Genomic DNA, 57,671 nt, shown 5'->3' with positions numbered 1-57,671 from the left:
GGCGTAAATGCCCCGCGGCGGGTTTCCCGCCATAAGACGAATGGAGCACTATGGAACGCAAGTATTTGCTCGCTGGTCTACTGACTAGCGTCTTGGTTGGTCAGGGCGCACTGGCACAAGGCAATGATCGCGTCGATTTCCCTGCAAACTACCGGCAAGGCGTTCACTACGCCACCGTCGAGCGCGGCGGCATTCGCGAGGAAATCTTCACCAGCCGGAATGCCATCAGCGCCGCCAAGAGCGGCAAGCCCCTGCCCAGCGGCACGGTCATCACCATGGAGGACTACCGCGAAGGCAAGCTGTTTCGCTACATCGTCATGGAAAAGCGCATTGGTTGGGGTGAGCGTTACCCCGAGGCCACGCGCAATGGCGATTGGGAGTTCCAAGCGTTTCATCCCGACCGTACGGTGAATCGTTCCGAAAACGTGTCACGCTGCATGGGCTGCCACAAGGGGCAGGCCAGCCGGGACTATGTGTTCACGCTCGACCGCATCAAGAGCGCGGCGGTCCGCCAATTGGAGAACGCGCTGCACCAGGCGCTGGCCCCCAGTCCGACCCGTGGGCACGGGCCGATGCTGGATCATGAGGTGATCGGCATGCTGGCCGCATCCGGCAACGATACACCTGCGGCGGCGACGGAGTAAGCGCCCCGTCCCCGCGAGAAACGCCTGGACAGGGAATGTCCGGTTAGGGCTGGTATCGCAGCGCTTCGGTCACCAGTTTCATCGCCTGCGATGGCTGCCGTCGGCTCGGGTAGTACAGATGGTAGCCCGACCACAAGGGACACCACTCCTCCAGAATGCGCACCAGGCGCCCCTTGGCGATGTGCGGCTGAGCCAGGATCTCCGGCACATAAGCCAGCCCCAGCCCGGCCAGCGCCCCGTCAAGCACTTCATAGATGCCGTTGAAGACCAGTTGCCCCTCGACACGGACGTTGAACTCCCGGCCGCCTTTTTTCTGGAATTCCCAGGCATAGAGGCCACCGTGCGTGGGCAGACGCAGGTTCACGCACCGATGATTGACCAGATCGTGCGGCGTCGCAGGCGGCGGATTCCTGGCGAAATACCCCTTTGTGCCGACCAGCGCAAAACGCTCGTCGGGACCGATCCGTACCGCGATCATGTCCTGCGCAAGTTGTTCGCCGAAGCGCACGCCCGCGTCGTAGCGATCGGCCGCGATGTCGGTGAGGCCGTAGTCGCAGATCAGTTCGATCTTGATATCCGGGTAGTCCACAAGAAATTTGGACAGCTTGGGCCAGAGGATGGTCCTGATCGCATAGTCGGTCGCGGTGATGCGCACGGTCCCGGTCGGTTGGTCTCGGAATTCGCTCAATGCCTGGACCTGTGCGTCGATCTCGGCCATCTGGGGCGAGATGTTCTGGTACAGGCGTTCACCTGCCTCGGTCGGTGACACGTTGCGGGTCGTGCGCGTCAGAAGCCGAATCCCCAAGCTGCTTTCCAGTGTTCGGATGGTGTGGCTCAGCGCTGACTGCGAAACGCCCAACTGCGCTGCCGCCCGCGTGAAACTGCCCTCGCGGGCAACGGTCACGAATGCGAGAAGTCCGCTGTAGTTGTCACGGGACATTCATGAAACTCCTTCATGGGTGCATGCCAATTTTACCAGCTTATCGGGTTTCCGCCTTTTTGCAACAATGTCAACAGCCAGCTTGCGTGCAGGATTTTCTGCTGTCAGACCTAGCCCCAACCCCACCATCGTCATCGCACCTTCGAACTGGGAAACCGCGCTCACGTCACGGAAGGGGATTGAAGATAACCGGCACTTCTTACCAAGGAAGATTTATGCGTCCGAAAGTCATTTGCCACATGATCGGCTCCATTGATGGCCGGCTTTTGTCAGGCCGATGGACTCCGCTGCCTGAAGGCGCGCAGCCGAATACGATTCTCAAAATCTATGAAGACGCCGCCAACCGATTGGGAGGGCAAGGCTGGATCGTTGGCCGCAAGACGATGTCCGAGATGGTCGGTGCGCCCTCGCCCCAACTCCATGAAGCGCCCGCCACCACACTGACGCGCAGCCCCCATGTCGGAAACCGGCAGGAGCGCACTCTTGCTGTCGCGGTCGATCCCAGCGGCAAGCTCCACTATGGAGTGGACCATATCGGGACGGATCATCTGGTGGCGATCTTAGGCGAACACGTGACCGACGAGTACCTGGGCCAACTGCGCGCAGATGGCGTGTCTTATCTGTTCGCAGGTGCCCAGGGGCAAGATCTGGCTGCCGCGATGGAAACGCTGGGCACCACGTTCGGCATCGACACGATCCTGCTGGAAGGCGGTGGCACCATCAACGGCGCTTTCCTCAAGGCCGACCTGATCGACGAGATCAGTCTGCTGGTGTATCCGGGCATCGACGGTCTTGCGGGCATCCCCAGTGTCTTCGAGTACCAAGGAAGCAGACACGACGCGCATCCCGCCGCAGGCCGGTCGCTGCGCTTGCTGTCCGTCGAAACGCTTGCCGCTGGGATCGTGTGGCTACGCTATGCGATCGATCGGAAGGCAAATGGTTGACTGCAATGACGCCGATGGATGCCTGAGGCTGTCTGCTATCTCACGGCCAGCGCCTGCCGGTGGCGGCCAGCCTTTGCGAACCGCGCCTGCATTTACGACACGACTCCCCTCTAGACACATCCCAATTTCGAGTGAACCAGCAGCCATGAGCAGACCCATTACCGACACCGCGAGCGTAGGGCATTCCACCGCTCGCCGAGAGTTCATCCACGCCGCAGTTCTTGCCGGAGCTGCAGCCTTGCTTGCCGGCACTCCCCGCTTTGCAACTGCATCTTCCACCACTGCCAAAAAGGTAAATCGCATGCAACTGACCCAAGAATGGGACAAGACCTTTCCCAAGAGCGACAAGATCGGTCACAAGAAGGTGACTTTCCAGAACCGCTACGGCATCACTTTGGCAGGAGACCTGTATCTGCCGAAGAATGCCATCGGCAAGCTGCCGGCCATTGCCATAAGCGGCCCGTTCGGCGCCGTGAAGGAACAGTCGTCCGGCCTGTACGCCCAGACGATGGCCGAGCGCGGCTTCGCTACGCTGGCCTTCGATCCGTCATACACAGGCGAGAGCGGCGGAGAGCCGCGGAACGTTGCCTCGCCGGACATCAACATCGAGGACTTCAGCGCGGCCGTCGATTATCTGGGGCTGCAATCGAACATTGATCGCCAGCGCATCGGCATTATTGGCATCTGCGGCTGGGGCGGCATGGCGCTGGGCGCTGCCGCTGTGGACAAGCGCATCAAGGCCGTCGCCACCAGCACCATGTATGACATGACCCGCGTCATGTCCAAGGGCTACAACGACAGCACGACGCCCGAGCAGCGCCTGCAAACCTTGGAGCAACTGAGCCAGCAGCGCTGGGCCGATGCGGAAAAGGGCACGCCCGCCTACGGCCCGGTGTCGCTCGAACTCAAGGGCGGTGAGCCGCAGTTCGTGGTCGAGTACGCGGCGTATTACAAGGACAAGAAGCGCGGCTTCCACCCCCGCGCCATCAACTCGAATGCAGCGTGGACCCTCACCACGCCGCTGTCGTTCATGAACCTGCCGATCTTGACCTACATCGCGGAAATCTCGCCGCGCCCGGCACTGCTCATCCACGGTGAAAAAGCGCACTCGCGCTACTTCAGCGAGACCGCTTACGCAGCGGCTGCGGAGCCCAAGGAACTCGTGATCATCCCCGGCGCCAACCACACCGATCTGTACGACCGCCTGGACGTCATCCCGTTCGACAAGCTGACGATGTTCTTCCAGAAACACCTGGCCTGAACGGGTGTCACATCCGACGGTCTGAACCCTTCAGCGTCTGAGCCATGGCCGCACCCATCCACTCAGATAGGTGCGGCATTCTTGCTGAACACGGAGCTGTGACGAAAGCGCGACTGATGGAGATGACTTTGCCGCAAATCAGTGGAGGACAATCTCGATGAAGAAAGTGGTCTTGTTGGGTGCCAATGGCCAATCCGCCAGAGCAATCGCGGTGCGGCTTTTGGAGCAGAGCGACATAGAGTTGACGCTCTTTGCGCGTAGTGCCAAGCACCTACGTGATTTCGAAAGTCAGCGCGTCCACATCGTGGAGGGCGATGCCCGGAACCTCGATTCCCTCAGAGCGGCGATCAAAGGACAGGACGTCGTGATCAGCGCGATGGGGGGCATGGATCTGGGCGACCTCACGGAAGGCGTCGTTCGGGTGATGGAGGAAGTAGGCGTTCGCCGCATCATCGCCATCAGCGCAGGGGGCATCTACGACGAGTTGCCCGAGCCGTTCAACACCTGGGACAAGGGCATGGTGGGCTACACCCGGCCGACCCATCTGAAGACAGCGCAGGTGATTGAGCAGTCCTCGCTGGACTACACCGTTCTGCGCCCTGTCTGGCTCACGGACAAGTCCATCGAGCAGGTCGAACTGACCCGGAAAGGTGAGATATTCAAGGGAACGGAGACCTCGCGCGCCAGCATCGGTCGCTTCGTGGCTGATCTCGTCAAGCAACCAGGGCGCCACATCAAGGCAGACCTAGGCATCAGCCAACCTCATACCGATGGCGACAGGCCCGCCGCCTACCGCTGAGCCGCATGGATCCGCAGCCGCAACGGACTCCCGTGATTAAGGACGAAATCCTCATCCCTCCGGCGCATCGCCTGGCGCGGGCGATGTGCGCCTGCCTAGCCGATGACTATCAGACACGCAGCCCGGTATCGATCCCGCTATCCGCGCAGGCCTTGCAGACCGCCGTTACCGAGTCTTGGTTTAAGCGCTACTCAAATACTACGGCCTCAATGGAAATCTAGTCCAACACTGACGCTCCAGCCCTCTCTCGCAAAGCGTTGAACGTCCGCATTCCGAGATTTTGACTGTCTGCATAGGCATAGGGGCGGAACCCGCCCGTGGCAACTGTCACTCCCTCCCAGAAACAGCCATTCGACGATACGAACCTGCTAGACTTCAAAGGGCCAATTCCTTGTCTGCTGCACGCAGTTCGATGACGTCACCAGCTATAGCTCAATGTCCCCACCACAGCGCGCCGGTTGCCGTAAAACACGGACTGATCGTAGAAACCCGGGGTGAAATAGCGCTTATCAAAGAGGTTGGTCGCACTAATCGAAGCGCGCAAGCCCTTGAGATCTTGACTCAACTGACCCAGGTCATATCGGACCACCGCATCAACCAGGGTGTACCCGCCGATCTTGATCGTATTGGCCGCGTTGTAGGACGACCCAACATACCGGATGCCGCTGCCCAGGCCCAGCCCGGCGAGCGGCCCGGTGCGTACGGTGTAGTCGACGAACAGGCCCGCCATGTGACGCGGCACCGACGCTGGGCGTAGGCCCTTCTTGCTAACGCCGGTGACGAGATTGGCATTGTCCTTGGTGATCTCGGCATCCAGATAGGTGTACGACGCCGCCACGTTCAGGCCCGCGGCCTGCGAGGTCTTCGCTTCCAACTCCAGCCCGCGCGAGCGCACCTCGCCGTCCTGCACCGAATAGCCGGAGTACACAGGGTCCGCGGTCGTGACGTTTTGCTGCGTCAACTGGAACAGAGACGCGGTGATCATGCTGTCGGAACCCGGGGGCTGGTACTTGATGCCGACTTCGTACTGCTTGCCCTTGGTCGGATCAAAATTGCCGCCTCCCCGTGCCGGTGCCATGGTGCCCGAGGCGGGCTGGAACGACGTGGAGTAGCTGACGTACGGTGCGATGCCGTTGTCGAAAAGATAGGTCAGTCCGCTACGGCCGGTGAAGGCTTCCGAGTTGACTGTGCTGGACGCATCGGACAGATAGTCGGATTCCTTGTTGGTGGCCCAGTCATAGCGGCCGCCCAGCGTCAGGATCCAGCGCTCATAGCGCAGTTGGTCCTGCGCATACAACCCGGTCTGATAGACCTGGCTCTTGCCGTCCACCGATTTGAAGCTGTTCCACGTGGTGGTATTGGTGTAGACGGGATTGAAGATGTCCACCGTGCCATTGGTGCCCCCGGTGCGGGATTCGCGGCCGGAATAGTACCCATAGTCCAGGCCCGCCAGAACGGTGTGCTGCACGGCGCCCGTCGAAATGCGGCCTTCGACATTGGTGTCGACCAGGAAGGTGTCGGTGCTTTTCGGGCGGTCCTGCATGCCGAACGTGTAGTAGCGTCCGGCGGTCAGTTGCGCGCTGTTGCGTGCGCCGCTGGACACGTAATCCACGTCGGCGTGCGTGTAGCGCGCCTTCTGACGCACGGTCCAGTTTTCCGTGGCGGCATGTTCGATTTCATAGCCGACCGAGGTGTTTTCGACCGTGTAGTGCGTCAGGTCGGGTTGCCCCAGGAAGACGTCCGACGGGAAGCGGCCAGCCGGGTTGTCATAGACGGTGCCGGTCAGCGGGAGGCTTTGTTCCGAACCGCCGCGCTTGGATTTCTGGTAGCTGGCGTAGACGGTGACGTTGGTCCGGTCGGTGGGACGCCATGTCAGCGACGGCGCCAGATAGAGCCGGTCGTCGGGCGAATGGTCGACCTGGGTGCCACTGTTGCGCGCCACGCCGGTGATGCGGTAAAGCCACTTGCCCTCCTGATCCATCGGACCTGCAAAGTCGAACGCGGCCTGGCGGCGGTCGAAATTCCCGCCCTGCAATTCGATTTCATGCAGCGGCGTTTCGGTCGGGCGCTTCGTCGTCATGTCGACCAGCCCGCCCGGGGCGATTTGCCCGTACAGCACGGACGACGGCCCCTTGATGACGTCGATCCGTTCCAGCCCGTAGGTCTCGATATCGATGTCGTACTGGTTAAACCCCGCGCGCAGGCCGTCCCGGAACGTCGAGAACAGGTTGAAGGCGCGGAAACCTCGAAGGTAGATGTCGGGCGCGCCCTGCCCGCCCGGATAGTCGATGGCGCGAATGCCGGGTGTGTACGCCACTGCGGAATTGAAGTTCTGCACGCCCCGCTGATCCATTTCTTCGCGACTGACGACGCTGATAGCTTGGGGAATCTCGATCAGGGGCGTATTGGTCTTGGTGCCGCCCGACGAACGCACCGCCACAAAGCCGTCGTCGGCCAGCCGTTCGGTGGAGCCGGTCACGGCGATGCTGGGGAGGGTGACCACGGATCCCGCTACGGGCAGAGCCTGCAGCGTGTAAGCGCCCTGCGCGCCGCGGACGGCCTCCAGTCCACTACCCGCCAGTGCGACCGCGAAGCCCGCATCCACCCCATACGCGCCATGCACGCCGGCAGAGGTCAAGCCGCGCGTTTGCGCGGCATCGAACGAGATGGCCACGCCGGCTGCGCTTGCATACTGGCTGATCACTTGGGCCAGCGGCCCGCCAGGGATGTCGAAGCGGCGGGCGGTGGACTCGGAGGCCATGACGGCGCCTTGCGCATGCAGCATCGGCGAGGCAAGCAGGGCCGACGCCATGAACAATAGCGCCAAATGGGACGGCAAGGCGCGCAGGCGCATGCCGCGGACGGAAATAGAGTGAACAGAGGGGTTGTACGACATGAAGTCTCTCAGGAAGACGTGAAATAAAGGTTCTGCCTGAGAGGACGAACGAAACGGCCCAAAGACGCAAATTCTTCAAAAATAAATTCGGACGGTTCCTGAGCTCGGCGTCCGCACGCTTCAACGCGCGACAAGCCGGGTCCAATAGCCCAGCACCCGCGCGGTCTTGACCGGAAAGCCCTGCGTCAACGCGGCCAGGGCCTGATCGGTGTTGTCCAGCGGAAAAGAGCCCGACACCAGCAGGTGGGCAACATCGGCGTCGCACGCCAGACCGCCGCGCCGATATCTGCCCAGCTCGGCCGCCAGTTGGCCCAGCGGCATGTCCAACGCGACGAGGTTGCCACTAGTCCATGCCGCGGTAGTGATGTCGTTTGGCTTGGGGGGGGCGACGGTGTCTCGGCTGAACCGCGCCTGCTGGCCAGCATGCAGGACGACGGCCCCCTGCCCTTGTACGGGCTCAATGCGGACCGACTTTTCCAGGACGGCCACGCGCGTCCAGCCATCTTCGGTCTTGACCGTGTAACGCGTGCCTAGCGCGGTGGCCGTGCCCTGGCGCGTTCGTACGAGGAAGGGGCGCGGCGTGGCGGCGGGGTCGGGATGCGTGGATACCAGAATGGCGCCCGATCGCAGGTCCAGGATGCGCGCCTGGGCGTCGAACGTGACGTCGACGGCGGTATCGGTGTCCATCAGCATGGACGAGCCGTCCGCAAGCTTGATGTTGCGCCGTTCGCCGACGGCGCTGTGGTAGTCGGCAGCCCAGCCTTCCCACGGCAGGGTGCGCCATCCCAGCCAGGAGGCGGCGCCGGCGCCTGCCACGAGGCCGATGGTACGCAACACTGCGCGGCGCGACGCCTTGGCCGGCGCCAGCGTGGGGCGGGCGATGCTGCCTGGCAGGCGGCCCATCTGGCGGCAGACCTGCTCGACCTTGCCCCACGCGGCGCGGTGGGCGGCGTCGCTGGCGAGCCAGAGGCTCCAGGCGTGGCGATCGTTGGCGGTAGTGGCTTCCGAACTAAGGCGCGCGTACCAGGTGGCGGCCTCCTTGATGGCGCGCAGATCCCGCGCGCTGAGCGGTGTCTCCGTAGACATCGGCGTGCCGCTCACGGCAAGAGCAGGCAGCAATGCGCCATGGCGCGCGCCAGATAATTGTCCACGCTGCGACGCGATATCCCCAGACGGCGGGCAATCTCAGCATAGGGAAGGTCTTCGCACTGCGCCATCAAGAAGGCCTGCTTGACCTTTAAGCCGAGTCCGTCGAGCATGGCGTCAATCTCGATCAAGGCGCTACGCAACACGGCCTGCGTTTCGAGCGAAGGCACCTCCTGCGGTGGGAGTGCGGCCAAAACCTCGAGATAGGTCCGCTCCAGCGTTTGGCGCCGGAAGAAATCGATCATCAGGCTTTTGGCAATGGTCGCCAGATAGGCGCGCGGTTCCCGAATCTCAGCGGCCGGGTCGGCGTTGGCCGCGCCGCATCGCCCTGTATGCGTCTTCAACACCCTGACGAAGGTGTCCTGCATTAAATCAGCCGCGTCGAAAGGATCGCCCACACGACGGCGCAACCACCCCAGCAGCCACCCATGGTTGTCGCTGTAAAGCGTATGCATCGCTGATACGGCAGCGGGAGGAATGGTGGACACCAGGCGCTCCGGATTGAAAATTTAGTAATGAGAATTACTATCAATTTTCCATCAAACCTGCCGATCTTGGCAAGCCGCGCTTGAGTGGCCGTAATGGGTCGAAATCGGCCTGTCACCAACCCAGTCCAAGCCCGCGGAGGCCATGCAGCCCAGCGTATTGGGCGTGGCCGCATGGCCGATACCAGACCACGCCCGCAGTGTGCCGGACAAGCTCAGGTCGCCACGAGCAAGGGCTCCATGCCGAACAACTAGCGGCCCCGTTTGAAGTTGAGACACAAAATCAATCCTCCACAGGCAGAACGCCTGCGATAGGCCACGCGGGGAATGACGCAAGTCACCAGACAGCGGATCGAGGCCGGTTTTACGTGCGCTCACCCGCCTGAGGTTCCGAAATTCTCCCAGAAAATCACCTACATACGCGGACTGTTGCCATCGCAAGCTGTGATCCCTCCGTACCGTACCTACATGAAGGAATGTACGGTACGCAACTTTCCCAGGTACGACCGTACCTCGCTCGGAGCCGAGGCCACCGACATCAGGTGAAAGTTCGGGCTGGTGAATTCCGCCTGGCAAGAGATAAGGTAGTCCCTGCCAAAGCCGAGATTGCTCCTCCCCTCTACTGCGCGCTAACCTCGTCGCGCCCCTATATCTCATGCGAGCGCCCCCGTGAAAAGTCCTGCCGACCATAAAGCCGAAAGTGTCTGCTGGAGCATGGTGCGCCTCGTCAAAGATAATCAAATCGAATAGATCTGCGGGACTTACGGGCTCCAGGACCGGCGAGGTGCTCGCTGGCGTGGACACGACCACATCGAAAGTTTTAAAGGCAAGCCATTCATCGGCGCTCAATGGCCTGCCCTTCTGTGGATGTACATGAGGATTTCCTGCCTCCGCCGGTAAGACCTTGAGCTTGCGTAGCGTCGACAGTTCACCGAAGTGGGCCGAGGTCTGTCGTCTCAGCACATCCGTGGGTTCCACCACCAGCACACGGTTTGAGCACAACAAAAAAGGAAGCGCCATGATCACGGCAGTCTTCCCATATCCAGTCGGCAAAGACACTATGGCCGGCTCGTCGTAGACCGAAAAGTGGGCCGCCACAGAATGAAGAGCGCCCAACTGGCCTGGCCTAAAACCCGAGTTCGGACTGCTAATGGGTTTCAAAGCCAGCATGTGGCTATGTTCAATGAAGAAATCGGCCACGTCCCCCTCCCGGAATGAACTGGATGACCAATTGTTACTTCAAAGAACATAACAAGCCAGCCTAATTTTTGAGACCTACTCCGAATTATTGCCGCTTCAGGTCTGATGGTCTTCTTTGTTGCGTCCTTCGGAACGAGCGATGTTATTCGCGACCCAAAGGCCGAATGCGATAACAGCTACAAGTACTCCGAGCATCACTGTAGTACCCAGGTCCATACGCTTTTCTCCACAAACACAGCTCTGTCGGTACGCCTGATGATAGCAATCACCGCCGGATATGAACTGAGAATCCGCAGCGCAACGCAACATCGTTCGTAACAGGAAACCCGCTGGGATCCTGCTGGGTTCCTACTTGGTTAACCGCCGGTTCCCACATCAAAACCTAGAGCGGCACTCGACCAATTTGGTTCTGAAACACGGCGTAAAGGAGCGCGCTGTGCCCCAGCACAGTTGCTCAGATCTTGGGGTCCATGAGCGCCGCTGACACAGGATCCATGGCCATCCTCATAGGAGAAATACCCACGGAGCGAGGGAACCTGGCGGCCTGTAGCGGAAACCCAGCAGGTTATGGCCAGGTTTTACTTTCGAACCCAGTGCAAACCGGATGCAAAGCTACCAATCCCAATCCCATTCCCAATCCCAAATCTTTTACTGGCTACGCCAGTGTCAACAGCGTCCGCGCCGCTGTCTGACCTGATAAGCCACAACAGGCCGGATCAATTCCAGATGGGACGCCCTCGTAGATGCAGTGATGGTCCTTAGACGCGTCCACAGCCCGCATGAGCGGTCGAAACACCTAGGGTTACGGGGTAGCAGCCACTTTAGAGTCATTGCAGCCCAGAGCGCGTTCTGCGCGATCTCGCGCTCTGTTTCTGAAACGCGAGTCGAATCTCCGAGTTTTTGCCTTGCAGGGTCTAGAAGACGGTTGGCGCCGTGCAAAAGAAAGTGGGCAAGTCGGAGGGTGTGGCCAGAGTCCTGTATTGCACAATCCAACGACTTCGCTCGCTAGAACGTGAGACCGCCGAGCCAGCCTTCCCTTTTGTCCATGGCAAGAATCGACGCCCACCGGGGCGCCAAGCTTCCCCGCACATTCGGAATATTTGATAGGGGATTTTGATAGGGTGTTTGAAAAGGGCTTTGACTGATGGCGTCAACACTTGATCTCTACGCCAGCCAAGCACTCCGGATCTGTTCGATGGTCCACAACCGGACAGCCGCCCCGCCCCTCGCCCACCGTCAGTGAAGCTGGAACGATCAACGGTCGATGATGTTCCAGACGTGCGTGACTAGGGTGGCAACTGTCCGGCGCCGGCGTCTCAAGGTGGGAGTTATTTTTGCAACGCCACGAGCCGGACTTTTTTGACTGGGAACTGTTTGCCAGGCCGAGATACTCAAATACCCTGTCGGCAATTCAAGCCACTAACTTCTCCGCGACATGAACCGCGCTTGGTCCAGCCATTGCCGACCTTTTTGCTGCGACCCACGTTCCGTGTTTCTGAGCATTAATCGCGCCCCACGCTCCTTCGGTGCAGCATGATCCACCAAGGCCGCCCCTCCCCCCACGATTCACAAGTGCGGACGGTTGCGGCGGGGTGAAATCTACGGACCTGCGGACAAGTTTCAGCGCCTCATACGCGGGATCGCGACCAGCCCGGGGTCGACTCAGCGAAATAATCTGTTAGCCGCCTGAAAGACTCCGTGTCCCTGTCGCAGCCATTCAGACATTGCGCTGGCAACTCCTACTTCCATTGTCGAAAGGACACCCCTCGTATCAGTACTAGGTTAAAGGATGCCCTATCCCCTCATTCCCGTACTAGGCCAAGTCTCCGCAGTTCGGGTCGGATAGACCGTCGACTTTGATTTCCCTCAGCGCAACTCAGAGCGCATTTGACACTGAGGTGTGCAGTATGGTCTCAGTGCAATGCACACAGCACATGCAGAGTACAGGCCGCGACGCTTTAAAAGTGCAACCGCGGAAGACCGGTCCACAGCACAGCTCGGCATTTGCTCCGCTAACGAATAACGCCGCGAGGATGGAAGGGCCGAAGGGTCGTAACGATTCAACTGTCGCGTGATGCCGCCGATGCTCTGCGACCAGGGCTCGGAACTCTCGCTTTGCTGCCCCAGCACACACAGCCTCAGATGAAGGGGTTTGGCCTGCACCAAGCGCAACAGTCCCCAGAGCCCACCCAATTGGCCTGATGAGCCCAAAGTGCAGCGAGCTGCCCGCCCCCCACAATCAAGCAGAGACCCGGCAAGTGCCGAAATGCGCTATTGCCACCGAATGCACATCCTTGCCTTGATGCCGCGTGAACTTGCTCACCGCCAACTGCAAGTTCGTTGTCCCATATGTTGTCCCATATGCCCAGCAAAGAAAAAGGGTTAGCTCACCGACATTGAGCTAACCCTTTGATTTTATTGGTCGGGGCGGCGGGATTCGAACTCGCGACCCTCTGCTCCCAAAGCAGATGCGCTACCAGGCTGCGCTACGCCCCGAGGGTCGCAACTATACCAGATACCGGCGCGCCCCCGGCAAATCCCGGCAGGCCACGCCCGCGCAACGCGCAGCCCGGCGATCCCCTGATTGACACCTATATAGTTGAAGCATAAATTAATTCGACATACCTAATAACGACATTCATCGGGAACCACATGGCCAACGCCTCCTCTCCATCCGCCTGGGCCACGCCCACGCGGACCACCTACACCGTATTGTTCGTCTGCTGGCTGGCGATCCTGTTCGAGGGCTACGACGTCGGCGTCATGGGCGCGGTGCTGCCCGCCCTGGCCGACGACAAGAGCTGGAACCTGACGCCGATCGAACTCGGCATGCTCGGCAGCTACGCACTGGCGGGCATGTTCGTCGGCTCGTTCGCCGTCGGCACGCTGTCCGACCTGCTGGGCCGCCGGCGCATGCTGCTGGCCTGCGTGACGCTGTTCTCGCTGACCATGATCGGCGCGGCCTGGGCGCCGACGCCGACGTGGTTCGCCACCTTCCGCTTCATCGGCGGCCTGGGGCTGGGCGGCGTGATCCCGGTGGCGGCGGCGCTGACGATCGAGTATTCCCCGCCCGCCAAACGGGGCTTCAACTACGGCGTGATGTATTCCGGCTATTCGCTCGGCATCCTGTGCTCCGCCGCGGTGGCCATGGCCGTGCTGCAGCACTGGGGCTGGCGCGCGGTGATCCTGGTGGGGGCGGCGCCGCTGCTGCTGGTGCCGGTGCTGGCGCGCCTGCTGCCCGAATCGCTGGAATACCTGCTGGCCAAGGGCGACGAGGCCGGCGCCCGCGCCGTGGCGCAGCGCCTGGGCATCGCCTCGCTGGAACCGTTCCGTCCGCGCGAAGTGACGGGTGAAAAGACCACCTGGCGCGATGTGATGGCCGCGGTGTTCGCGCCGCGCCACCTGCGGGCCACGCTGTGCTTCTGGGGCGCGCTGTTCCTGGGGATGATGCTGGTGTATGGCCTGAACACCTGGCTGCCGCAGATCATGCGCAAGAACGGCTACGACCTGGGCTCTAGCATCTCGTTCCTGCTGGTCTTCAGCCTGGCGTCGGCCATCGGCGGCCTGGTGCTGGGCCAGTTCGCCGACAAGAGCGAGCCGCGCAAGATCGTGGCGCTGTTCTACCTGGTGGGCGCGATCGGCATCTACTGCCTGACCTACAACAATCCGCTGGCGGTCAATTACCTGTGGGTGGCGCTGGCCGGCATCGGCAGCATTTCGTCGTCGCTGATCCTGACCGGCTACCTGGCCGGCTACTACCCGGCGCACGCGCGCGGCGCGGCCACCGGCTGGGCGCTGTCGTTCGCCCGCATCGGCGCCATGAGCGGCCCCATCGTCGGCGGCTATCTGGCGGGATTGAAATTGCCGCTGGCCTGGAACTTCATCGCCTTCTCGTGCGCGGCGGTGCTGGCGGCGGTGTTCGTGATCCTGATCCCGAGCCGCTACGCGGGCGGCGCGCCGGCGCGACCGACGGCCGGCACGCGGCCCGTGGAGCAACAACAGTCCTGACACGCCGATTGTCCGGCGCCGCGACGCTCGCCACGGAATCGGACTGACGGAAACGACAACGGCGCACCAAAAGGTGCGCCGTTGTTTCGCATGGGATCCATGCCGGACCGCGCCGCCTGCCGGTTGCCCGCCAGGCTTGCGCTGCGGCGGACGATCAGCCGAAACGGCCGGTGATGTAGTCTTCGGTTTCCTTACGCGACGGCTTCACGAAGATCTGGTCGGTCTGGCCGAATTCCATCAGCTCGCCCAGGTACATGTAGGCCGTGAAGTCCGAGCAACGGGCGGCCTGCTGCATGTTGTGGGTCACGATGACGACGGTGTAATCGTTCTTCAATTCGGCGATCAGTTCCTCGATCTTGGCGGTCGAGATCGGATCCAGCGCCGAACACGGCTCGTCCAGCAGCAGCACTTCCGGCTTGATGGCCACGCCGCGCGCGATGCACAGACGCTGTTGCTGGCCGCCCGACAGGCTGTTGCCGCTCTGGTGCAGCTTGTCCTTCACTTCATTCCACAGCGCGGCCTTGCTCAGCGCCCATTCCACGCGCTCGTCCATCTCGCCCTTGGACAGGCGCTCGAACAGACGCACGCCGAAGGCGATGTTGTCGTAGATGCTCATGGGGAACGGCGTGGGCTTCTGGAAGACCATGCCGACCTTGGCGCGGATCAGCGAGATATCGGTCTTGGCCGTCAGCAGGTTTTCGCCGTCCAGGATGATTTCGCCCTCGGCGCGCTGGCCCGGGTACAGCTCGAACATGCGGTTGAAGGTGCGCAGCAGCGTCGACTTGCCGCAGCCCGACGGGCCGATGAAGGCGGTGACCTTCTTCTCCTGGATCGACATGTTCACATTGCGGATCGCATGGAACTTGCCGTAGTAGAAGTTCAGGTTCTTGACCTCGATCTTGTTCTTGACGGCGGTAGCGGTGTTTTCCATTTGGTTTCCCTAGGTCCGGCGCGGCGGGCGCGCCGGCAAAGCGATCTTTACTTGCGGAACATGTTGCGGGCAATGATGTTGATGCCCAGCACCAGCAGCGTAATCAGGGTGGCGCCGGCCCACGCCAGGTCGTTCCAGTCCTTGAAGGGGCTGGCGGCGTATTGGTAGATCACGACCGGCAGGTTGGCCATCGGGCCGTTCATGTTGGTCGACATGAACTGGTTCGACAACGCCGTGAACAGCAGCGGCGCGGTTTCGCCCGAGATGCGGGCGATGGCCAGCAGCACGCCGGTGATGATGCCGGTCTTGGCGGCGCGATAGCACACCAGGGTGATCATGCGCCACTTGGGGCAGCCCAGCGCGGCCGCGGCTTCGCGCAGGCTGTTGGGCACCAGCAGCAGCATGTTGTCGGTGGTGCGCACCACCACCGGGATCACCAGGATCGACAGCGCGATGGCGCCGGCCCAGCCCGAGTAGTGCCCGACCTGCGCCACGTACACGGCGTAGATGAACAGACCGATGATGATGGACGGCGCCGACAGCAGCACGTCGTTCAGGAAGCGCGTGGCCGGCGCCAGCCAGCCACGCTGGCCGTATTCGGCCAGGTAGGTGCCAGCCAGGATGCCGACCGGCGTGCCGATCAGCGTGCCCACGCCCGCCATCATCACGCTGCCGAAAATGGCGTTGACCAGGCCGCCGGACTGCCCCGGCGGCGGCGTGATTTCGGTGAAGAGCGTGTACGACAGCGCCGGCGCGCCCTTGAACAGCAGGGTCTGGATGATCCAGAACAGCCAGAACAGCCCGAACACCAGCGTGGCCAGCGAGATGGTCAGCATGATGCGGTTGACCACCCGGCGCCGGCGATACACGCCGTTCTGCATATTGAGTACGGATACAGCCATGATCTTTTCCTTGTGCGGCGGGATCAGGATTTCTTGCCTTCACCGGCCGACAGGCGGACCAGCAGCATCTTCGCCAGGGCCAGCACGATCGTGGTGATCAGGAACAGGATCAGGCCCAGTTCCAGCAGCGCCGACTTCTGGATGCCACCCGCTTCGTTGAATTCGTTGGCCAGCGCCGAGGCGATCGAGTTGCCCGGCGAGAACAGCGAACCGGACCACTTGAAGGCGTTGCCGATCACGAAGGTCACCGCCATGGTCTCGCCCAGCGCGCGTCCCAGGCCCAGCATGATGCCGCCGATGACGCCCGACTTGGTGAAGGGCAGCACCACGCGCCACATCACTTCCCAGGTCGTGCTGCCCAGGCCGTAGGCCGATTCCTTCAGCATCGCCGGCACCAGTTCGAACACGTCGCGCATCACCGCGGCGATGAACGGGATGATCATGATCGACAGGATCAGGCCGGCGGTGAAGATACCGATGCCGAACGGCGGCCCGGCGAACATGCCGCCAATGATGGGCACGCTGCCCAGCGTGGCGATCAGGAACGGCTGCACGTACTGCTGGAACACCGGCACGAAGACGAACAGGCCCCACATGCCGTAGATGATCGACGGAATCGCCGCCAGCATCTCGACCGCGGTGCCCAGCGGGCGGCGCAGCCAGGTCGGCGACAGTTCGGTCAGGAAGATGGCGATGCCGAACGACACCGGCACCGCGATGATCAGGGCGATGGCCGAGGTCAGCAGCGTGCCGATGATGGGCACCACCGCGCCGTAATTCTGTTTGACCGGATCCCAGTCGTTCAACCACAGGAACGACAGGCCGTACTTGGCCAGCGATTCGCGGCTGCCGTAGATCAGGGATACCAGGATCGCCGCCAGCAGAATGAACACCAGGAAGGCGAACAGGCGGGTCAGGTTCTTGAACAGCGCATCCATCAGCGCGTTTTTATTTTGCTTCATAGGCGAAGGCGTGCCGGTAGTCACGGAATCCGCCACGCTGGGCGGGAGCGGCACACTATTATCCATTACCGCGCTCATGGATGGACTTTCCTTAGGAAACCTTGGGGGAAACTACAGGTGGGTCCTGGAGACCCGCCCTGGTAGCCGGCGGACCGGATACCAGGGCAGTTGGCCGATGCCGGCGCGGGGCGGAGCCGCCGCGCCAGGCACCTGCCTTACTTCCAGACGGCCTTGCCGTCGGCAGCCTTGACCTCGCCCCAGGCGGCGCGGATTTCCTTGGTCACGGCGTCGGGCAGCGGCACGTAGTCCATGGCTTCAGCCGACTTGGCGCCGTTCTTGAAGGCCCAGTCGAAGAATTCCAGGACAGCCTTGCCCTGAACCGGCTTGTCTTGCGACTTGTGGATCAGGATGAAGGTGGCGGCGGTGACGGGCCACGAATCGGCGCCCGGCTCGTCGGTCAGGACCACGCCCATGCCAGGCGCGCTCTTCCAGTCGGCGTTCGCGGCAGCGGCGGCGAAGGCCTTCTGTTCCGGCTGGACGAACTTGCCGGCCTTGTTCTGCAGTTGCGTCCAGGCCAGCTTGTTCTGCTTGGCGTAGGCGTATTCGACGTAGCCGATCGAGTTCTTCAGCTGGCCGACGTAGGCGGCGACGCCTTCGTTGCCCTTGCCACCCTGACCCACGGGCCACTTGACGGCCTTGCCTTCGCCGACTTGTTCCTTCCACTCCGGCGACACCTTGGACAGGTAGTTGGTCCAGCCGAAGGTGGTGCCCGAGCCGTCCGAACGGTGCACGACGATGATGTCGGCCGAGGGCAGCTTCACGTCGGGGTTCAGCGCCTTGATGGCGGCGTCGTCCCACTTCTTGATCTTGCCCAGGAAGATGTCGCCCAGGACCTTGCCCGACAGCTTCAGCTTGCCCGGCTCGACGCCGTCGATGTTCACCACGGCAACCGTGCCGCCGATGACGGCCGGGAATTGCAGCAGGCCGTTCTTTTCCAGGTCGGCCGCCTTCATGGGATCGTCCGACGCGCCGAAATCGACGGTCTTGGCGATGATCTGTTGCTGGCCGCCGCCCGAACCGATCGACTGGTAGTTCACGGCGTTGTTGGTCGCGGCCTTGTAGTCCGACGCCCACTTGGCGTAGATCGGGTACGGGAACGAAGCGCCGGCGCCGGTCACATCGGCGGCCTGGACGGCAAAAACGGCGGCGCTCAGCGCGACACCCAGGGAAACTTGTTTGAAGACACGTTTGAACATCTTGGTTCCTTCTGTGCTCGTTAGAGGAGTCTTTGGCAGGCTTTCTACTGCCTGTCTTTCAGCGACCCTCGCATCTTAGAAGCCCAACGTGACAAGATAGTGACAGTCATAAACCCCCCCCCGGAGCGCTGCGCGCTTCCCCCCCAGGGGGGCGCCGGTGGCGGACCGGCGGAGCCGGATCCGCGCGGCCTGGCTTGGAAGGGGGGTGGCCTGGGGGGTGGTTTTCTGACGGTGATGAGGGTTGGGGACGGATGGTTTGGCTCGGGGGGGAGCCTGCGTCGAGCGGCTTGGCTTTGTCCGGCGGATCTGGGGGACGGATAAAAAAGGCCCCGCTGGGCGGGGCCTGGTTCCGTTTCCGCATGGCCTGCGCGGAAGGGGTAAGGACGGGCGGGGCTATACGCCCAGCTTCTGCATCAGGTACTGGTGCAGGTTGAAGGGTTCGCGGCGGCTGCGCACGCGGACGTAGTCGCCGTCGGCCTGTTGCTGCCAGGCCAGCTGGTTGTCGCGCAGCGCGAAGGTGAAGGCTTCGTCGATGACGCGCTTCTTGAGCGTCTTGTCGTAGATCGGGAAGGCGATTTCCACGCGGCGGAAGAAATTGCGGTCCATCCAGTCGGCCGACGACAGATACACCGTCTCGGCGCCCTCGGCGTAGAAATAGAACACGCGCGAGTGCTCCAGGAAGCGCCCGACGATGGAACGCACCCGGATGTTCTCGGACAGCCCCGGCACGCCGGCGCGCAGCGCGCAGACGCCGCGCACGATCAGGTCGATCTTCACGCCGGCCTGGCTGGCCTTGTAGAGCTCCTCGATGATCTGCTCTTCCAGCAGCGAGTTCATTTTGGCCATGATGCGCGAACGCTTGCCCGCCTTGGCGGCGCGGGCCTCGGCGCGAATCAGCGCCACCATGCCGTCGTGCATGGTGAACGGCGACTGCATCAGCGACTTGAGCGAGCGGCGCGCCCCCAGGCCGGTCAGCTGCGCGAACACCTTGTCCATGTCCTCGCACAGCTTGGGATCGGCGGTCAGCAGGCCGAAATCGGTGTACAGCCGCGCGGTGCGCGGGTGGTAGTTGCCGGTGCCCAGGTGGGCGTAGCGGCGCAGGCGGCCCTTTTCGCGCCGCAGCACCACCGCCATCTTGGCGTGGGTCTTGTGCGCCACCACGCCGTAGACCACGTGCGCCCCCACCTCTTCCAGCTTGGAGGCCCAGTTGATGTTGGTCTGCTCGTCAAAGCGCGCCATCAGCTCCACCACCACCGTCACTTCCTTGCCGGCGCGCGCCGCGGCCAGCAGGATCTTCATCAGCTCGGAATCCTCGCCGGTGCGGTAGATGGTCTGCTTGATGGCCATCACGTCCGGATCCAGCGCGGCGGCGGTCAGGAAGTCGATGACGGGCTGGAACGACTGATAGGGATGATGCAGCAGGCGGTCCTGCTCGGCCACGGCCTCGAACAGCTCGGCCGGCTTGTCGCCGACGCGGTCAAACGGCGCCGGCACCGGCGCGCGGTAGTCGGGGAACAGCAGGTCGGGCCGGTTGGGCGAGTTGCACAGCTGCATCAGGCGCGACAGGTTCACCGGACCCGGCACGCGGTAGGTGTCCTCGGCCTTGAGCGAGAACTCGCGCTGCAGGAAGGTCTCCAGCTCGACCGGCGTCAGCTTGTCGATCTCCAGGCGCACGGCGGCGCCGAAGTTGCGCTGCGACAGCTCGCCCTGCAGGGCGTGGCGCAGGTTGGTGACTTCTTCCTCGTCCACGAACAGGTCGCTGTTGCGCGTCACCCGCCACTGGTAGCAGCCCAGCATCTCCAGCCCCGGGAACAGCTCGCCAACGAAGGCGCGCAGCAGCGAGGTCAGCAGGATGTAGCCTTCCGGATGGCCGGACAGCTCCGGCGGCATCTTGATCAGGCGCGGCAGCGCGCGCGGCGCCTGCACCACGGCGATCGAGGCCTGGCGGCCGAAGGCGTCGGCGCCGGACAGCGAGACGATGAAGTTCAGGCTCTTGTTGTAGACCCGCGGGAACGGGTGCGCCGGGTCCAGCCCGATCGGGGTCAGCAGCGGCATCACGTCGCGGTTGAAGACCTCGCGCGCCCATTCCTGCTGCTCTGCGTTCCATTCCGACGCATGGTGCAGCGCGATACCCTCGGCCTGCAGCGCCGGCAGGATGGCGTCGTTGAGCAGCGCGTACTGCCGTCCCACCAGTTCGTGCACCGCCTGCTGCACGTTCTCGAACGCCTGGTCCGGCGTCATGCCGTCCGGGCCGACCGAGTTGGGCGACTGGCGTTGCTGCTCTTTCAGGCTCGAGATCCGGATCTCGAAGAATTCGTCCAGGTTGGAACTGACGATACAGACATAGCGCAGCCGTTCGAGCAGGGGCGTACTGGGATTCTCAGCCATCGCCAGCACGCGTTCGTTGAATTTGAGCAGCGACAACTCGCGATTCAGGAGCAAGGGCTCGGCGGGCGGGCGTGTGGTCATACCGGATTCCATACGTAGGGAGAGCGTGGAGTTTTACTGCAAAATAGTGACGGTTCTATGACACAACGCCAAATGCGTAGCGTACGACAAAACCGGGACGCATGGAGCATGGTCTCCCGCCGCCAACTGCCTGTTCCATAAGCGAAAACCCGCAGCGGAAGGCGCTGTCATATGGGGTCTCTATAATCAGGCCACCTCACAGCCAATATTACGAGCCGCATGGATCAACTTCTGGCCGCCGTGGACCTCGGGTCCAACAGCTTCCGCCTCTCCATCGGACGCATCGTTCAGCAGGACGGTACGCCCCAGATCTACCAGATCGATCGCCTCAAGGAAACCGTCCGGCTCGCCGCCGGGCTGGACGCCGAAAAACGCCTCGGCGACGACGCCATCGAGCGCGCCATCGCCGTCCTGGAACGTTTCGGCGAACGCCTGCGCAGTTTCCATCCCAACCGCGTGCGCGCGGTCGCCACCAACACCTTCCGGGTGGCGCGCAATACCCGCGATTTCCTGCCCCGGGCCGAAGCCGCCCTGGGCTTCCCGATCGAAGTCATCGCCGGCCGCGAAGAGGCCCGCCTGATCTTCTCGGGCGTGGTCCACACCCTGCCGCCCTCGCCCAACAAGCGCCTGGTGATCGACATCGGCGGCGGTTCCACCGAAGTCATCATCGGCAAGGGCCACGAACCCGGCCTGATGTCGTCGCTCTACATGGGCTGCGTCAGCTACAGCCGCCAGTTCTTCTCGGACGGCATCGTCGACGCCCACCAGATGAAACAGGCCGAACTGGCCGCGCGGCGCGAGATCGAAGTCATCGCCAAGCAGTACCGCAAGACCGGCTGGAAGGAAGCCTACGGCTCCTCCGGCACCGCCAAGGCGCTGTACGCCATCCTCACCGAAGGCGGCATGTCCGAGCGCGGCATCACCCGCGCCGGCCTGAGCAAGCTGAAAGACCGCATCGTGCGCGCCGGCCGCGTCATCCCGTCCGAGCTGCCCGGCATCAAGGTCGAGCGCGCCGACGTGCTGCCCGGCGGGCTGGCCATCATGAGCGCGCTGTTCGACGAACTGGGCATCGACGTCATGCACACCGGCGACGGCGCGCTGCGCCTGGGCGTGCTGTATGACCTGCTGGGCCGCGACGACGAGCACGACAAGCGCGACGAGTCGGTGCGACAGTTCATGAAGCGCTATCACGTCGACGTCAATCAGGCGCGCCGTGTGCACCGCGCCGCGCTCAGCCTGTTCGACACGATGATGCCCGAAGGCGCCGAACGCGCCGAACTGCGCGCCGCCCTGGGCTGGGCCGCCGACCTGCACGAAGTGGGCCTGTCGATCGCCCACAACGCGTACCACAAGCACACCGCCTACGTGCTCGAGAACGCCGACATGCCGGGCTTTTCGCGCGCCGACCAGCAACTGCTGGCGCTGCTGGCGCTGGGCCACCAGGGCAAGCTGAGCAAGCTCGAGCCGCTGGTGCGCAACCGCGCCCAGTGGATCGCCATTCTCAGCCTGCGGCTGGCCGTGCTGCTGTTCCGCCGCCGCGGCGAGATCGACCCCCTGCCCCTGACCGCGTCCATGCGCAACGACTCCATCGTGGTGCGCGTGAACCGCGACTGGCTCGCGCAACACCCGCTCAGCGACTTCACGCTGCGCGCGGAAGAAGCCGAATGGTCGAAGGTGGGATTCTCGTTCGAACTGCTCGAGTTCTGAATCGCGTCCTGAAAACAGCACGGCCCCGGACAAGTCCGGGGCCGTGCGGCGAAGCAGGCTTCAGGCGCTAGAACGGCGAGAGATCGGTCTCGCGTTCGAGCTGCTTGAGTTCCAGGCGGAATGGCCGCGTTGCCCGCCGAATCAGTCTGATCTTCATACGGCGGAACAAGCGGCGCATGATCAGCGCTGACCGTTGGCCGTGGGTTGATCCAGGCCGAAATGGCGGCGGTAACGCTCGTCCATGCCGTCCATCTTCAGCAGCACCGGGAAGTCGGCGGCATTGAAATCCGGGTCCCAGGCAGGTTCGCCGCAGACCGTTGCGCCCAGCTTCAGGTAACCCTTGATCAGCGGCGGCACACGGGCCGGCAGCGTGCTGTTGAGCTTTTCCACCGGGTAGCGGTGCAGCGGCGTCACGTGCGGCTGGCCTTCTTTCGGCAGCTGCTTGGAAATGGTGCGCCACACTTCGGCGGCGGTGACGCCGTCGTCGCGCAGGCTGACGCTGGCGCAGCCCAGCACGTACTGGTAGCCGCCGCGGCGCAGGTATTCCGCCAGGCCGGACCACAGCAGCATGATGACCGCGCCGTTGCGGTAGTCGGCGTGGGTGCACGAGCGCCCCACTTCCACCAGTTCGTCGCGGATCGGGCCGAGGCCCGCCAGGTCGAATTCGGATTGCGAGTAGTAGCCGCCGGCCTCGCGCGCCTTTTCGGGCGTGAGGATGCGGTAGGTGCCCACGACACGGCCGGTGTCGAGCTCGCGCACCATCAGATGCTCGCAGAAGGGATCGAAGCGGTCGTGCTCGATTCCGTCCTGGGCATCGGGAAAGACCGCGCCCATGTCTTCGGTGAAGACGTCATAGCGCAGGCGCTGGATCTGTTCAATTTCCTCGGCCGTGCGCGCCAGGCCGACCACCAGCACCCGTGCGGCGGGGCCCGTCCACGGTTCTGTAGCATTACGGCTTGGGTTGATGCGTGCTAGTTCCAGCATTGCGCGAAGCTCCTAGAGAGTCCGGTCAGTTTGGACGCCCTGTATGTCAAAGACTTGACCAATATGTTACGTGACTATGAAGTTTAGTTCGGAGCGGTGCGGCCTTAATCCCGCAAAGTTCGACAAAACTTTACAAAACAATACTTATTTCTCACAAACAATGGCCATTCATCGCAAAGCAATGAATGGCCATGTCTGGTCCCGGTGGATTTGGCGTTATCCCAGGCTGGCCGCCAGCTTCTCGGCGGAGGTCACGGCCAGGGTTTCATCCTCGGCCTCGACCATGAGACGCAGCTTGGGCTCGGTGCCCGAGGCGCGGATCAGGACGCGGCCACGGTCACCCAGTTCGGCCTCGACCGCCTGGCGCGCGGCGGTCAGGCCCGGATGGGTCTTCCAGTCCTGGCCCGGCGTCAGCGGCACGTTGATCATCTTCTGCGGATACATGCGCAGGTCCTTGATCCACTCGGCCATCGAGACATGGTTGCGGCGCAGCGCGGTCAGCACCTGCAGCGCCGCGACGATGCCGTCGCCGGTGGAGTGGCAGTCCAGGCACAGCAGGTGGCCGGAGCTTTCGCCGCCGTAGAGCCAGCCGCGCGCCTGCATCTGTTCCAGCACGTAGCGGTCGCCCACGTTGGCGCGCTCGAAGCCCACGTTCAGGCGTTGCAGCGCGCGCTCGAAGCCGAAGTTGGTCATCAGCGTGCCGACCACGCCGTCCACCTTGCCGCGCTGCATGCGCTCGCGCAGGATCGCGTACAGCAGCTCGTCGCCGTTGTAGATGCGGCCGTCGCCGTCCACCATCTGCAGGCGGTCGGCATCGCCGTCCAGCGCGATGCCGAGCTGGGCGCCGCGCGCCTTCACTTCCTTGGCCAGTTGCTCCGGGTGCAGCGCGCCCACGCCCTTGTTGATGTTGAAGCCGTCCGGGTGCACGCCGATGGCATGCACTTCGGCGCCCAGCTCGCGGAACACGTGCGGCGCGATGTTGTAGGCGGCGCCATGGGCGGCGTCCACCACGATCGTCATGCCGTTCAGGTCCAGATCGTTGGGGAAGGTGCTCTTGCAGAATTCGATGTAGCGGCCCTGGGAGTCCGACATGCGGCGCGCGCGGCCCAGCCCTTCGGAGCTGACACAGCCCAGCGGCTCGTCCAGGGCGGCCTCGATGGCCGCCTCGATCTCGTCGGGCAGCTTCATGCCCTGGGCCGAGAAGAACTTGATGCCGTTGTCCTGGTAGGGATTGTGCGAAGCGCTGATCACGATGCCGGCGACCAGGCGCAGCGCGCGGGTCAGGTAGGCCACGGCGGGGGTGGGGATCGGGCCGGCCAGCAGCACGTCGATGCCTGCGGCCGACAGGCCGGCTTCCAGCGCCGACTCCAGCATGTAGCCGGAGATGCGGGTGTCCTTGCCGATCACGACCTGCGGGCGGCTGCCGCCGCGCACCGCGTGTTCACGGGCCAGCACGCGGCCGGCGGCGTAGCCCAGGCGCAGGGCGAATTCCGCGTTGATCACCGGGCCGCCGACTTCGCCGCGCACCCCGTCGGTACCAAAATACTTGCGTTGAGTCATGAAGTGATTGCTCCTTGTTCGGCCGCCTGCCAGACCTTGAGCGCGTCGACCGTGGCCGCCACGTCGTGCACCCGCACGATCGAGGCGCCACGGGCCACACAGGCCAGGGCGGCGGCAATGCTGCCAGCCAGCCGGTCGCCGACCGGCCGGCCGGTGGCCTGGCCGATCATGTTCTTGCGCGACAGGCCGATCAGCAATGGATAACCGCCGCTGCGCAGGCTGGACAGCCGACGCAGCAATTGGAAGTTCTGGTCGGCGGTCTTGCCGAACCCGAAACCGGGGTCCAGCACGATGCGTCGGGGGTCGATCCAGGCGGCGCGCAGCTTCTGTGCGCGCGCCCCCAGGAAGAGTCCGATTTCGCCGATCAGGTCGGAATATTCGGGCGGCGTCGCCTGCATCGTGCGCGGCTCGCCTTTCATGTGCATGACGCACAGCCCGCAGCGCGACTGCGCCACCGCCTCGATGGCGCCGGGCTGCCGGAAGCCGTAGATGTCGTTGATCATGTCGGCGCCGGCATCCAGCGTGGCGCGCATGACCTCGGGCTTGAAGGTGTCGATCGACAGCGGCACGCCGCAGTCGCGCAGCGCCTCGATCACCGGCAGCAGCCGGTCCAGTTCGTCGGCGACCGACACCGGATCAGCGCCGGGCCGCGTCGACTCGCCGCCCAGATCGAGGATCTGCGCGCCTTCGTCGATCAGGCGGCGCGCATGCGCCACCGCGGCGTCGGTATCGTCGTGCTGGCCGCCGTCGGAAAACGAATCCGGCGTGACATTGACGATACCCATGACAAGCGGGCGCTCGAGATCAAACTCGAAGCGCCCGCAAAGGAAGTTATTCGCCATAACTCAGGACGAAAGACCTCAGACCGCGGCTGCCGTGTTACCGCCGGCGGCCAGGCCGGTCGGAGGCGTATCAGACGTATCCGACGGGCCTTGCGGCGTCTTCGGGGGACGCGGGGGGCGGCCCTCGATGATGTCGTTGATCTGGTCGGCGTCGATGGTTTCCCATTCGAGCAGCGCGGCGGTCATGACTTCGACCTTGTCGCGGTTGTCTTCCAGGATCTTGCGCGCGACGCCGTACTGCTCGTCGATGATGCGGCGGATCTCGGAATCCACCTTCTGCATGGTGGCTTCGGACATGTGCGTGGTCTTGGTCACGCTGCGGCCCAGGAAGACCTCGCCTTCGTTCTCGGCGTAGACCATCGGGCCCAGCTCGTCGGTCATGCCGTAGCGCGTGACGATGTCGCGGGCGATGGCCGTGGCGCGTTCGAAGTCGTTCGAGGCGCCGGTGGTCATCTGGTCCATGAAGATCTCTTCGGCGATACGGCCGCCGAACAGCACCGCGATGGTCGACAGCAGGCGGCTCTTGTCCATGCTGTAGCGATCGGTCTCGGGCAGCTGCATCGTCACGCCCAGCGCGCGGCCGCGCGGGATGATGGTGACCTTGTGGACCGGGTCGGTCTTGGGCAGCAGGCGGGCAACGATGGCATGGCCGGATTCGTGGTACGCGGTGTTCTTGCGTTCCTCTTCGGGCATGACGATCGAGCGGCGCTCGGCGCCCATGATGATCTTGTCCTTGGCCTTTTCAAAGTCGGACATATCCACCGTGCGGCCATTGCGGCGCGCGGCGAACAGGGCGGCTTCGTTGACCAGGTTGGCCAGGTCGGCGCCCGAGAAGCCCGGGCAGCCGCGCGCCAGGATGGTCGCGTCGACGTTGGGCGACAGCGGCACCTTGCGCATGTGGACCTTCAGGATCTGCTCGCGGCCGCGGATGTCGGGCAGCGGCACCACGACCTGGCGGTCGAAGCGGCCCGGACGCAGCAGCGCCGGATCCAGCACGTCGGGACGGTTGGTGGCGGCGATCACGATGACGCCCTGGCCCGACTCGAAGCCGTCCATTTCCACCAGCATCTGGTTCAGCGTCTGCTCGCGTTCGTCGTTGCCGCCGCCCAGGCCGGCGCCACGCTGGCGACCGACGGCGTCGATTTCGTCGATGAAGATGATGCAGGGCGCGTGCTTCTTGGCGTTCTCGAACATGTCGCGCACGCGGGCCGCGCCCACGCCGACGAACATTTCAACGAAGTCCGAACCGGAGATGCTGAAGAACGGCACCTTGGCTTCGCCGGCGATGGCCTTGGCCAGCAGCGTCTTGCCGGTACCGGGCGAGCCGACCATCAGCACGCCGCGCGGAATGCGGCCGCCCAGCTTCTGGAACTTGCTGGGGTCGCGCAGGAAGTCGACCAGCTCCTGGACGTCTTCCTTGGCTTCATCGCAGCCGGCCACGTCGGCGAAGGTGATCTGGTTGGTGTTCTCGTCGAGCATGCGGGCGCGCGACTTGCCGAAGCTGAACGCGCCGCCCCTGCCGCCGCCCTGCATCTGGCGCATGAAGAACACCCACACGCCGATCAACAGCAGCATGGGGAACCAGGACACGAAGATGCTCATCAGCAGCGACTGCTCTTCGCGCGGCTTGCCCGACACCTGCACGCCGTACTTGAGCAGGTCGGAGACCATCCAGAGGTCGCCCGGCGAGGTCAGCGTGTAGGCGCGGCCCGCGTCCGGCGTGACGTAGAGCACGTCGCCGCCAGGGCCACCTTGCACGTCCACCTTGCGGATACGGCCCGCTTTGGCGTCATCCATGAACTGCGTGTAGGTCACGCCGTCCTGGGTCTGCGCGCGTCCGTCGAACTGCTTGAAGACCGTGAATAGCACAAGGGCTATCACCATCCAGACGGCGACTTTCGAAAATGAATTATTCAAGGTCGATCTCCTGCTTTCGATTCCGACCGGCGACCGCGCACCCGCATATGGCACAGTCACAAGTATGTCAATAGCCCATTCTACCCTGTCGGACCGGGTTGCGTCCTGGGAAGGGGCGGGGCCGCTAAGTTACGTCTGATTCGTGATTTTGCTGGTCGTTGTCTCGGCAGGCCGGCCGCCATCGGGCCGGTGGGTTCTTGTGACCGGGGCACGGGCCCCGGCGCGGGCTATTTCAGATCGCGGGCAACCAGAAAGGTTTCGGAGGACTTGTCCCGCGACGCCTTCGGCTTACGCTCGACCACCCGCTTGAAGTGCTGCTTGAAGGTTTCCACGATCTGCGAAAAGCCGGTTCCGTGGAATGCCTTGACGATCAGCGCCCCGTTGGGCTTGAGGTGAGCGAGGGAAAACTCCATCGCCAGCTCGCACACGTGCTGGATGCGCGCGGCGTCGGCGATACCCACGCCAGATAGGTTGGGGGCCATGTCGGAAATTACAAGGTCCACCGCGCGCGATCCGACCATGTCTTCCAACTGTTTCAAAATGTCATCTTCGCGGAAGTCGCCCTGGATGAATTCGACGCCCGCCACGGGCTCCATGGGCAGCATGTCCAGGGCGATGATGCGCCCGTCCACCACCCCGCCCGGCCCCGCCAGGCGCTCGCGCGCCACCTGCGACCAGCTGCCGGGGGCCGAGCCGAGGTCGACGACCAGGTCGCCGCGGCGCAGCAGTTTCTCGGTGTCGAGAATCTCGATCAGCTTGAAGGCGGCGCGGGCCCGGTAGCCCTTCTGTTGCGCCATCTTCACATAGGGATCGTTGATGTGCTGGTGAATCCAGTCTTTGGAGAATTTATTCTTGGCCATTACCGTACAATTCCACGCATGCCTATATTAGAACTTACCTCTCGTGAGCGCAGCGACCTTCGGTCCGCCGCTCACCCTCTGCGCCCCGTCGTCCTGATCGGCGACAATGGCCTGACCGAAGCCGTGCTCAAGGAAATCGACCTGGCACTCACTTCCCACGGCCTGATCAAGGTCCGGGCCGGCGGCGACGATCGCGAGGCCCGCGAGGCCATGCTGTCGACGATCTGCGACACCCTGTCCTGCGCCCCGGTGCACCACCTGGGCAAGACCCTGATCCTGTTCCGCCCGCTGGCCGGCAACATCAAGCCGCCGGTGCTGGCCGCCCTTGAGCCGGAACGCCCCGCCAAGCGCCGCGCCTCCGAGCCGCATACGCCCAAGAAGCTGGCCGCCGAAGGCAAGACCCTGGCCAAGCGTCCGCGCCGTTCCGAGACGGAAGAGCCCAAGCCGAAGACGCGCTTCGTGCCGCAGGACCAGCTCAACAAGAACGGCAAGCCGATGCGTCCCGGCACCAAGAAAACCACTTCCGGCAGCCACGGCATCCCGCGCCGCGCCGGCAGCGCACTGAGCCTGCGGGCCGGGGCACGCAGCGGCACCAGCCGCAAGTCGTCGCCCAAGCGATAGTACCGCCAGGCACAAAAACGGGCGCTTTACGCGCCCGGTCCACCATAGTGTTCCGCAATCTTGCCGCGGGAATCCTTCCGGATGCCCGGTTCGGTCTATGGTGTTTTGCTGATTTTACCGCTTAGGGCAAGCGTTAGATGTAACGCACACCCAGGACTTCATACTCGCGAACGCCAGCCGGGGCCTTGACCTCGACCACATCGCCTTCGCTCTTGCCGATCAACGCGCGGGCCACCGGGCTCGACACGGAGATCAGGTTTGCCTTGATATCGGCTTCGACGTCGCCGACGATCTGGTACGTCACGCGATCACCCGAATCCAGGTCCTCGATGTCGACGGTGGCGCCGAACACGGCACGACCTTCGGCCTCGAGCGAGCTCGGATCGATCAGGTGGGCATTGGAAAGCGTGCCCTCGAGCTCGGCGATCCGGCCCTCGATGAAACCCTGGCGCTCGCGAGCCGCGTCATACTCGGCGTTCTCCGACAGATCGCCCTGCGCGCGCGCTTCGGCGATAGCGTTGATGACGGCGGGACGTTCCACGGTTTTCAGCCGCTGGAGCTCTTCTTGCAAGCGCTCGGCCCCGCGCACGGTCAAAGGAATGGCAGACATGTCGTTTCCCAAACAAAAGTAGAAAACGCCCCCGACGGAGCGTTCTCGGTGTGAAGGTCCTGGACCTGACGCATGGGCGCCGTCGGAAGCGGAATCGGACGGGCAACGTCTTGAGCGGAACGGCCAGGGGCGGGCAAGGCTGAACCCGATGGATCCCCCGCTGCCCGCTCGGGCCGGCCCGCCGGACGAATGCGGCAAGCTGCGACCAAAACAAAACCCCGGCTCGGGTCGGAACCGGGGCAATCAAGGTCATATTGTGGTCAAAGTCCACGGGAATTGCAAGCCACCGGAGAAAACGGCGTTTTCGGCGCATTTCGGCGCTGTAACCCGCTAAAACCCGTCGTTTCCCGGATCGGCGCTGGCGTTGCGTAAAAGATACTCAACAGTAGGGACAAACCCGGCCGCCGCGGGGTTTATGTAAAAACGCCATGTTGTATTCAATAAAAAAGGTATAACCGACAAACTGGCCCATTAATAACAATTAAATACATGCCGGTATTCGCCGGCATTTTCCTGTTTTAAGCGAAGGGATACGCGGGTCTGCCGTTTCGGCCACGCGTAAAGCGATTGATTGTGCGTGTTGCAGGTTGGGCGGACGCATCGCAGTCATCCGGGCGCGACGTTCGTCCCTCTATCGCAGCGCTGGCGTGCAAAGGATCCGCGCCTGCGGTGGAGCGCGTTCAAGAACGGGAGCTCCCATGCTGGAAAAACTGAAAGTCCGTACGGGCATGATGCTGGTGCTGGCCTGCTTTGTGATTACCCTGGCGCTGGCTTGCGGCTTGAGCTGGATGAACGCCGAAAACAGCGTGCGGGAAATCGAGGACCTGAATAATGTGGCCGTGCACCAGGTCGATCCGCTTTATGAATCGAACGCCGCGTTGCTGCGCACCCGGCTGTCGCTGGCCGCGAGCATCGCCGACCTGCAGGCCGGCGCCAACGACCAGGCGGCCAGCGCGGAAGCCGCCGCCGCCGGGCAGCTGAAGCTGGCGCGCGAGCGCTTCGACCGCTACATGGCGGTGCCCAAGAGCGAGCGCGGCCAGGAGCTGGCGCTGGTCCTGCAGGGCCGCTTCAACGCCTACGCCGCCGGGCTGGACGAACTGGACGCGGCGCTCAAGGAGCGCTCGGTCGCGCGCTACCAGCAGAACGAAGCCCGCGTGCGCCAGGCCGACGCCGATTTCGCCAAGGACATGCAGGTGTTCCTGGCGCGGGTCCAGGAGCGCAGCGACAGCGTGCTGGACCGCTCTCAGACCACCTATTCGACCGCCCGCATCTCGGCCGTCGTGCTGCTGTCGGTGGCGCTGCTGCTGGCGGTGCTGTGCTGGGCCTTCATCCGCCGTGGCGTGCTGTTGCCGCTGCAGGACGCGGGCCGGCATTTCGACCGGATCGCCGCCGGCGACCTGACCCAGCGGGTCGACGCCCGCTCCAGCAACGAGATCGGCACGCTGTTTTCCGCGGTGCGGCGCATGCAGGACGGCCTGACACGCACGGTGACGACGGTGCGCCAGGGGGTCGAGGAGATCAACGTCGGCGCGGCCGAGATCGCCGCCGGCAACGCCAACCTGTCGACCCGCACCGAGGAGCAGGCGGCCGCGCTCGAAGAGACCGCCTCGACCATGGAAGAGCTGGCCGCCACGGTCAAGCAGAACGCCGAGAATGCCGCCCAGGCCAACCAGCTGGCGGCGGTGAGCATGGAGGTGGCGCAGCGCGGCGGCCATACCGTCGGCCAGGTAGTGGCCACCATGCAAGGCATCTCCGACAGTTCGCGGCGCATCGCCGACATCGTCTCGGTGATCGACGGCATCGCCTTCCAGACCAATATCCTGGCGCTGAACGCCGCCGTGGAGGCGGCCCGCGCCGGCGAACAGGGCAAGGGCTTCGCCGTGGTGGCGGGCGAGGTGCGCACCCTGGCGCAACGCGCGGCGCAGGCGGCCAAGGAGATCAAGGCGCTGATCGAGACCTCGGTCGAAACCGTGGCGGCCGGCTCGTCCCAGGTGTCGGCGGCCGGCCAGACCATGGAGGAAATCGTGGTCTCGGTGCAGCGGGTGGCCGACATCATGGGCGAGATCTCGGCGGCCTCGGCCCAGCAGGCCGGCGGCATCGACCAGGTCAGCCTGGCGGTCTCGCAGATGGATGAGGTGACGCAGCAGAACGCCGCGCTGGTGGAAGAGGCCTCGGCCGCCGCCTCGGCAATGGAAGACCAGGCACGGCGCCTGGCGGAAGCGACCGCGGTCTTCAAGACCCAGTCGGGCCAGGTGATCGAGGTGGCGCCGGTGCAGGTCGGCGGCAGGACGCCGGCCTCGCGGCTGTCGCGCTCCTGAGGGGAGCGGATCGGCCGCGGCCGGTCCCGCTCATGCCCCTGAAGGAAGCGGGACTGGCGCGACGTCCGGCCGGTCCCGCCCTACTTCTTGCGGCGCAGCAACGCGTACAGGATGATCGCGCCGAAGGTCGCGGTACCGATGCCGCCCAGCGTGAAATTGCCCAGCTTGACGGTGAAGTCGCCCGCGCCCAGCACCAGCGTGACCGCGGCCACGATCAGGTTGCGGTTGTCGCTGAAATCGACCTGGTTCACCACCCAGATGCGGGCCCCGGCAATGGCGATCAGGCCGAACACCACCACCGACATGCCGCCGAGCACGGGCCCGGGAATGGTCTGGATCAGGGCGCCGAACTTGGGCGAGAAGCCCAGCACGATGGCGATCAGCGCGGCGATCACGAACACCAGCGTCGAATAGATGCGGGTCACCGCCATCACGCCGATGTTCTCGGCGTAGGTGGTGACGCCGGTGCCGCCGACGGCGCCCGAGACCATGGTCGCCACGCCGTCGCCGACGAAGGCGCGGCCCAGATAGCGGTCCAGGTCCTGGCCGGTCATGGCGCTGACCGCCTTGACGTGGCCCAGGTTCTCGGCGACCAGGATGATGGCCACCGGCACGATCAGGCCCATGGCCTCGGCCTTGAAGACCGGCGCGGCGAAGTGCGGCAGGCCGAACCAGGCGGCGGCCGACACGGCCGAGAAATCGATCGGCTTGCCCAGGTTCAGGCCGTTGGCGAAGATCGCGTAGACCACGCAGGCCAGGATGAGGCCGACCAGGATCAGGAGGCGCTGCACCATGCCCTTGGTGTAGACGGCGATGCCGCCCACGCACAGGATGGTGACGATCGCCATGGCGCTGTCGAAGCCCGAGGCGCCCATGGCGCCCTTGGCGGCGATCGGGGCCAGGTTCAGGCCGATCACCGCGACCACCGCGCCGGTCACGACCGGCGGCATCAGGGTGTCGATCCAGTTGGCGCCGCCGCCGGCGCGGCCGTTGGCGATCCAGACCAGGACGCCGATCAGCGTGTAGGCCAGGCCGCAGGCGATGATGGCGCCCAGCGCCACGCCGATATTGGCGTTGGCGCCGCCGCCGGCATAGCCGGTGACGGCGATGACGCCGCCGATGAAGGCGAAGCTGGACCCCAGGTAGCTGGGCACGCGGCCGCCGACGAACAGGAAGAAGATCAGGGTGCCGATGCCCGACATCAGGATGGCGACGTTGGGATCGAAGCCCATCAGCAGCGGCGCCAGCACGGTGGAGCCGAACATCGCCACCACGTGCTGGGCGCCCATGGCCACGTTCTTGGGCCAGGACAGCCGTTCATCGGGGGCGATGATGACGCCGGGCTGGGCGTCGTCCGCCAGGCGCCAGCGCGGAAAATAGGTCTTGGACATGGATTCCCCGGGAGTGATTGGTGTGAGCGGGCGCCAGTGTAAAGGGGGCCGGGAACGGGCGGCAACTTAAGTTCCCCGGCCAGATGCCGTATTAGTGGAAACCCCAGTCAATCCTTCTGCCCCGGAGACTTCCATGGCCATCGATTCCATCAGCGGCACCTCGCGCATCGGCAGCATGGCGGACCTGTGGGCGCAGAAGATCCAGGCCAACAAGGAAGCCAAGGACGCCAAGGCCGGCGATCCGGGCGTCAGTGTCACGCCCGACGGCAAGATCCGCGTCAACAGCGCCGGCGCCACGAAGGTGGGCCAGACCCAGGAAACCGAATCGTCCGAAAACGACGACTATTACACCCAGGTGATCAAGGAACTGCAACGCCAGCTCAAGCGCGTCATGGAGCAGATCGCACGCGTGCGCGACAGCAATGCGTCGGCGGAACAGAAAGCCACCCAGATGCAGGCGTTGAACGGACAGGCGCAGCAGATCATGGGCCAGATCCAGAAGGTGATGACCGAGAAGATCAAGGCGATGGCCAAGGCCACCGGCGGCGTCTCGGCCACGGCCTAGCTTCCTTCCCGCGGGTTCTCCCGAATGCCCGCCGCACTGATGGCGCGCATCAAAATTTGTGATTGGACTGGCGGCGCATGCAGCCGCTAAGGTCTCCGGACAAATCAAAAAACCACGGAGACAAACCATGCATGCAATGCGCACAGCCCTTGCAGGGGCGCTGCTGGCCGCCTGCGCCGCCCCCGCCCTGGCGGGCACCGTCACGGTGATCACGTCGTTCCCGAAAGATTTGACCCAGGCCTACAAGACCGCGTTCGAGAAGGCCAACCCCGGCATCACGCTGGAAATCCTCAACAAGAACACCGTGTCCGGCATCGCCTACGTGCGCGAGACGCCGGCCGGCCAGCGTCCGGAAGTGTTCTGGGCCAGCGCGCCGGACGCCTTCGAGGTGCTGGGCCGCGACAAGCTGCTGGCCAAGTCGGCGGACGTCGCCAACAAGGACGTGCCGGACAAGATCGGCAACTACCCCATCAACGACCCGGGCGGCATGTACCTGGGCCAGGCGCTGGCCGGCTACGGCATCGTCTACAACACGCGCTACATCGCGGCGCACAAGATCCCCGCGCCGGTCGAATGGAAAGACCTGCTGGCGCCGCACTGGTTCGGCCACGTCGGCATCACCTCGCCGTCGCGCTCGGGCACCATGCACCTGACGGTCGAGACCATCCTGCAGGGCGAAGGCTGGGACGACGGCTGGAACACGCTGCTGCGCATGTCGGGCAACAGCAGCGCCGTCACCGAGCGTTCGTTCGGCGTGCCGGACGGCGTCAACAACGGCCAGTTCGGCGCGGGTCCGGTGATCGACTTCTTCGGCCTGTCGAGCAAGTATTCGAAGTTCCCGGTGGAATTCGTCTATCCCTCCGAGACCGCCATCGTGCCGGCCAACATCGCGCTGATCGACGGCGCCAAGAACACCGAGGAAGGCAAGAAGTTCATCGCCTTCACGCTCAGCCAGGCGGGCCAGGAACTGCTGCTGGAGCCGAAGATCTCGCGCCTGCCGGTGCTGCCGTATTCGGCGCTGGGCGGCAAGGTGCCGCAGGGTTATCCGGATCCCGCCGAGATCGCGCGCCGCAGCAAGGTGCAGTTCAACGCCGACCTGTCGCAGACGCGCTATTACGTGGTGCAGTCGCTGTACGACCAGACCGTCACGTTCCGCCTGAAGGAGTTGCAGGCGGCGACCAAGGCGATCTACGACGCCGAGGCCAAGCTCGGCGACAAGGGCAAGAGCGGCAAGCCGGCCGAACTGCTGGCGCAGGCCCGCAAACTGGCCTGGGCGCCGCTGGTCGACGGCAAGCAGGCCGCTGATCCCGAGTTCCTGAAGATCTTCAGCGGCAACAAGAAGGACGCCGCGGTCAACCAGCAGATCACCAAGCTGGAAGGCGAATGGAACGGCACGGCCAAGAGCAACTATGAGCAGGCCGTGAAGCTGGCGCGGGAAGCCGCGGCGCTCTGAGCCCGGCTCGCGCCGGACGGGGGGCTCGCCCCGTCCGGCCGCCGCCCCGCCGCGGGCGGCCTGTCTTGAACCATTACGGGAATCTCGATGAATCTTCCGGGCCATTCACGCCTGCCCGCCGGCCCCGTGCTGGCCGCGCTCCTGGTGCTGGGTTTCCTGGCGCTGTTCCTGGCCGTGCCGGTGGGCACGGTGTTCTACAGCGCCTTCGTCAACGCCGACGGCGGCTTCACCATCGGCCACTTCGGCGCCTTCTTCAACCAGCCGCTGATGCTGGAGGCGTTCTTCAACAGCCTCTACGTGGCCGGCTGGTCGGCGCTGCTGGCCTCGCTGATCGCGGTGCCGCTGGCGTACTTCACGGTGCGCTTCGACTTCCGCGGCGCGCTCATCATCCAGACGCTGGGCGTGCTGCCGCTGATCATGCCGCCCTTCGTCGGCGCGGTGGCGATGCAGCTCATCTTCGGCCGCTCGGGCAGCGTCAACCTGCTGCTGAACGACTGGTTCGGCTTCACCATCCCGTTCATGGAAGGCCTGAACGGCGTCATCTTCGTCGAGGCGCTGCACTACTTCCCGTTCATCCTGATGAACCTGGTGGTGGCCCTGCGCAACATCGACGGCGCGATGGAAGAAGCCGCCTTCAATCTGGGCGCGCGCGGCTTCCGGCTGTTCCGCCGCGTAATCTTCCCGCTGGCGCTGCCGGGCTACGTGGCCGGGACCTCGCTGGTGTTCGTCAAGGTGTTCGACGATCTCGGCACGCCGCTGGTGCTGGGCACCACCAACATGCTGGCGCCGCAGGCCTATCTGCGCATCACGCAGGTGGGGCTGGAGGATCCGCTGGGCTACGTCATCAGCGTCATCATGATCGCCTTCTCGATCCTGGCGCTGTGGCTGTCGGCGCGGGTGCTCAAGGGCCGCGACTATTCCACGCTGCAAAAGGGCGGCAACTCGATCCAGAAGCGCAAGCTGCGGCCGGCGGAAAGCGTGCTGGCCTATGGCTGGATCATCCTGGTGCTGCTGCTGGTGCTGTCGCCGCACATGGGCGTGCTGCTGCTGTCGCTGGCCAGCGTCTGGAGCTTCGCGCCGCTGCCGGACGGCTACACGCTGGCGCACTACAGCGCGGTGTTCAGCGAGTCGCAGGGCATGATCGCCAACACCCTGCTCTATTGCGGCCTGGCGGCGGGCGTGGACGTGATCCTGGGCACCGCCATCGCCTACCTGATGCTGCGCACCCGGCTGCCGGCTCGCCAGTGGCTGGACTTCCTGGCCTCGGCGGCGCTGGCGATCCCGGGCATCGTGCTGGCGATCGGATTGCTGCGCACGTTCCGCGGGGTGGAAATCCCGGGCACCGGCACGCTGCTGACCTCGTCGTGGATCATCATCATGATCGCGTACTCGGTGCGGCGGCTGCCCTACGCGCTGCGCTCGTGCGTGGCCGCGTTGCAGCAGATCAACGTATCGCTGGAGGAAGCGGCGCAGTCGCTGGGCGCGACGCGCATGCGCACCATCCGGCGGGTGGTGGTGCCGCTGATGGCCGGCGGCATGCTGGCCGGCTTCGTGACCAGCTTCGTGACGGCGGCGGTGGAGCTGTCGGCCACCATCATGCTGGTCACCAAGGACAGCCAGGCGCCGATGAGCTATGGCATCTATCTGTACATGCAGAGCGCGGCGGGCCGGGGTCCGGGCGCGGCGCTGGGCGTGCTGGCGGTGGCCGCGGTCGCCATCGGCACCTATGTCTCGCACCTGCTGGTCGAACGGGCCCAGTCGCGCCAGCGGCCGGCGCGCCACGACGAGACGGCCTGAATCAAGGGGAATCGACATGAAGAAAGTCAGCGTTGAATGCCGCAACATCCGGCTGTCGTATGGCAAGACGGAAGTGCTCAAGGACGTCAACATCAACATCGAACCGGGCGAGTTCTTCGCCCTGCTGGGGCCGTCGGGTTCGGGCAAGTCCACCCTGTTGCGCCTGATCGCGGGCTTCAACCGGCAGGACGCTGGCCAGTTGCTGGTGGATGGCAAGGACATCAGCGCCATCCCGCCATGGGACCGCAATATCGGCATGGTGTTCCAGAACTATGCGCTGTGGCCGCACATGACGGTGTGGGACAACGTGGCGTTCGGGCTGGTCGAGCGCAAACTGCCGCGCGAGCAGATCCGCGCCAAGGTCGAGGCCGCGCTGGAGCTGGTGGGGCTGTCGCAGTTTGCACGCCGGCGCCCCAACCAGTTGTCCGGCGGACAGCAGCAGCGCGTGGCGCTGGCGCGCACCATCGTGATCGAGCCGCAGGTGCTGCTGCTGGACGAACCGCTGTCCAACCTGGACAAGAAGCTGCGCGTGCAGATGCGCCAGGACCTGCTGAGCCTGCAGCGGCGGCTGGGCATCACCACCATCTTCGTCACCCATGACCAGGAAGAGGCCATGACCACCGCCGACCGCATGGCGGTGCTGGATCATGGCGTGGTGCAGCAGATCGGCGCGCCCAGCACGCTGTTCGACTACCCGGTGAACCGCTTCGTGGCCAACTTCGTCGGCACCATGAACGTGCTGGAGGGCGAGGTGCGCGAGCGCACCAGCGGCAGCGTGGTGCTGGCGGTGGAAGGCGTGGGCGACCTGCACCTGCCGCTGGCGGCCGAGGCGCCGGCGGCGCAGCGGCTGGCGGCGAGCTTCCGGCCGCACACGGTGCAGATCGAGATGGCCGACGGGCTGGGCGATGCGCGCTACGTGTGGCTGCCGGGCGTGGTGGAAAGCAGCGAGTTCCTGGGCGAATTCACCCGCTACCAGGTGCAGATCGGCGAGCAGCGCCTGACGGCCGACCAGTCGCACCTGGCGGGGCTGTCGCCGTTCCCGGTGGGCGCCCCGGTGTCGATCGGGCTGGAGCCGACCCAGGTGCGGCTGCTTGCCGCCTGAGCCGGCTTCCCCTACAAAGGCGGCATGGAAATCTATCAGATCCGCGCCTTCGTCACGGTTGCCCGCCTGGGCAACCTGACGCGGGCCGCCGAAGCGCTGTCGCTCACCCAGCCAGCCGTCACCGCGCAGATCAAGGCGCTGGAGCAGAGCCTGGGCGTAGCGCTGTTCGACCGCAGCGGTGGAAGGCTGGCGCTGGCCAAGGCTGGCGAGATGCTGCTGCCCACCGCCGAATCACTGCTGGTGCTGGGCGCGCAATTCAAGTCCGAGGCGCAGCAGCTGCAGGGCAGCCTGCAAGGCGTGGTGGAGCTGGGCCTGCCCAGCGAAAAGCCCGACTTCCTGCGCCTGGGCGAACTGGCCGCGGCCATCACGCAGCGGCTGCCGCTGATCGAATTGAAGACGCAGATCCAGCCCACCGTGGTGCTGGCCGAGCAGGTCAGCACCGGCCGGCTGCCGGCGGCGCTGACCATCGCCGCTCACCCGCCGCGCGGCGTGCTGTGGCTGCCGCTGCGCAGCGTGCGCTACCGCATCGCCTTGCCGACCGAACACGCCGCGGTGCTCAAGCGCGGCGGCTGGCGCGAGGTGGCGCAATTGCCGTGGCTGGACGGGCCGGCCGGCAGCCATACCCACCTGCTGCTGCGCGACATGTTCGAACGCCACGGGCTGTCGCCGCGCATCGCCATGCAGAACGACGATCAGGCCAACCTGGAGGCGCTGGTGCGGGCCGGCGCCGGCTGCGCGCTGCTGCGCGAGGAGACCGCGCTGGCCGGCGCGGCCTCGGGCGACTTCATGGTGTGGGGCCAGGCGCGGGCCGACGCCATGCTGGGTTTCATCCTGCCTTATGAACGCGCTAGCGAGCCCGCGCTGGTCGCGTTAAGCTCGATCATTCAAGCCATCTGGAAGCCGCGCGCGCCAGTCGCGCCCGAGCCCCTCTGAGCCGGCCGGCCCGCCGCCCGCGCCCTTCCCTACCGTATCGACACCGCAATGACTGAAATCTGGTTCATCCGCCACGGCGAAACCGACTGGAACCGCCAGCGCCGACTGCAAGGCTGGCAAGACATCCCCCTGAACGAATTCGGCCGCAACCAGGCCGGCCTGCTGGCCTCGCGCCTGCGCGAAGACGCCCGCAGCACGCCGATCGATGCGATCTACAGCAGCGACCTGCAACGCGCCCACGCCACGGCCACGCCAGTGTCCGAACAGCTGGACCTGCGCGTGCGGGTCGAACCCGGCATCCGCGAGCGCGGCTTCGGCGTGCTCGAAGGGCTGGACCTGGAACGCATCGACGTGCTGGCGCCGGAAGCCGCGGCCGCCTGGCGCAGCCGCGATCCGCTGCGCGCGCTGGACGGCGGCGAGACGCTGGGCCAGTTCCAGTCGCGCGTCATTTCGACGGTCGACGACGTGGCCAGCCGCCATGACGGCGAACGCATCCTGATGTTCACCCACGGCGGCGTGCTGGACATCATCTGGCGCCACGCCAGCGACGTGCCGCTGAACGCGCCGCGCGACGCGGCGCTGCTGAACGTCAGCATCAACCGCGTTGGCGTGCGCGGCCGCCAATGGGAAGTGCTGCATTGGGGCGACGTGGGCCATGTGGCCACGGAAGTGGGCGACGACGTGGTGCCGTGACGGCCGGCGCCGGGCCTGCGTCCGGCACGCCCGCCCACCCCGGCGGCTGCATGATCGCCGGCTCAGCCGGCCTTGTCCGCCTTGCGCGGCTTGCGCGGCGCGTTGCGCGCCAGCCGGTCGTAGACCGCGTTGGGCAGCAGCCGCATCAGTTTCGCCACCACGCCCATCTGCCACGGGATCACCGTGTATGACGTGCCGCGGCCGATCGCCGCGTGGGCGCGCTGCGCGAACTTGTCGGCGTCCATCAGGAACGGCATCTTGTACGGGTTATGGGCCGTCATCGCGGTCCTGATATAGCCTGGCGCAATGGTGACGACACGGATGCCGTCGCCCCACAGCTCCAATCGCAGGCTCTCGCAGTAGGTCACCACCGCCGACTTGGACGCGCTGTAGGCGCCCGCGCCCGGCAGGCCGCGCACGCCGGCGACACTGGCGATCCCCACCAGCCTGCCGCCCCCCGCCGCGCGCATCGGTTCGACGAAGGGCTCGAAGGTCGCCACGGTCGCCAGGAGGTTGGTGTCGACGATGGCCTTGAAGACCTCGTAGTCCTCGTGGTGCCCGGTCAAGGTGCCGGCGCTGATGCCGGCGCTGGCGATGACCACGTCCACCCGCCCCTGGCAGAACGCGATGAAGTCCTGCGCGGCCGCGTGCAGCGCCTGGCGGTCGCAGACGTCCACGGCATAACAGCGATGCTGGCCGGGCAGGCTGTCGGCCAGTTCCCGCAGCGCGTCTTCGCGCCGGCCCAGCAGGCCAAGCGTGGCGCCGCTGGCGGCGTAACGCTGCGCCAGCGCGCGGCCCAGGCCGCTGCTGGCGCCGGTGATGAAGACTCTGTCCATGCTCGCCCCGGGTCGGATGAAAAAAGGCGGAGCCTCTCTGAAGAGAGGCTCCGCCCGCTATGCTACAGGAACGCCGGCGCCGGGGTTTACAGGAAGATCAGCGCGAAGATCGCCGCCACCAGCGCCCATTTGGACAGGTAGTACAGCGGCTTGCTCTTTTTCTTGAGCGCCTTGCCGAAGCGGCGCACGGCATACACCGCGCCGAAGATGCGGTTGATGCCGCCGGTGGCGTCGCCTTCCTGGTTGGGCGCGGCGGCCGCGCGCAACAGGAAGCCGCCGACCACGCGGTTGAACGCCCGGGCCCAGCGGTAACGCATGGGCCGCTCGACGTCCGCGAACAGGATGATCCGGTTCTGGTCGGTCTTGTTTTCGGCGTAATGGATGAAGGTCTCGTCGAACACGACCGCCTCGCCGTCGCGCCAGTAGTATTCCTGGCCGTCGACGTTGATGTAGCAGTCGGGGCTGTTCGGCGTGATCAGGCCCATGTGAAAGCGCAGCGAACCGGCATACGGATCCCGGTGGCGCGGCAGGCGGCTGCCCGGCGGCAGCGAAGCGAACATCGCGGCCTTGATGGTCGGAATGCCCGCCAGCAGCTTGGTCGTGACCGGACAGAGGGCCTCGGCCGACGGATGGTCGGCGTCGTACCACTTCAGGTAGAAGCGCTTCCAGCCCGTCTTGAAGAACGAGTTGAAGCCCGCGTCGTTGTACTTGTCCGAGGCCTTGATGTGACCGTCACCATACAGGTTGACGGCCTCGGCCCGGATTTCCTCGCAGCGGTCCAGCAAGACCTTCAGCTCCGGGAACTGGTCCAGATCGAGATAGGGCTTGTTGGGCACGCTGGAGAATGCGTACATGAAACAGTTCAGCGGCGCCGTGAAGGTGGAATGATCCAACGCCTGCCGCGAGAACTTGTGTCGGACGCGGCCACGGTAGTGAACTACCGTGGCGCATACGATAAACAACGCCAGAATGAACCACTTCATTCTTTTGCCTCACTTCACTTGCGGCGCGCCCTCTGCGCGCCCAAGCGCTATTTGTCCAACAAGGACGCGTGAAGTTCCTGCAACGGATACACCTGCAGGCCCAGACCCTGACGCAGATATTGCATGCCCTCGACGGCCGCGCGAGCGCCGGCGATGGTGGTGAAGAACGTGACGCGGGCCGCCAGCGACTGCGTCCGGATGGTGCGCGAGTCGACGATGGCGTTGCGGCGCTCTTCGACGGTGTTGATGACCAGCGAGATCTCGCCGTTCTTGACCATGTCGACGATGTGCGGACGGCCTTCGGTGACCTTGTTGACCCGCTGCACCGGAATGCCGGCCGCTTCGATCTCGGCGGCCGTGCCGCGCGTGGCCACCAGCTTGAAGCCCAGGGCATGCAGGCCGCGCGCCACTTCCACGGCGCGGGGCTTGTCCTGGTTCTTCACGCTGATGAACACCGTGCCGGATTCCGGCAGGCGCACGCCAGCGGCCAGCTGCGACTTGACGAAGGCTTCGCCGAAGCTGGTGCCCACGCCCATGACTTCACCGGTCGACTTCATTTCCGGGCCGAGGATGGTGTCCACGCCCGGGAACTTCACGAACGGGAACACGGCTTCCTTGACCGAGAAGTAAGGCGGCACGACTTCCTTGGTGATGCCCTGGGCCGCCAGCGTCTGGCCGGCCATGGCGCGCGCGGCGATCTTGGCCAGTTGCAGGCCGGTGGCCTTGGACACGTAGGGCACCGTGCGCGAGGCGCGCGGGTTCACTTCCAGCACGTAGACGTCGCCGCCCTGGATGGCGAACTGCACGTTCATCAGGCCGCTGACGTTCAGGGCCTTGGCCATCATGCCGGTCTGGCGCTTGATCTCGGCGATGACGTCGGCCGACAGCGAGTAAGGCGGCAGGCTGCAGGCGGAGTCGCCCGAGTGCACGCCGGCCTGCTCGATGTGTTCCATGACGCCGCCGATGAAGACGGTTTCGCCGTCGGCCAGGCAGTCCACGTCCACTTCGGTGGCGTTGTTCAGGAAGCGGTCCAGCAGCACGGGCGAGTCATTGCTGACCTTCACGGCTTCGCGCATGTAGCGCTCGAGGTCCTGCTGCTCGTGCACGATTTCCATCGCGCGGCCGCCCAGCACGTAGCTGGGACGCACCACCAGCGGGTAGCCGATCTCGGTGGCGTGAGCCAGGGCCTCGGCTTCGGTGCGGGCCGTGCGGTTGGGCGGCTGGCGCAGGCCGAGCTTGTTCAGCAGCTTCTGGAAGCGCTCGCGGTCTTCGGCGATGTCGATGGATTCCGGGCTGGTGCCGATGATCGGCACGCCGTTGGCTTCCAGCGCGCGCGCCAGCTTCAGCGGGGTCTGGCCGCCGTACTGGACGATCATGCCGACCGGGTTTTCCTTGTGGACGATTTCCAGCACGTCCTCGAGCGTCAGCGGCTCGAAGTACAGGCGATCGGACGTGTCGTAGTCGGTGGAGACGGTTTCCGGGTTGCAGTTGACCATGATGGTCTCGTACCCGTCGTCACGCAGCGCCAGCGCGGCATGCACGCAGCAGTAGTCGAACTCGATGCCCTGGCCGATGCGGTTCGGGCCACCGCCCAGCACCACGATCTTCTTGCGGTCGGTGGGCGCGGCTTCGCACTCTTCCTCGTAGGTCGAGTACATGTAGGCCGTGCGGGTGGCGAATTCGGCGGCGCAGGTGTCGACGCGCTTGTAGACCGGGCGCACGTTCAGTTGGTGACGCAGCTTGCGCACTTCCGACTCCACGGTGTCCAGCAGGAAGGCCAGGCGGCGGTCGGAGAAACCGCGGCGCTTCAGTTCCCACAGGGTGGCGTAGTCCAGGTCGGACAGCGTCTTCTGTTCGAGCGCCAGCTCGATGTCGACGATTTCCTTGATCTGCGACAGGAACCACGGGTCGATGTGCGTGATGTTGTGCACTTCGTCCAGCGTGAAGCCTTGCGCGAAGGCGTCGCCCACGTACCAGATGCGTTCCGGACCGGGTTCGCCCAGCTCGACCTGCAGCTTTTCGCGGTCGGTGGTCTTCTGGTTCAGGCCGTCGACGCCGACTTCCAGGCCGCGCAGCGCCTTCTGGAACGATTCCTGGAAGGTGCGGCCGATGGCCATGACTTCACCCACGGACTTCATCTGGGTGGTCAGGCGCGCGTCGGCGGTGGGGAATTTCTCGAAGGCGAAACGCGGCACCTTGGTGACCACGTAGTCGATCGACGGCTCGAACGAGGCGGGCGTGGCGCCGCCGGTGATTTCGTTCTTGAGCTCGTCCAGCGTGTAGCCCACGGCCAGGCGCGCGGCGACCTTGGCGATGGGAAAGCCGGTGGCCTTGGACGCCAGCGCCGACGAACGCGACACGCGCGGGTTCATCTCGATGACGATCATGCGGCCGTTCTCGGGGTTGACCGCGAACTGCACGTTCGAGCCGCCCGTGTCCACGCCGATCTCGCGCAACACCGCGATCGATGCGTTACGCATGATCTGGTATTCCTTGTCGGTCAGCGTCTGGGCCGGCGCCACGGTGATCGAGTCACCGGTGTGCACGCCCATGGGGTCCAGGTTCTCGATGGAGCAGACGATGATGCAGTTGTCCGCCTTGTCGCGGACCACTTCCATCTCGAATTCCTTCCAGCCCAGCAGCGACTCTTCGATCAGCAGCTCGCTGGTGGGCGAGGCTTCCAGGCCGCGGCGGCAGATGGTTTCGAACTCTTCGGCGTTGTAGGCGATGCCGCCGCCCGAGCCGCCCATGGTGAAGCTGGGGCGGATCACGGCGGGGAAGCCCGAGGTGCCGACTTCCGCGGCGATGCGGCGCTGCACTTCCCAGGCTTCGTCCATGCTGTGGGCGACGCCCGACTTGGCCGATTCCAGGCCGATGTCGGTCATGGCCTGCTTGAACTTCTGGCGGTCCTCGGCCTTTTCGATGGCGTGCTCGTTGGCGCCGATCAGTTCGACGTTGTGCTTCTTCAGCACGCCGTGGTGGGCCAGGTCGAGCGCGCAGTTCAGCGCGGTCTGGCCGCCCATGGTGGGCAGCAGCGCATCGGGCTTTTCACGCTCGATGATCTTTTCGACGGCTTGCCAGGTGATGGGCTCGATGTAGGTGACGTCGGCCGTTTCCGGGTCCGTCATGATCGTGGCGGGGTTGCTGTTCACCAGGATGGTGCGGTAACCCTCGGCCTTGAGCGCCTTGCACGCTTGCGCGCCGGAATAGTCGAATTCGCACGCCTGCCCGATGATGATGGGGCCGGCGCCGATGATGAGAATGCTTTTTAGGTCTGTACGCTTGGGCATGATGCAATCTTTACTTTTGGCCGGACATCAGGCTGATGAACTTGTCGAACAGCTCCAGGATGTCGTGCGGACCGGGGCTGGCTTCGGGGTGGCCCTGGAAGCAGAAGGCCGGACGGTCGGTGAGCTCGAAACCCTGCAGCGTGCCGTCGAACAGCGAGACGTGCGTGACGCGCGCATTGGCCGGCAGGCTGGCCGCGTCGACCGCGAACCCGTGGTTCTGGCTGGTGATGAACACGCGCTTGGACGCCAGGTCCTGCACCGGGTGGTTGGCGCCGTGGTGGCCGGTCTTCATCTTGAGCGTCTTGCCGCCCACCGCCAGGCCCATGATCTGGTGGCCCAGGCAGATGCCGAACACCGGCAGCTTCTTGTCCAGGAACACGCGGGTGGCGTCGATGGCGTAGTCGCAGGGCTCGGGGTCGCCGGGGCCGTTGGACAGGAACACGCCGTCGGGATTGAGCTTGAGGACGTCCTCGGCGCTGGTCTGGGCCGGCACCAGCGTCAGGCGGCAGCCGCGATCGGCCAGCAGGCGCAGGATGTTGGACTTGATGCCGAAGTCGTAGGCGACGACATGGAACTTGGACTGGTCGGGCTGGGTGTAGCCTTCGCCCAGTTGCCAGGTGCCTTCGGTCCAGGTGGTGCTGTCCTTGATGGACACGACCTTGGCCAGGTCCTGGCCGGCCATGCCGGCAAAGCCGCGGGCCAGTTCGACGGCGCGGTCGGCATCCGAACCAACGAAGATGCAGGCGCCCTGGGCGCCCTTTTCACGCAGGATGCGGGTCAGCTTGCGGGTGTCGATGCCGGAAATGGCAACGATGCCCTGCTCGGACAGGTACTCGGGCAGCGATTGCGTGGAACGGAAGTTCGACACGCGGGCGGGACAGTCGCGCACCACCAGGCCGGCGGCGTAGACACGATTGGCTTCGACGTCCTCGGCGTTGACGCCGGTGTTGCCGATATGCGGATAGGTCAGCGTGACGATCTGGCCGCTATAGCTCGGATCGGTGAGAATTTCCTGGTACCCGGTCATCGCGGTGTTGAACACCACTTCGGCAACGGTATGCCCAGGCGCACCGATCGACACGCCTCGAAAAATGGTACCGTCCGCCAGAGCCAGAATTGCAGGAGGGAAGCGGTTGATCCCCTCGGGAAAGAGTTGCGGCAGCACAGTAAACCCCGGTTTTAGAATCGATAATCAAACCTTGGAATTATACCTTGAGTAGGCGTTTTCCCTGGAAAGCCGCGCCAAATAAGGCTGGCATCGAAGATTTCAACGGGTCGGTGATACGCTAAAGCACCTTCAACCCTGATGTTGCGAGCCGTATTGCCCATGTCCAGCCAACTTGACGCCCTGCGCAATCACACCACCGTTGTCGCCGACACGGGCGATTTCGAAGCGATGAAGGCGCTGCGTCCCACCGACGCCACCACCAACCCGTCCCTGATTCTCAAGGCCGTCCAGCAGGACGCCTACCGCCCCCTGCTCGAAAAGACCGCCCGCGACCACCGCGGCGCCCCCACCGCCGAACTGATGGACCGCCTGCTGGTGGCCTTCGGCCGCGCCATCCTGGACATCGTGCCGGGCCGGGTCTCGACCGAAGTCGACGCGCGCCTGTCGTTCGACACCCGCGCCACCATCGAGCGCGCCCGCGCCCTGATCGCCCTGTACCAGGCCGCCGGCGTGCCGCGCGAGCGCGTGCTGATCAAGATCGCCTCGACCTGGGAAGGCATCCAGGCCGCCCGCGCGCTGCAGGCCGAGGGCGTGCGCTGCAACCTGACGCTGCTGTTCTCGCTGCCGCAGGCGGTGGCCTGCGCCGACGCCCGCGTGCAATTGATCTCGCCCTTCGTCGGCCGCATCTACGACTGGCACAAGAAGGCCGCCGGCGCCAATTGGGTCGACGCCGACAACGCCGGCGCGCGCGATCCCGGCGTGCAGTCGGTGACCCGCATCTACCAGTACTACAAGCGTTTCGGCATCGCCACCGAGATCATGGGCGCGAGCTTTCGCAACGTCGGCCAGATCCTGGCGCTGTCGGGCTGCGACCTGCTGACCATCAGCCCCGAACTGCTGACCCAGCTGTCGCAGACCGAAGGCGACGCGCCGGCGCAGTTGCGCGCCGACGCCGTCGGCGGCGACATCGCCCGCATCGCCTCGGACGAAGTGGCGTTCCGCACCCAGCTCAACGACGACGCCATGGCCAGCGACAAGCTGGCCGAAGGCATCCGCGCGTTCGTGGCCGACGCCATCAAGCTGGACGCGCTGATCGAGGCGCAACGCGCCTGATCGCGCCGCCGCCCGGCCTTCGCGGCCGGGCGCCGCCCTCAGCGGTGGTCGTGCGAGTGCACCTGTAGCGCTTCCAGGAAGCGCGACACCATGTTGTAGGCGGCGACGGTGGCGGTCAGCTCGACGATCAGCTTGTCCGAACCCATGGCGGCGCGCGCCGCCTGGAACACCGCTTCCGGCACCTGCACCTGGCGCGTCATGGCGTCGGTGTAGGCCAGCACCGCGCGCTCGCGCTCGCTGAACAGGGTCGACGCTTGCCACTCGGGCAAGGCGTCCAGCTGGGCCTGTGACAGCCCCTCTTTCAGCGCGATCGGCGCGTGCTGGTCGGCCTCGTAGGGCGCGCCGTTGACCGCCGCCACCCGCATGATCACAAGTTCGCGAATATCGCCCGGCAAGGTGGACAGCTGGCGGATCGACGTCAGGTAGTTGAGCCAGCCGCCCGCCACCGCCGGGCTGTGCAGCAGCATCTGGTAGAGGTGCAGCACGCTGCCGCGCTCGGCGACGATACGGTCGACCAGGGGCCGCGCTTCGGGATGAGACAGATCGGCGTAGGGAAGACGCGCCATGAAAACTCCGCAGAGGGATTAGGGCCGGTTGGCGCCATCGATCCTAGGGCTTCCCAGCATCGAAAGGCCGAGGCGCAGCAAATGCACACATTCGCAAGAACTTTGACATAATGACAACACATTGCGCACCTCCAGGACAAGCCTAGAATGAATGCGCCGACCCAGTCCCACCCGCCCGTCACCCTCGCCAACTGCGATAGCGAACCGATCCACGTACCGGGCGCGATCCAGCCGCTGGGCGCGCTGCTCGCGTTCGACGCCGCGGGGGTGCTGCGCTACGCCAGCGAAAACGCGCCGCAGGTGCTGGGCATGCCGCTGGCACTGGGCTACCCCTGCGCACCGGCGGCGCTGCCGCCGGGCCTGGCGCACATCCTGCCGACCTGGCTCGCCGGCGCCGACCCCGTCTTCGACCCGCTCGCCATCGCCCTGGGCGAGCACACCTACGACGTCATCGCCCACCGCAACGCCGACGGCCTGACGCTGATCGAACTCGAGCGCCGCGGCGACGATCCCGGCATCGCCGACCCCGCGCGCATCTACCGCGGCATCGAGCGCATCCGCTCGCAGCGCGACATCGCCGGCCTGCTCGACCGCACGGTCCAGGAAGTGCAGCGCGCCACCGGCTTCGACCGCGTGATGGCCTACCGCTTCCACCCCGACGACAGCGGCGAGATCGTGGCCGAGCGGCGCGGCGACCCGGCGCTGCAGGACTGGATCGGACGGCGCTATCCGGCCGGCGACATCCCGGCGCAGGCGCGCCGCCTGTACACCGTGAACACGCTGCGCCAGATCGCCGACGGCCAGTACCGGCCGGTGCGCGTGCTGGGCCAGGATGGCCACGACGGCGCGCCGCTGGACATGAGCTTTTCGGTGCTGCGCAGCGTATCGCCGATCCATCTCGAATACATGGCCAACATGGGGGTGCGCGCCTCGATGAGCCTGTCGCTGGTGATCGGCGGCCGGCTGTGGGGCATGATCGCCTGCCATCACCATTCCCCGCGCCTGATCCCCTATTCCGCCCGCCTGGCCTGCGAAGCGCTGGCGCAGGTGCTGTCGGCGGCGCTGGCCAACATCGAGGGCGGCGAACGCGCCGAGCAGGCGCGCCGCAGCGCCGCGCTGGTGAGCCGGCTGGCCGAGCGCGTATCCGCGTCCGAGAACGTGCACCAGGCCCTGTCGGGCGGCCCCGACACCCCCGCCTCGCTGCTTCCCAGCGACGCCGCGCTGTGCCTGTGGGGCAACAGCGTGACGGTGTTCGGCGGCATCGCGCCGCGCGGCGAGCTGGCGGGCATTCTGTGCGCGCTCGACCAGAGCGGCCAGCGGCTGGTCCACAGCGACAACATCGCGCGCGACTATCCCGGCCTGCAGACCGACCTGGTGCCCTACGCCGGGCTGCTGGCCTGCAAGTTCGACCCGATGAACAACGGCTGGCTGATCTGGCTGCGGCGCGAGCAGATCGAGACCGTGGTCTGGGGCGGCAAGCCGGAAAAGCACTATGCCGTGGGCACCCTCGGCCCGCGCCTGACGCCGCGCGGCTCGTTCGAGGCCTGGCGCGAAGTCACGCGCGACACCAGCGCGCCGTGGCTGCCGGCCGAGCTGGACGCGGCCGACAACCTGCGCGACGAGCTCTCGCACATCGCCACCAGCCGCGCGGCAGACGTGGACCGCGCCCGCACCGCGCTGCTGGCCATGCTCGGCCACGACCTGCGCGATCCGCTGCAGTCCATCTCGATGGCCGCCACGCTGCTGTCCAAGACCGATTCCGGCGCCCGCATGGGCGAACGCATCCGCTATTCCAGCGGCCGCATGCAGCGCCTGATCTCGCAGGTGCTGGACCTGTCGCGGCTGCAGGGCGGCATGGGCCTGGGCATCGAAAAGCGCGAATGCCAGCTGTCGGAACTGCTGAACGGCCTGATCGAGGAAAAGCGCCAGGCCTACCCCGGCCTGCGCATCGAACCCGAAGTGGCCTCCGGGCTGACGCTGATGGCCGACACCGACCGCATCGCCCAGGTGGTCACCAACCTGATGAGCAATGCCCGCCAGCATGGCGCGCCACGCATGCCGATCCGGGTCGTGGCCACGCGCGCGGGCGACACGATCGAACTGACGGTGGCGAACCACGGCGCGCCGATTCCCGACGACGTCATGGCGCATCTGTTCTCGCCCTTCAAGCCGGAATCGCTGGGCCACTCGCGCAACCGCACCGGCCTGGGGCTGGGCCTGTATATTGCCAACCAGGTGGTGCGCGACCACGACGGCGACATCGCCGTCGCCTGCCACGATGGCCTGGTCATCTTCACCGTTACCCTGCCGCGCGGCCTGCCCGCGCCGCAAACACCCTGAATCCTGGAGACATCTTTGAACGATGCGCGCGCGTTACGCGTCCTGCTGGTCGACGACAACGAAATGGGCTCGGAACTGCTGGCCGAATTCCTGGCCATGTCCGGGCTGGAAACGCGCTGCGCCGGCACCGGCGAGGACGCGCTGGCGCAGGCCGCCAGCTTCGACCCGCAGGCGGTGCTGGTGGACATCCTGCTGCCCGACATGGACGGCTACGAACTGGCGCGGCAACTGCGCCGGCGCAACGCCGCATCGCGCATCTACGCCCTGAGCGGGCTGGCGCGCCACGAACGGCATGAAGACGCCGCCAGCCTGTTCGACGGCTGGATCGAAAAACCCGCCGACCCCGACGCACTGCTGACCGTGCTGCGGCAGGCGGGCTGAGGCGGTCGCGATGCACGCCGCCGATCCCTCCCCGCACGCCCAGGCGCTGGCCGCGCAAGGCGTGCGCTTCCAGGTCCTGGCGCAGATCTTTCCGGTGCTGCGCCACGAGGCCCTGGCGCCGCTGTCCAACGCCACGCTGGCCACGGCCATGCTGCGCCAGGCGCCCGAAGGCGCCGAGGCCGACGCCCTGCGGCAGCGCACCCAGCGCCTGGCCAGCGACCTGCAACACATGCTCGAAGACAGCGTCGACGTCCTGCGCGGGCTCGATCAATGGCTTGTCGACAATGGCGCCTCGCTGCCGGCGGCGACCCTGCTGAAGGAATGCCGCAAGCTGCTGTTCTCGCAACTGATGTGGTCCAAGCGGCGCGTCCACTGGCCCGACGAACCGGCGCCGGTCGACCTGCCGGCCTTTGCCGCGCGCTACCTGGTGATGGCCTGGGTCCTGTGCCTGCTGCCGTGGCTGCCCGAGGACACCGAACTGACGCTGGACGCCTCCGATCCCGCCGTGTGGCACGCGCGCCTGCCCGCCCCGGCCGACGCCCCGGCCGCGCCGGCGCTGTTCGACCCTCGGGACATCGAAAACCTGGCGCTGGCCTCGGGCTGGCGCCTGGAACGACAACCCCAATGCTGGTCGCTGCACCTGCCTGCCGCGCCCGCCAAGGATCCCGCATGATTTCCCCTGTGCACCAGGTGCTGCGCGACGGCACCCGCGAACGCCACGAAACCCTCGACCAGGGACTGGCGCTGGCCGATGGCGACGTCAGCCCGGCCCGCTACCTGGCCTATCTGCGCGCCCTGCTGGGCTGGCTGGAGCCGGTCGAACGGCGGCTGTGGCAATTGGACTGGCCGGCCGGCCTGCAGGCCGGGGCCCGCGCCGGCAAGAGCGCCCTGATCCGCGCCGACCTGCGCGCCGCGGGCGATGCCGCCCCCGTGCCGGAATGCCCCGCCGCGCCCGCTCCCCAGGCCGCCGACGCCTACGCCCTGGGCGTGGCCTACGTGGTCGAGGGATCGCAGCTGGGCGGGCGTTTCCTGGCCAAGCGGCTGGAAGACGCCAAGCCGCCGTTGCCGCTCAGTTATCTGCGGGGATATGGCGACGACACCGGCGCGCTGTGGAAAGGTTTCCTGCTGCACCTGGACAGCGCCGCCAGCGGCCACGAAGCGCAGGCGCTGCAAGGCGCGCGCGATGCGTTCGACAGTCTCACCGTCTGGCTGCGGGCGCACGGCGCCATGATCACCCCGGCCGCCCGCGTTGCCTAGATCTTTTCGGTCTCGCCCGACTTGGGCTGCCACTTCATCAGGCGCTTCTCGCCGATCCCGACGATGTAGTCCAGCACCAGCGCGAATGCGGTCAGCACCACGATGCCCGCGAACACGGTATTGACGTCGAAGGTGCCCTCGGCCTGCAGGATCAGGTAGCCGACGCCGCTGGCCGAGCCCAGGTATTCACCCACCACCGCGCCGACGAAGGCCAGGCCCACCGAGGTGTGCAGGCTGGAGAACACCCAGCTGGTGGCCGACGGCAGATAGACGTGGCGCAGCAGCTGGCGGCGGCGCGCGCCCAGCATGCGGGCGTTGTCGAGCAGCGTCGGGCTGACCTCGCGCACGCCCTGGTAGACGTTGAAGAAGACGATGAAGAACACCAGCGTCACCGCCAGCGCCACCTTGGACCAGATGCCCAACCCGAACCACATGCCGAAGATCGGCGCCAGGATCACGCGCGGCATCGAGTTGGCCGCCTTGATGTAGGGATCGAGGATCGCGCTGGCGCGCGGCGACAAGCCCAGCCACAGGCCGAACCCCAGCCCGGCGATGGTGCCGATGAAGAAGGCCAGCACGGTTTCGGTCAGCGTGACCCACAGGTGGGTGTAGATGTCGGCGTTGGTGACGAACCAAGCCCAGATGCGGCCCCACACCTTGAGGGGCTCGCCGAAGAAGAACGCCACCTTGGAATCGCGCGAGGCGAAGTGCCACACGCCCAGGATGACGACGAGCAGCAGCAACTGCCAGAAGCGCAGGCTGGCGGAACCCGGTTTGAACGACTTGGACATGGTCAGGGCCTGTTCGTGGGGAAGCGGGCGCGGCCTGGATCAGGCATGGGCCTCAGGCCCGCTTCTGTTGTTGGGCATAGCCCTTGAGCACTTCCTCGCGCAACACCGCCCAGATGGCCGCGTGCAATTCGACGAAACGCAGGTTGTTGCGCACTTCGGCCACGTCGCGCGGACGCGGCAGGTCGATGACGAACTCGCCGATGGGATGCGTGCCCGGCCCGGCCGACAGCACCACCACGCGGTCGCTCATGGCGATGGCTTCGTCCAGGTCATGGGTGATGAACAGCACCGCCTTGCGCTTGGCCATCCACAGGTCCAGCACCTCGTTTTCCATCAACTGGCGCGTCTGGATGTCGAGCGCCGAGAACGGCTCGTCCATCAGGATGATGTCGGGGTCGCGGATCAGCGTCTGCGCCAGCATGGCGCGCTTGCGCATGCCGCCCGACATCTGGTGCGGATAGCGGCTTTCGAAGCCGCCCAGGCCGACGCGGCGCATCCAGTCGCGGCCGCGCTCGAGCGCCTCGGCGCGCGGCACGCCGGCGAAATCCAGCCCGGCCACCACGTTGTCGAGGGCGCTGCGCCAGGGCAGGAGCGCCTCGCCCTGGAACATGTAGCCGGCGCGCGAATTGATGCCCGACAGCGGCTGGCCGAAGACCTTTACCTGGCCCGACGACGGCGCCAGCAGGCCGGCGCTGACGTTGAGCAGGGTGGACTTGCCGCAGCCCGTGGGGCCCACCACCGACACGAACTCGCCCGGCGCGATGGCCAGGCTGGTGTCGCTGACGGCGGTGTAGCGCTGCGAGCGGTCGTCGCGGGAGACAAAAGTGCAGCTGATGTTTTCCAGCGATAGCGCGGCGTCAGCCATTGGGGTACTTCTCGTTGGCGCGGCGGGCGAAATCGTTGGTCCAGACCTTGGACGGGTCGATCTTGGCGCCGTCGAAATCCGCTTGATACGCGGCCAGGGCCTTGAGCGCGGTGGCGGCGCCGTCCTCGGGGATCATGCCGTCGGGCGACAGGCCTTCGAGGCTCTTGCCGATGGCGGCCTTGTACACCGCCGGGTCGCCCAGCAGGTAGGTCTCCGGCACGACCTTGGCGATCTCGTCGGGGCCGGCCTTCTGGATCCACTTGTCGGCGCGCACCATGGCATTGGTCAGCGCCTGCACGGTGTTGGGGTTGGCGTCGACGAACGCCTGCGGCGCATACAGGCAGCCGGCCGGCATGTTGCCGCCGAAGATGTCCTGGGTGTCCTTGAGCGTGCGGGTGTCGACGATGATCTGGATGTCGCCCGGCATTTCCAGCATCGACACCACGGGGTCGGTGTTGGAGATGGCGTCGATCTGGCCGCTGCGCAGCGCGGTCACCGCGCCGGCGCCGGCGCCCACGCCGATGATGGAGACGTCGGAAGCCTTCAGGCCGTGCTTGGCCAGGAAGAAGCTGACCACCATGTTGGTGGATGAGCCCGGCGCGGTCACGCCGATCTTCTTGCCCTTGAGGTCGGCCGGGCCCTTGTAGTTGGGCAGGTTCTTCTTGGAGACGCCCACGCCGATCATCGGCGCGCGGCCCTGCAGCACGAAGGCGCGGTAGGCCTGGCCCTTCGACTGCATGGCCAGCGTGTGTTCGAACGCGCCCGAGACCACGTCGGCGCTGCCGCCCACCACGGCCTGCAAGGCCTTGGAGCCGCCGGCGAAGTCGGCGATGGAGACGTCCAGGCCCTCGTCCTTGAAATAACCGCGGGCCTCGGCGATGGACAGCGGCAGGTAGTAGATCAGGGGCTTGCCGCCCACGGCGATCTGGACCTTGGTCTTCTCCAGCTTCTGGGCGCGCACGATGGCGGGGGCCATGCCCATGACGCCGGCGGCGCCGGCCATCTTGAGCAGATCACGACGAGTGACTGACATGTGTTGTCTCCTTGGGTGCGGGGATACCGATAGCGCCGGTCTGCGCCAGCTTGTCGATAGCCGCTGAATCATACCCCAGCGATTTCAGGACTTCCTCGGTATGTTCCCCTAATGACGGACCGATCCAGCGGGTCCCGCCCGGGGTTTCCGAGAGCTTGGGCACCACCGCCGGCAGCTTGACCGGCTGGCCGTTGGCGAAGTGATGCTGCTCGATCATGCGGCGCGCCAGGAACTGCGGGTCGGTGAACATGTCGGCCACGCTGTAGATCTTGCCGACCGGCACGTCGGCCGCCTTGAGGGTGTTGAGCGCCTCGTCGATGCCGCGGCCGTCGCACCATTGCTGGATGGCGCCGTCGATTTCCTCGACGCGGCGGGCGCGGCCGTCGTTGCGCACCAGGTCGGGGTCGGAAGCCAGGTCGTCGCGGCCGATGGCCAGCATCAGGCGGTGGAAGATCGCGTCGCCATTGCCGGCGATGACGATGTTCTGGCCGTCGCGCGTCGTATAGGTGTTGGACGGCACGATGCCGGGCAGCGCGCCGCCGGTGCGCTCGCGCACCACGCCGGCCACGTCGTACTCGGGCACCAGGCTTTCCATCATGTTGAACACGGCCTCGTACAGCGCCACGTCGACCATCTGGCCCTGCCCCGCGCGGCAGGCCTCGCCGGTCTGGCCATTCCAGCGGCCGCCGGTGGCGTCGCGGTGGCGCAGCGCCATCATGGCGCCGATCACGCCATGCAGCGCGGCGATCGAATCGCCGATCGAGATGCCGACCCGCAGCGGCGGCCGGTCGGGATGGCCCGACACGTAGCGCAGGCCGCCCATGGATTCGCCGATGGCGCCAAAGCCCGGCTGATCCTTCATCGGGCCGGTCTGGCCGTAGCCGGACAGGCGCACCATGATCAGGGCGGGGTTGATGGCGCGCAGCTGCTCGAAGCCCAGGCCCCACTTCTCCAGCACGCCGGGTCGGTAGTTCTCGACCACCACGTCGGCGTCCAGCGCCAGCTTGCGGGCGATCTCGCGGGCTTCGGGATGCTTCAGGTTGAGCGCGATGGATTGCTTGTTGCGGGCCTGCACGGTCCACCACAGCGAATTGCCTTCGTGCAGGTGGCGCCAGCTGCGGATGGGGTCGCCGCCGCCGGTCCCGTCGGGGCCGTGCGGGGTTTCGACCTTGATGACGTCGGCGCCGAATTCACCAAAGATGCGGGCGGCGAACGGGCCGGCGATGAGCGTGCCGAGTTCCAGGACCTTCAGGCCGGTCAGGGCTGACATGGCGGTTGTCTTCCTCTTGTGGATGCCGCGCCGCGCGGGCGGGCAGTTCTTCCAATGCCCGCCGGTACATTGCCGGCGGACTGTTGTGGAGGCGTATCAGGTGGTCTTGCGCTCCATCAGCGCCCAGGCGATGGTGCCGGCGTCGACGTATTCCAGCTCGCTGCCGGCCGGCACGCCGCGCGCCAGGCGCGTGACCCGCAGGCCGCGCTCGCCCAGGGCCTCGCCCAGGAAGTGCGCGGTGGTCTCGCCTTCGGCGGTGAAGTTGGTGGCCAGGATGACCTCCTGCACCACGCCGTCGGTGGCGCGGCGGATGACGCGGTCGAAATCCAGCTCGCGCGGGCCGATGCCCTCGAGCGGCGCCACCCGTCCCATCAGCACGTAGTACAGGCCGCGGTAGCCGTGGCTGGACTCGATCATGTTCTGGTCGGCCGGCGTCTCGACGATGCACAGCAGGGAAGGATCACGCTTGGGATTGGCGCAGGTGGCGCACACATCCTCTTCGGCGAAGCTGTTGCAACGCGAGCAGTGGCGCAGGTCGCGCACCGCCCCCGCCAACGCGCGTCCGAGCATGTCGGCGCCCTGGGGGTCGTGCTGCAACAGGTGATAGGCCATGCGCCGCGCGGAACGCACACCCACGCCGGGCAGGCGCCGCAGCGCCTCGATCAGCGAGACCAGCGGTTCGGGTTCGGGCAGTAAAGGATCCATGACACGACGGCAACTTGCGGACGGCAAAGGCCGCGCCGCCCGGGGCGGCGGCGGCCGGAACGTTCGATCAGAACGGCAGCTTCATGCCCGGGGGCAGCGGCATGCCGGCGGTGACGGACGCCATTTTTTCCTGCGAGGTGGCTTCGGCCTTGCGCAGCGCGTCGTTGAAGGCGGCGGCGACCAGGTCTTCCAGCATGTCCTTGTCGTCGGCCAGCAGCGACGGATCGATCTCGACGCGCTTGACGTCGTGGCGGCAGCTCATGGTGACCTTGACCAGACCGCCGCCGGAGGCGCCTTCGACCTGGATCTCGGCCAGCGCGTCCTGCGCCTTCTTCATGTTTTCCTGCATCTGCTGCGCCTGGCGCATCAGACCGGCCAATTGTCCTTTCATCATGATGGAGCTTCCTTGAACGAGGGAATGTGGGGATTGCCGGCGCGTTACGCGGCGGCGGAAGGAGGATCGACGTGGCGGATCGAACCCGCCACGACATGGGCGCCGAAGTCGGAGACCAGCGCCTGCACAAAGGGATCGACGGCGACCGCGTCCTCGGCGGCCTGCTGGCGCGCCGCGCGCTCGGCCTGGGCCACGGCGTGGGCCGTGGCTTCACCGACCGCGCCGACGTCCACGTCCAGCCGGATGCCCTGGCCGAAGTGTTCGCACAGCACCGTCTGCAGGCGCACGCGGCTTTCACTTTCGGCCAGCGTCTTGACCGCCACGCGCAGGATGATGGCATCGCCCTGCACGCCGGCCCATTCGCTCTGGCGCGCCAGCTCGGCGGCCAGGCCGGTGACCGGCAGGCGCGCGGCCAGCTCGGGCCAGGCGGCGGAGGTCATGTCGGTCAGGCGCGCGCGCGACTGGCGCTTGCGGGCCGGGGCC

The 57,671-nt window shown here is 65.5% G+C and carries 47 protein-coding genes, 1 tRNA gene and 1 pseudogene; 19 read left to right on the top strand and 30 right to left on the bottom strand.

Annotated elements, in window-relative coordinates; translation table 11 throughout:
• Positions 1-50: 50 nt before the first annotated feature.
• On the top strand, positions 51-644 hold the full coding sequence (locus H0523_RS03190) for a cytochrome P460 family protein (protein WP_081397565.1): 594 nt from the start codon (positions 51-53) through the stop codon (positions 642-644).
• A gap of 43 nt (positions 645-687) precedes the next feature.
• On the opposite strand, the gene H0523_RS03185 is transcribed toward H0523_RS03190, so the two are convergent.
• Positions 688-1,584, bottom strand: a complete 897-nt coding sequence (locus tag H0523_RS03185) for a LysR family transcriptional regulator (protein ID WP_054428405.1) — start codon at positions 1,582-1,584, stop codon at positions 688-690.
• Between the two features lie 215 nt (positions 1,585-1,799).
• Between H0523_RS03185 and H0523_RS03180 the strand changes: the two genes are divergently transcribed.
• The 3 genes and pseudogenes from H0523_RS03180 to H0523_RS03170 form a co-directional block, all read left to right on the top strand.
• Complete coding sequence (locus tag H0523_RS03180) at positions 1,800-2,528, top strand: dihydrofolate reductase family protein (RefSeq protein WP_054428406.1); 729 nt, start codon at positions 1,800-1,802, stop codon at positions 2,526-2,528.
• A 301-nt stretch (positions 2,529-2,829) separates the two neighbouring features.
• Positions 2,830-3,789 (top strand): alpha/beta hydrolase, encoded by a 960-nt coding sequence (locus H0523_RS03175; protein WP_054428407.1) that lies wholly within the window; start codon positions 2,830-2,832, stop codon positions 3,787-3,789.
• Between the two features lie 142 nt (positions 3,790-3,931).
• Positions 3,932-4,588: pseudogene (locus H0523_RS03170) on the top strand (SDR family oxidoreductase); the annotation flags it as partial.
• Between the two features lie 418 nt (positions 4,589-5,006).
• Here the strand turns inward: H0523_RS03170 and H0523_RS03165 are convergent.
• From H0523_RS03165 to H0523_RS03145, 5 genes are all read right to left on the bottom strand, one after another.
• Positions 5,007-7,484, bottom strand: coding sequence for a TonB-dependent siderophore receptor (locus H0523_RS03165; RefSeq protein ID WP_231689856.1), 2,478 nt, complete (start codon positions 7,482-7,484; stop codon positions 5,007-5,009).
• Positions 7,485-7,604: 120 nt separating this feature from the next.
• Positions 7,605-8,570: a FecR domain-containing protein gene (locus tag H0523_RS03160; RefSeq protein WP_054428410.1), complete on the bottom strand. Its 966-nt coding sequence runs from the start codon at positions 8,568-8,570 to the stop codon at positions 7,605-7,607.
• 11 nt (positions 8,571-8,581) lie between these two features.
• The gene (locus H0523_RS03155; RefSeq protein WP_054428411.1) at positions 8,582-9,085 is read right to left on the bottom strand and encodes a sigma-70 family RNA polymerase sigma factor; all 504 of its coding nucleotides are present in this window, start codon (positions 9,083-9,085) and stop codon (positions 8,582-8,584) included.
• Positions 9,086-9,169: 84 nt separating this feature from the next.
• Positions 9,170-10,285: a DEAD/DEAH box helicase family protein gene (locus H0523_RS32180; protein ID WP_231689867.1), complete on the bottom strand. Its 1,116-nt coding sequence runs from the start codon at positions 10,283-10,285 to the stop codon at positions 9,170-9,172.
• 2,449 nt (positions 10,286-12,734) lie between these two features.
• A tRNA-Pro gene (locus tag H0523_RS03145) sits at positions 12,735-12,811 on the bottom strand.
• 156 nt (positions 12,812-12,967) lie between these two features.
• Here H0523_RS03145 and H0523_RS03140 point away from each other — a divergent pair.
• A complete protein-coding gene (locus tag H0523_RS03140; RefSeq protein ID WP_054428412.1) occupies positions 12,968-14,323 on the top strand; it encodes an MFS transporter in 1,356 nt (451 codons plus the stop codon).
• Between the two features lie 154 nt (positions 14,324-14,477).
• Here H0523_RS03140 and pstB read toward each other — a convergent pair whose 3' ends face one another.
• From pstB to ppk1, 5 genes are all read right to left on the bottom strand, one after another.
• Positions 14,478-15,254: a phosphate ABC transporter ATP-binding protein PstB gene (gene pstB / locus H0523_RS03135; protein WP_006385463.1), complete on the bottom strand. Its 777-nt coding sequence runs from the start codon at positions 15,252-15,254 to the stop codon at positions 14,478-14,480.
• 47 nt (positions 15,255-15,301) lie between these two features.
• Positions 15,302-16,156 (bottom strand): phosphate ABC transporter permease PstA, encoded by an 855-nt coding sequence (gene pstA / locus H0523_RS03130; RefSeq protein ID WP_080977466.1) that lies wholly within the window; start codon positions 16,154-16,156, stop codon positions 15,302-15,304.
• 23 nt (positions 16,157-16,179) lie between these two features.
• Positions 16,180-17,196 (bottom strand): phosphate ABC transporter permease subunit PstC, encoded by a 1,017-nt coding sequence (pstC, locus tag H0523_RS03125; protein WP_006390677.1) that lies wholly within the window; start codon positions 17,194-17,196, stop codon positions 16,180-16,182.
• Positions 17,197-17,333: 137 nt separating this feature from the next.
• The gene (gene pstS, locus H0523_RS03120; RefSeq protein ID WP_006390678.1) at positions 17,334-18,374 is read right to left on the bottom strand and encodes a phosphate ABC transporter substrate-binding protein PstS; all 1,041 of its coding nucleotides are present in this window, start codon (positions 18,372-18,374) and stop codon (positions 17,334-17,336) included.
• A 393-nt stretch (positions 18,375-18,767) separates the two neighbouring features.
• Positions 18,768-20,843: a polyphosphate kinase 1 gene (ppk1, locus tag H0523_RS03115; RefSeq protein ID WP_054428413.1), complete on the bottom strand. Its 2,076-nt coding sequence runs from the start codon at positions 20,841-20,843 to the stop codon at positions 18,768-18,770.
• Between the two features lie 219 nt (positions 20,844-21,062).
• On the opposite strand from ppk1, the gene ppx reads away from it, so the two are divergent.
• Positions 21,063-22,550, top strand: coding sequence for an exopolyphosphatase (gene ppx, locus H0523_RS03110; protein WP_054428414.1), 1,488 nt, complete (start codon positions 21,063-21,065; stop codon positions 22,548-22,550).
• A gap of 180 nt (positions 22,551-22,730) precedes the next feature.
• Here ppx and H0523_RS03105 read toward each other — a convergent pair whose 3' ends face one another.
• The 5 genes from H0523_RS03105 to H0523_RS03085 all read right to left on the bottom strand — a co-directional run bounded on the left by H0523_RS03105 (position 22,731) and on the right by H0523_RS03085 (position 28,713).
• Positions 22,731-23,534 carry a GNAT family N-acetyltransferase gene (locus H0523_RS03105; protein WP_054428415.1) on the bottom strand — a complete coding sequence of 268 codons (804 nt, stop codon included), beginning with the start codon at positions 23,532-23,534 and terminating at the stop codon, positions 22,731-22,733.
• 216 nt (positions 23,535-23,750) lie between these two features.
• Positions 23,751-25,094, bottom strand: a complete 1,344-nt coding sequence (gene glmM / locus H0523_RS03100; protein ID WP_054428416.1) for a phosphoglucosamine mutase — start codon at positions 25,092-25,094, stop codon at positions 23,751-23,753.
• Positions 25,091-25,936, bottom strand: a complete 846-nt coding sequence (folP, locus tag H0523_RS03095) for a dihydropteroate synthase (RefSeq protein ID WP_054428417.1) — start codon at positions 25,934-25,936, stop codon at positions 25,091-25,093. The genes glmM and folP overlap by 4 nt, the downstream gene beginning before the upstream one ends.
• Positions 25,937-25,954: 18 nt before the next feature.
• Positions 25,955-27,853: an ATP-dependent zinc metalloprotease FtsH gene (ftsH, locus tag H0523_RS03090; RefSeq protein WP_006390684.1), complete on the bottom strand. Its 1,899-nt coding sequence runs from the start codon at positions 27,851-27,853 to the stop codon at positions 25,955-25,957.
• 227 nt (positions 27,854-28,080) lie between these two features.
• Positions 28,081-28,713, bottom strand: coding sequence for an RlmE family RNA methyltransferase (locus tag H0523_RS03085; protein ID WP_054428418.1), 633 nt, complete (start codon positions 28,711-28,713; stop codon positions 28,081-28,083).
• 18 nt (positions 28,714-28,731) lie between these two features.
• Here H0523_RS03085 and H0523_RS03080 point away from each other — a divergent pair, with 18 nt between their 5' ends.
• Positions 28,732-29,334, top strand: coding sequence for a YhbY family RNA-binding protein (locus tag H0523_RS03080; protein ID WP_020926788.1), 603 nt, complete (start codon positions 28,732-28,734; stop codon positions 29,332-29,334).
• 133 nt (positions 29,335-29,467) lie between these two features.
• Here the strand turns inward: H0523_RS03080 and greA are convergent, their stop codons facing one another.
• A complete protein-coding gene (gene greA / locus H0523_RS03075; protein WP_006390687.1) occupies positions 29,468-29,944 on the bottom strand; it encodes a transcription elongation factor GreA in 477 nt (158 codons plus the stop codon).
• A 698-nt stretch (positions 29,945-30,642) separates the two neighbouring features.
• Between greA and H0523_RS03070 the strand changes: the two genes are divergently transcribed.
• Positions 30,643-32,262, top strand: a complete 1,620-nt coding sequence (locus tag H0523_RS03070; protein WP_054428419.1) for a methyl-accepting chemotaxis protein — start codon at positions 30,643-30,645, stop codon at positions 32,260-32,262.
• An 80-nt stretch (positions 32,263-32,342) separates the two neighbouring features.
• Here the strand turns inward: H0523_RS03070 and H0523_RS03065 are convergent, their stop codons facing one another.
• Complete coding sequence (locus tag H0523_RS03065; RefSeq protein ID WP_054428420.1) at positions 32,343-33,653, bottom strand: solute carrier family 23 protein; 1,311 nt, start codon at positions 33,651-33,653, stop codon at positions 32,343-32,345.
• Between the two features lie 133 nt (positions 33,654-33,786).
• Between H0523_RS03065 and H0523_RS03060 the strand changes: the two genes are divergently transcribed.
• From H0523_RS03060 to H0523_RS03035, 6 genes are all read left to right on the top strand, one after another.
• Positions 33,787-34,218, top strand: coding sequence for a FlxA-like family protein (locus tag H0523_RS03060; protein ID WP_054428421.1), 432 nt, complete (start codon positions 33,787-33,789; stop codon positions 34,216-34,218).
• Between the two features lie 127 nt (positions 34,219-34,345).
• Positions 34,346-35,671, top strand: coding sequence for an ABC transporter substrate-binding protein (locus tag H0523_RS03055; protein WP_054428422.1), 1,326 nt, complete (start codon positions 34,346-34,348; stop codon positions 35,669-35,671).
• 87 nt (positions 35,672-35,758) lie between these two features.
• On the top strand, positions 35,759-37,468 hold the full coding sequence (locus H0523_RS03050; protein ID WP_054428423.1) for an ABC transporter permease: 1,710 nt from the start codon (positions 35,759-35,761) through the stop codon (positions 37,466-37,468).
• A gap of 16 nt (positions 37,469-37,484) precedes the next feature.
• Positions 37,485-38,570 (top strand): ABC transporter ATP-binding protein, encoded by a 1,086-nt coding sequence (locus tag H0523_RS03045; RefSeq protein ID WP_054428424.1) that lies wholly within the window; start codon positions 37,485-37,487, stop codon positions 38,568-38,570.
• 24 nt (positions 38,571-38,594) lie between these two features.
• Positions 38,595-39,503, top strand: coding sequence for a LysR family transcriptional regulator (locus tag H0523_RS03040; RefSeq protein ID WP_054428425.1), 909 nt, complete (start codon positions 38,595-38,597; stop codon positions 39,501-39,503).
• Between the two features lie 48 nt (positions 39,504-39,551).
• Positions 39,552-40,196 (top strand): histidine phosphatase family protein, encoded by a 645-nt coding sequence (locus H0523_RS03035; protein WP_054428426.1) that lies wholly within the window; start codon positions 39,552-39,554, stop codon positions 40,194-40,196.
• Between the two features lie 62 nt (positions 40,197-40,258).
• On the opposite strand, the gene H0523_RS03030 is transcribed toward H0523_RS03035, so the two are convergent.
• The 4 genes from H0523_RS03030 to carA form a co-directional block, all read right to left on the bottom strand.
• Complete coding sequence (locus H0523_RS03030) at positions 40,259-41,032, bottom strand: SDR family oxidoreductase (RefSeq protein WP_054428427.1); 774 nt, start codon at positions 41,030-41,032, stop codon at positions 40,259-40,261.
• Positions 41,033-41,118: 86 nt separating this feature from the next.
• Positions 41,119-42,015 carry a lipid A hydroxylase LpxO gene (gene lpxO / locus H0523_RS03025; RefSeq protein WP_054428428.1) on the bottom strand — a complete coding sequence of 299 codons (897 nt, stop codon included), beginning with the start codon at positions 42,013-42,015 and terminating at the stop codon, positions 41,119-41,121.
• Between the two features lie 47 nt (positions 42,016-42,062).
• The gene (carB, locus tag H0523_RS03020; protein WP_054428429.1) at positions 42,063-45,305 is read right to left on the bottom strand and encodes a carbamoyl-phosphate synthase large subunit; all 3,243 of its coding nucleotides are present in this window, start codon (positions 45,303-45,305) and stop codon (positions 42,063-42,065) included.
• 10 nt (positions 45,306-45,315) lie between these two features.
• The gene (gene carA, locus H0523_RS03015; RefSeq protein WP_054428430.1) at positions 45,316-46,470 is read right to left on the bottom strand and encodes a glutamine-hydrolyzing carbamoyl-phosphate synthase small subunit; all 1,155 of its coding nucleotides are present in this window, start codon (positions 46,468-46,470) and stop codon (positions 45,316-45,318) included.
• A gap of 162 nt (positions 46,471-46,632) precedes the next feature.
• Between carA and tal the strand changes: the two genes are divergently transcribed.
• The gene (gene tal, locus H0523_RS03010; protein WP_054428431.1) at positions 46,633-47,586 is read left to right on the top strand and encodes a transaldolase; all 954 of its coding nucleotides are present in this window, start codon (positions 46,633-46,635) and stop codon (positions 47,584-47,586) included.
• Between the two features lie 38 nt (positions 47,587-47,624).
• Here the strand turns inward: tal and H0523_RS03005 are convergent, their stop codons facing one another.
• On the bottom strand, positions 47,625-48,152 hold the full coding sequence (locus tag H0523_RS03005) for a carboxymuconolactone decarboxylase family protein (protein WP_054428432.1): 528 nt from the start codon (positions 48,150-48,152) through the stop codon (positions 47,625-47,627).
• Positions 48,153-48,299: 147 nt separating this feature from the next.
• On the opposite strand from H0523_RS03005, the gene H0523_RS03000 reads away from it, so the two are divergent.
• From H0523_RS03000 to H0523_RS02985, 4 genes are read left to right on the top strand one after another with little or no spacing between them, the layout of a single operon-like run.
• On the top strand, positions 48,300-50,492 hold the full coding sequence (locus tag H0523_RS03000) for an ATP-binding protein (protein WP_054428433.1): 2,193 nt from the start codon (positions 48,300-48,302) through the stop codon (positions 50,490-50,492).
• 15 nt (positions 50,493-50,507) lie between these two features.
• Complete coding sequence (locus tag H0523_RS02995) at positions 50,508-50,873, top strand: response regulator (RefSeq protein ID WP_054428434.1); 366 nt, start codon at positions 50,508-50,510, stop codon at positions 50,871-50,873.
• Positions 50,874-50,883: 10 nt separating this feature from the next.
• Positions 50,884-51,546 carry a hypothetical protein gene (locus H0523_RS02990; RefSeq protein ID WP_054428435.1) on the top strand — a complete coding sequence of 221 codons (663 nt, stop codon included), beginning with the start codon at positions 50,884-50,886 and terminating at the stop codon, positions 51,544-51,546.
• A complete protein-coding gene (locus H0523_RS02985) occupies positions 51,543-52,130 on the top strand; it encodes a biliverdin-producing heme oxygenase (RefSeq protein ID WP_054428436.1) in 588 nt (195 codons plus the stop codon). The genes H0523_RS02990 and H0523_RS02985 overlap by 4 nt, the downstream gene beginning before the upstream one ends.
• Here H0523_RS02985 and H0523_RS02980 read toward each other — a convergent pair.
• The 7 genes from H0523_RS02980 to H0523_RS02950 all read right to left on the bottom strand — a co-directional run.
• Entirely contained in the window at positions 52,127-52,921 is a 795-nt protein-coding gene (locus H0523_RS02980; protein WP_006390706.1) for an ABC transporter permease, read from the bottom strand. The two genes, H0523_RS02985 and H0523_RS02980, sit on opposite strands and share 4 nt — an antisense overlap.
• Positions 52,922-52,973: 52 nt before the next feature.
• Positions 52,974-53,786 carry an ABC transporter ATP-binding protein gene (locus H0523_RS02975; protein ID WP_054428437.1) on the bottom strand — a complete coding sequence of 271 codons (813 nt, stop codon included), beginning with the start codon at positions 53,784-53,786 and terminating at the stop codon, positions 52,974-52,976.
• The gene (locus H0523_RS02970) at positions 53,779-54,819 is read right to left on the bottom strand and encodes an ABC transporter substrate-binding protein (RefSeq protein ID WP_035359350.1); all 1,041 of its coding nucleotides are present in this window, start codon (positions 54,817-54,819) and stop codon (positions 53,779-53,781) included. Before H0523_RS02970 ends, H0523_RS02975 begins: the two co-directional genes overlap by 8 nt.
• Positions 54,800-56,089 (bottom strand): CaiB/BaiF CoA transferase family protein, encoded by a 1,290-nt coding sequence (locus tag H0523_RS02965; protein ID WP_054428438.1) that lies wholly within the window; start codon positions 56,087-56,089, stop codon positions 54,800-54,802. The genes H0523_RS02970 and H0523_RS02965 overlap by 20 nt, the downstream gene beginning before the upstream one ends.
• A 96-nt stretch (positions 56,090-56,185) precedes the next feature.
• Positions 56,186-56,794, bottom strand: coding sequence for a recombination mediator RecR (recR, locus tag H0523_RS02960; RefSeq protein WP_006385499.1), 609 nt, complete (start codon positions 56,792-56,794; stop codon positions 56,186-56,188).
• Between the two features lie 67 nt (positions 56,795-56,861).
• A complete protein-coding gene (locus tag H0523_RS02955) occupies positions 56,862-57,188 on the bottom strand; it encodes a YbaB/EbfC family nucleoid-associated protein (RefSeq protein ID WP_006390710.1) in 327 nt (108 codons plus the stop codon).
• Positions 57,189-57,232: 44 nt separating this feature from the next.
• On the bottom strand, positions 57,233-57,671 hold a 439-nt coding region (locus tag H0523_RS02950; RefSeq protein ID WP_306670183.1), incomplete at its 5' end, for a DNA polymerase III subunit gamma/tau C-terminal domain-containing protein.

It is taken from the genome of Achromobacter insuavis (assembly GCF_902859645.1).
Lineage (GTDB): Bacteria > Pseudomonadota > Gammaproteobacteria > Burkholderiales > Burkholderiaceae_B > Achromobacter > Achromobacter insuavis.
The sequence above is the reverse complement of the archived record's forward strand: the minus strand, read 5'-3'. Positions and strand labels throughout refer to the sequence as shown.

Excerpts from the sequence above, each read along its gene's own strand:
- H0523_RS03190 (WP_081397565.1), top strand. The coding sequence starts at position 51 with ATGGAACGCAAGTATTTGCTCGCTGGTCTACTGACTAGCGTCTTGGTT.
- H0523_RS03185 (WP_054428405.1), bottom strand. The coding sequence starts at position 1,584 with ATGTCCCGTGACAACTACAGCGGACTTCTCGCATTCGTGACCGTTGCC.
- H0523_RS03180 (WP_054428406.1), top strand. The coding sequence starts at position 1,800 with ATGCGTCCGAAAGTCATTTGCCACATGATCGGCTCCATTGATGGCCGG.
- H0523_RS03175 (WP_054428407.1), top strand. The coding sequence starts at position 2,830 with ATGCAACTGACCCAAGAATGGGACAAGACCTTTCCCAAGAGCGACAAG.
- H0523_RS03165 (WP_231689856.1), bottom strand. The coding sequence starts at position 7,484 with ATGTCGTACAACCCCTCTGTTCACTCTATTTCCGTCCGCGGCATGCGC.
- H0523_RS03160 (WP_054428410.1), bottom strand. The coding sequence starts at position 8,570 with ATGTCTACGGAGACACCGCTCAGCGCGCGGGATCTGCGCGCCATCAAG.
- H0523_RS03155 (WP_054428411.1), bottom strand. The coding sequence starts at position 9,085 with ATGCATACGCTTTACAGCGACAACCATGGGTGGCTGCTGGGGTGGTTG.
- H0523_RS32180 (WP_231689867.1), bottom strand. The coding sequence starts at position 10,285 with ATGCTGGCTTTGAAACCCATTAGCAGTCCGAACTCGGGTTTTAGGCCA.
- H0523_RS03140 (WP_054428412.1), top strand. The coding sequence starts at position 12,968 with ATGGCCAACGCCTCCTCTCCATCCGCCTGGGCCACGCCCACGCGGACC.
- pstB (WP_006385463.1), bottom strand. The coding sequence starts at position 15,254 with ATGGAAAACACCGCTACCGCCGTCAAGAACAAGATCGAGGTCAAGAAC.
- pstA (WP_080977466.1), bottom strand. The coding sequence starts at position 16,156 with ATGGCTGTATCCGTACTCAATATGCAGAACGGCGTGTATCGCCGGCGC.
- pstC (WP_006390677.1), bottom strand. The coding sequence starts at position 17,196 with ATGAGCGCGGTAATGGATAATAGTGTGCCGCTCCCGCCCAGCGTGGCG.
- pstS (WP_006390678.1), bottom strand. The coding sequence starts at position 18,374 with ATGTTCAAACGTGTCTTCAAACAAGTTTCCCTGGGTGTCGCGCTGAGC.
- ppk1 (WP_054428413.1), bottom strand. The coding sequence starts at position 20,843 with ATGACCACACGCCCGCCCGCCGAGCCCTTGCTCCTGAATCGCGAGTTG.
- ppx (WP_054428414.1), top strand. The coding sequence starts at position 21,063 with ATGGATCAACTTCTGGCCGCCGTGGACCTCGGGTCCAACAGCTTCCGC.
- H0523_RS03105 (WP_054428415.1), bottom strand. The coding sequence starts at position 23,534 with ATGCTGGAACTAGCACGCATCAACCCAAGCCGTAATGCTACAGAACCG.
- glmM (WP_054428416.1), bottom strand. The coding sequence starts at position 25,094 with ATGACTCAACGCAAGTATTTTGGTACCGACGGGGTGCGCGGCGAAGTC.
- folP (WP_054428417.1), bottom strand. The coding sequence starts at position 25,936 with ATGGCGAATAACTTCCTTTGCGGGCGCTTCGAGTTTGATCTCGAGCGC.
- H0523_RS03085 (WP_054428418.1), bottom strand. The coding sequence starts at position 28,713 with ATGGCCAAGAATAAATTCTCCAAAGACTGGATTCACCAGCACATCAAC.
- H0523_RS03080 (WP_020926788.1), top strand. The coding sequence starts at position 28,732 with ATGCCTATATTAGAACTTACCTCTCGTGAGCGCAGCGACCTTCGGTCC.
- greA (WP_006390687.1), bottom strand. The coding sequence starts at position 29,944 with ATGTCTGCCATTCCTTTGACCGTGCGCGGGGCCGAGCGCTTGCAAGAA.
- H0523_RS03070 (WP_054428419.1), top strand. The coding sequence starts at position 30,643 with ATGCTGGAAAAACTGAAAGTCCGTACGGGCATGATGCTGGTGCTGGCC.
- H0523_RS03065 (WP_054428420.1), bottom strand. The coding sequence starts at position 33,653 with ATGTCCAAGACCTATTTTCCGCGCTGGCGCCTGGCGGACGACGCCCAG.
- H0523_RS03060 (WP_054428421.1), top strand. The coding sequence starts at position 33,787 with ATGGCCATCGATTCCATCAGCGGCACCTCGCGCATCGGCAGCATGGCG.
- H0523_RS03055 (WP_054428422.1), top strand. The coding sequence starts at position 34,346 with ATGCATGCAATGCGCACAGCCCTTGCAGGGGCGCTGCTGGCCGCCTGC.
- H0523_RS03050 (WP_054428423.1), top strand. The coding sequence starts at position 35,759 with ATGAATCTTCCGGGCCATTCACGCCTGCCCGCCGGCCCCGTGCTGGCC.
- H0523_RS03045 (WP_054428424.1), top strand. The coding sequence starts at position 37,485 with ATGAAGAAAGTCAGCGTTGAATGCCGCAACATCCGGCTGTCGTATGGC.
- H0523_RS03040 (WP_054428425.1), top strand. The coding sequence starts at position 38,595 with ATGGAAATCTATCAGATCCGCGCCTTCGTCACGGTTGCCCGCCTGGGC.
- H0523_RS03035 (WP_054428426.1), top strand. The coding sequence starts at position 39,552 with ATGACTGAAATCTGGTTCATCCGCCACGGCGAAACCGACTGGAACCGC.
- H0523_RS03030 (WP_054428427.1), bottom strand. The coding sequence starts at position 41,032 with ATGGACAGAGTCTTCATCACCGGCGCCAGCAGCGGCCTGGGCCGCGCG.
- lpxO (WP_054428428.1), bottom strand. The coding sequence starts at position 42,015 with ATGAAGTGGTTCATTCTGGCGTTGTTTATCGTATGCGCCACGGTAGTT.
- carB (WP_054428429.1), bottom strand. The coding sequence starts at position 45,305 with ATGCCCAAGCGTACAGACCTAAAAAGCATTCTCATCATCGGCGCCGGC.
- tal (WP_054428431.1), top strand. The coding sequence starts at position 46,633 with ATGTCCAGCCAACTTGACGCCCTGCGCAATCACACCACCGTTGTCGCC.
- H0523_RS03005 (WP_054428432.1), bottom strand. The coding sequence starts at position 48,152 with ATGGCGCGTCTTCCCTACGCCGATCTGTCTCATCCCGAAGCGCGGCCC.
- H0523_RS03000 (WP_054428433.1), top strand. The coding sequence starts at position 48,300 with ATGAATGCGCCGACCCAGTCCCACCCGCCCGTCACCCTCGCCAACTGC.
- H0523_RS02990 (WP_054428435.1), top strand. The coding sequence starts at position 50,884 with ATGCACGCCGCCGATCCCTCCCCGCACGCCCAGGCGCTGGCCGCGCAA.
- H0523_RS02985 (WP_054428436.1), top strand. The coding sequence starts at position 51,543 with ATGATTTCCCCTGTGCACCAGGTGCTGCGCGACGGCACCCGCGAACGC.
- H0523_RS02980 (WP_006390706.1), bottom strand. The coding sequence starts at position 52,921 with ATGTCCAAGTCGTTCAAACCGGGTTCCGCCAGCCTGCGCTTCTGGCAG.
- H0523_RS02975 (WP_054428437.1), bottom strand. The coding sequence starts at position 53,786 with ATGGCTGACGCCGCGCTATCGCTGGAAAACATCAGCTGCACTTTTGTC.
- H0523_RS02970 (WP_035359350.1), bottom strand. The coding sequence starts at position 54,819 with ATGTCAGTCACTCGTCGTGATCTGCTCAAGATGGCCGGCGCCGCCGGC.
- H0523_RS02965 (WP_054428438.1), bottom strand. The coding sequence starts at position 56,089 with ATGTCAGCCCTGACCGGCCTGAAGGTCCTGGAACTCGGCACGCTCATC.
- recR (WP_006385499.1), bottom strand. The coding sequence starts at position 56,794 with ATGGATCCTTTACTGCCCGAACCCGAACCGCTGGTCTCGCTGATCGAG.
- H0523_RS02955 (WP_006390710.1), bottom strand. The coding sequence starts at position 57,188 with ATGATGAAAGGACAATTGGCCGGTCTGATGCGCCAGGCGCAGCAGATG.